General features: G+C 39.5%; 36 protein-coding genes and 1 pseudogene (1 of these 37 only partly in view). 15 read left to right on the top strand and 22 right to left on the bottom strand.

The genetic code is table 11. The annotated features are described in order from the left end of the window. The 4 genes from Q0486_RS02445 to Q0486_RS02430 all read right to left on the bottom strand — a co-directional run. A partial coding sequence (locus Q0486_RS02445; RefSeq protein WP_299230126.1) for an AAA family ATPase occupies window positions 1-118 on the bottom strand: 118 nt, incomplete at its 3' end. A gap of 209 nt (window positions 119-327) precedes the next feature. Then, on the bottom strand, window positions 328-2688 hold the full coding sequence (locus Q0486_RS02440) for an ABC transporter permease (RefSeq protein WP_299230124.1): 2361 nt from the start codon (window positions 2686-2688) through the stop codon (window positions 328-330). A 103-nt stretch (window positions 2689-2791) separates the two neighbouring features. Further along, window positions 2792-4039, bottom strand: a complete 1248-nt coding sequence (locus tag Q0486_RS02435; RefSeq protein WP_299230123.1) for an HlyD family efflux transporter periplasmic adaptor subunit — start codon at window positions 4037-4039, stop codon at window positions 2792-2794. Window positions 4040-4060: 21 nt separating this feature from the next. Continuing rightward, entirely contained in the window at window positions 4061-5536 is a 1476-nt protein-coding gene (locus tag Q0486_RS02430) for a TolC family protein (RefSeq protein ID WP_299230122.1), read from the bottom strand. A gap of 209 nt (window positions 5537-5745) precedes the next feature. Between Q0486_RS02430 and Q0486_RS02425 the strand changes: the two genes are divergently transcribed. Both Q0486_RS02425 and Q0486_RS02420 read left to right on the top strand, forming a co-directional pair. Beyond that, window positions 5746-7113 (top strand): sigma-54 dependent transcriptional regulator, encoded by a 1368-nt coding sequence (locus Q0486_RS02425; RefSeq protein WP_299230121.1) that lies wholly within the window; start codon window positions 5746-5748, stop codon window positions 7111-7113. A gap of 181 nt (window positions 7114-7294) precedes the next feature. After that, window positions 7295-8404 carry an ATP-binding protein gene (locus tag Q0486_RS02420; RefSeq protein WP_299230120.1) on the top strand — a complete coding sequence of 370 codons (1110 nt, stop codon included), beginning with the start codon at window positions 7295-7297 and terminating at the stop codon, window positions 8402-8404. Here the strand turns inward: Q0486_RS02420 and Q0486_RS02415 are convergent. The 14 genes from Q0486_RS02415 to Q0486_RS02350 all read right to left on the bottom strand — a co-directional run bounded on the left by Q0486_RS02415 (window position 8399) and on the right by Q0486_RS02350 (window position 30292). Then, window positions 8399-9052, bottom strand: a complete 654-nt coding sequence (locus tag Q0486_RS02415) for a murein L,D-transpeptidase catalytic domain family protein (protein ID WP_299230119.1) — start codon at window positions 9050-9052, stop codon at window positions 8399-8401. The two genes, Q0486_RS02420 and Q0486_RS02415, sit on opposite strands and share 6 nt — an antisense overlap. A gap of 160 nt (window positions 9053-9212) precedes the next feature. Then, on the bottom strand, window positions 9213-10229 hold the full coding sequence (locus Q0486_RS02410; RefSeq protein ID WP_299230118.1) for a L,D-transpeptidase: 1017 nt from the start codon (window positions 10227-10229) through the stop codon (window positions 9213-9215). Window positions 10230-10317: 88 nt separating this feature from the next. Further along, window positions 10318-10941: a YigZ family protein gene (locus Q0486_RS02405; protein WP_299230117.1), complete on the bottom strand. Its 624-nt coding sequence runs from the start codon at window positions 10939-10941 to the stop codon at window positions 10318-10320. Window positions 10942-11048: 107 nt separating this feature from the next. Further along, a complete protein-coding gene (locus Q0486_RS02400; RefSeq protein WP_299230116.1) occupies window positions 11049-13388 on the bottom strand; it encodes a glycoside hydrolase family 3 N-terminal domain-containing protein in 2340 nt (779 codons plus the stop codon). Window positions 13389-13417: 29 nt separating this feature from the next. Next, entirely contained in the window at window positions 13418-14713 is a 1296-nt protein-coding gene (locus tag Q0486_RS02395; RefSeq protein WP_299230115.1) for a hypothetical protein, read from the bottom strand. A gap of 37 nt (window positions 14714-14750) precedes the next feature. Then, window positions 14751-16445, bottom strand: coding sequence for a SusD/RagB family nutrient-binding outer membrane lipoprotein (locus tag Q0486_RS02390; RefSeq protein WP_299230114.1), 1695 nt, complete (start codon window positions 16443-16445; stop codon window positions 14751-14753). Window positions 16446-16478: 33 nt separating this feature from the next. Continuing rightward, on the bottom strand, window positions 16479-19670 hold the full coding sequence (locus Q0486_RS02385) for a SusC/RagA family TonB-linked outer membrane protein (protein ID WP_299230113.1): 3192 nt from the start codon (window positions 19668-19670) through the stop codon (window positions 16479-16481). A gap of 28 nt (window positions 19671-19698) precedes the next feature. Continuing rightward, window positions 19699-20619, bottom strand: coding sequence for a glycoside hydrolase family 16 protein (locus Q0486_RS02380; protein ID WP_299230112.1), 921 nt, complete (start codon window positions 20617-20619; stop codon window positions 19699-19701). A 266-nt stretch (window positions 20620-20885) separates the two neighbouring features. Then, complete coding sequence (locus Q0486_RS02375; protein ID WP_299230111.1) at window positions 20886-24878, bottom strand: hybrid sensor histidine kinase/response regulator transcription factor; 3993 nt, start codon at window positions 24876-24878, stop codon at window positions 20886-20888. Window positions 24879-25191: 313 nt separating this feature from the next. Further along, window positions 25192-26439 carry a DUF1015 domain-containing protein gene (locus tag Q0486_RS02370; protein WP_294457363.1) on the bottom strand — a complete coding sequence of 416 codons (1248 nt, stop codon included), beginning with the start codon at window positions 26437-26439 and terminating at the stop codon, window positions 25192-25194. A gap of 4 nt (window positions 26440-26443) precedes the next feature. Next, window positions 26444-26632, bottom strand: coding sequence for a hypothetical protein (locus Q0486_RS02365; protein WP_299230110.1), 189 nt, complete (start codon window positions 26630-26632; stop codon window positions 26444-26446). A 6-nt stretch (window positions 26633-26638) separates the two neighbouring features. After that, complete coding sequence (locus Q0486_RS02360; RefSeq protein ID WP_204394617.1) at window positions 26639-27562, bottom strand: NAD(P)-dependent oxidoreductase; 924 nt, start codon at window positions 27560-27562, stop codon at window positions 26639-26641. A gap of 86 nt (window positions 27563-27648) precedes the next feature. Continuing rightward, window positions 27649-28719: a 3-phosphoserine/phosphohydroxythreonine transaminase gene (gene serC, locus Q0486_RS02355; protein WP_235326920.1), complete on the bottom strand. Its 1071-nt coding sequence runs from the start codon at window positions 28717-28719 to the stop codon at window positions 27649-27651. Window positions 28720-28975: 256 nt separating this feature from the next. Then, window positions 28976-30292 carry a DEAD/DEAH box helicase gene (locus tag Q0486_RS02350; RefSeq protein ID WP_299230109.1) on the bottom strand — a complete coding sequence of 439 codons (1317 nt, stop codon included), beginning with the start codon at window positions 30290-30292 and terminating at the stop codon, window positions 28976-28978. 278 nt (window positions 30293-30570) lie between these two features. Here Q0486_RS02350 and Q0486_RS02345 point away from each other — a divergent pair, with 278 nt between their 5' ends. The 7 genes from Q0486_RS02345 to Q0486_RS02315 all read left to right on the top strand — a co-directional run bounded on the left by Q0486_RS02345 (window position 30571) and on the right by Q0486_RS02315 (window position 35986). After that, complete coding sequence (locus Q0486_RS02345) at window positions 30571-31197, top strand: HU family DNA-binding protein (protein WP_299230108.1); 627 nt, start codon at window positions 30571-30573, stop codon at window positions 31195-31197. Window positions 31198-31243: 46 nt separating this feature from the next. After that, window positions 31244-31633, top strand: coding sequence for a PD-(D/E)XK nuclease family protein (locus Q0486_RS02340; protein WP_299230107.1), 390 nt, complete (start codon window positions 31244-31246; stop codon window positions 31631-31633). 156 nt (window positions 31634-31789) lie between these two features. Then, a complete protein-coding gene (locus Q0486_RS02335) occupies window positions 31790-32803 on the top strand; it encodes a virulence RhuM family protein (RefSeq protein ID WP_299230106.1) in 1014 nt (337 codons plus the stop codon). Window positions 32804-32972: 169 nt separating this feature from the next. Next, window positions 32973-33677 carry a hypothetical protein gene (locus tag Q0486_RS02330; RefSeq protein WP_299230104.1) on the top strand — a complete coding sequence of 235 codons (705 nt, stop codon included), beginning with the start codon at window positions 32973-32975 and terminating at the stop codon, window positions 33675-33677. 357 nt (window positions 33678-34034) lie between these two features. After that, on the top strand, window positions 34035-34832 hold the full coding sequence (locus Q0486_RS02325) for a hypothetical protein (protein ID WP_299230102.1): 798 nt from the start codon (window positions 34035-34037) through the stop codon (window positions 34830-34832). Window positions 34833-34890: 58 nt separating this feature from the next. Then, on the top strand, window positions 34891-35166 hold the full coding sequence (locus tag Q0486_RS02320; protein WP_204507702.1) for a putative quinol monooxygenase: 276 nt from the start codon (window positions 34891-34893) through the stop codon (window positions 35164-35166). 67 nt (window positions 35167-35233) lie between these two features. Next, the gene (locus Q0486_RS02315; protein WP_299230099.1) at window positions 35234-35986 is read left to right on the top strand and encodes an SDR family oxidoreductase; all 753 of its coding nucleotides are present in this window, start codon (window positions 35234-35236) and stop codon (window positions 35984-35986) included. Here the strand turns inward: Q0486_RS02315 and Q0486_RS02310 are convergent. The 3 genes and pseudogenes from Q0486_RS02310 to Q0486_RS02300 form a co-directional block, all read right to left on the bottom strand. Continuing rightward, window positions 35983-36351, bottom strand: a pseudogene (locus Q0486_RS02310) (antibiotic biosynthesis monooxygenase family protein); the annotation flags it as partial. The gene Q0486_RS02315 and the pseudogene Q0486_RS02310 sit on opposite strands and share 4 nt — an antisense overlap. A 214-nt stretch (window positions 36352-36565) precedes the next feature. Further along, a complete protein-coding gene (locus Q0486_RS02305) occupies window positions 36566-37693 on the bottom strand; it encodes an aldo/keto reductase (RefSeq protein ID WP_299230097.1) in 1128 nt (375 codons plus the stop codon). 16 nt (window positions 37694-37709) lie between these two features. Next, window positions 37710-37928: a hypothetical protein gene (locus Q0486_RS02300; RefSeq protein WP_299230095.1), complete on the bottom strand. Its 219-nt coding sequence runs from the start codon at window positions 37926-37928 to the stop codon at window positions 37710-37712. A 163-nt stretch (window positions 37929-38091) separates the two neighbouring features. Here Q0486_RS02300 and Q0486_RS02295 point away from each other — a divergent pair, with 163 nt between their 5' ends. Beyond that, on the top strand, window positions 38092-38997 hold the full coding sequence (locus tag Q0486_RS02295; protein WP_299230093.1) for a helix-turn-helix domain-containing protein: 906 nt from the start codon (window positions 38092-38094) through the stop codon (window positions 38995-38997). Window positions 38998-39013: 16 nt separating this feature from the next. On the opposite strand, the gene Q0486_RS02290 is transcribed toward Q0486_RS02295, so the two are convergent. Continuing rightward, window positions 39014-39820 carry a helix-turn-helix domain-containing protein gene (locus Q0486_RS02290; RefSeq protein WP_299230090.1) on the bottom strand — a complete coding sequence of 269 codons (807 nt, stop codon included), beginning with the start codon at window positions 39818-39820 and terminating at the stop codon, window positions 39014-39016. A 135-nt stretch (window positions 39821-39955) separates the two neighbouring features. Between Q0486_RS02290 and Q0486_RS02285 the strand changes: the two genes are divergently transcribed. The 5 genes from Q0486_RS02285 to Q0486_RS02265 all read left to right on the top strand — a co-directional run. Further along, window positions 39956-40795, top strand: coding sequence for an aldo/keto reductase (locus tag Q0486_RS02285; RefSeq protein ID WP_299230088.1), 840 nt, complete (start codon window positions 39956-39958; stop codon window positions 40793-40795). A gap of 143 nt (window positions 40796-40938) precedes the next feature. Beyond that, window positions 40939-42846 carry a TonB-dependent receptor gene (locus tag Q0486_RS02280; protein ID WP_299230086.1) on the top strand — a complete coding sequence of 636 codons (1908 nt, stop codon included), beginning with the start codon at window positions 40939-40941 and terminating at the stop codon, window positions 42844-42846. A gap of 23 nt (window positions 42847-42869) precedes the next feature. Next, entirely contained in the window at window positions 42870-43838 is a 969-nt protein-coding gene (locus Q0486_RS02275) for a DUF362 domain-containing protein (RefSeq protein ID WP_299230084.1), read from the top strand. Window positions 43839-43936: 98 nt separating this feature from the next. Beyond that, on the top strand, window positions 43937-44713 hold the full coding sequence (locus Q0486_RS02270) for a carboxymuconolactone decarboxylase family protein (RefSeq protein ID WP_299230082.1): 777 nt from the start codon (window positions 43937-43939) through the stop codon (window positions 44711-44713). Window position 44714: 1 nt separating this feature from the next. Beyond that, window positions 44715-45059 carry the 5' portion of a flavodoxin gene (locus Q0486_RS02265; protein WP_299230080.1) on the top strand. It continues 213 nt past the right edge of the window, so only the first 345 of its 558 coding nucleotides appear in the window; its start codon is at window positions 44715-44717; its stop codon lies off the right edge, out of view.

Below are 45059 nucleotides of genomic sequence, written 5' to 3'. Positions count from 1 at the left end.
AGTAATATCCGCCTGTAGAGACAAGACGATGTATAAGCGCGGTCTTGTCGACATAAACAAAACCACCCTTACGCAATTTCTCGAAGTTCTGGATTCCTATGGGATATAATCTGTTCATATAAAGTCTGTTTTTTGTATAAAGCACTTACTTTTACAAAGATACACAATGGAATGTGGAGCGACAAATGAATATAAGATAAATTAAAGCAAAAGAAGCGTTAGAAACTTTAAAATAAACGTGGGCAAATTTCAATCAAAACGTGGGCAAATTTAAGGTAAAACTTGCCCACGTTTTTTCAAGACTTGAGTAAAGGTATAATATTTCCGCTACTCACTTTTCATCACATCACTTGGATTGATGCGTACTGCCTTATTAAGCTGGAACACAATCGTTGCCAATGATACGAAAGCCACCAGGAGGAATGAGAATAAGAAGACAGAAATACCAACCGGTGCTTTTACCACAAAATTAGCCGAGTACACGCTTATGATATACCACGAAACCGGTGTAGCAATTATAAATGCCAGTAAAAACGTAGCTATATATTTACGTCCCAAAAGAAGATATAAATCCTTCATTCTTGCTCCGTTCACCTTTCTTATGGCTATTTCACGATAACGACGACGTATATCGTACAATGAAATTCCGAAAAGTCCGAGACATACTATGAAGACTGCAATTCCAGAGAACAGAAGATATACGTTAGCCAGTTTTTCATCATTCCTGTACAAATCTTTTACCTTGTCTTCAAGCATGGAATATTTAAATGACTCTACCCCATATACATCTTTCTGAACCTGTCGCAGATATTCTATCACTTCTTTCTCCCTACCTTCACGACATGCTATCTCGTATTTGTCGCCACGATTTTTATCTGATATTATAAACACTGTCAGTGACGGTCCACTGCTTATATGCCCAGAATAATAATCATTTACTACACCGACAACAGGGATAGGCGTGTCATTAATGAGCTTACAATATACAGTAGCTCCGTCAATAGAATTGTATCCAAAAGCTTTCATTGCCGACTGGGTAAGCAGACATACCTGCCCATCTATATTTTCGGGCAATCCTCCCTCGATAAATTTCAGCTTGTATATGTCAAAGAACTGAGGTGCCACCATATAGGGCACAGCCGATACAGTTTGGTTCTTGTTACCGGTAAATCCCGTATTATATGAAAATCCTACGATATAGTATGGCGATGCCGTCCACGAACGTATATCAGGACATTCGTCCAGGGCTTTGTCTATCGCCTTAACGCGCTGCTGACGCAATTTTATCTTTTCCGGTGTATAATAATTATAGTCTCTCGACTCGTAAACAAGTTCAGCATGGATTATATCTTTTGTCTCGAATCCGGGAGGGGTATTCAGCATAAAGCGGAGCTGGCTGTTGAAGTAGAATGCCAACATTATAAGTATGAATGTGAGCAGATACTGCACAAAAAGGAATGTCATACGCGAATTCATTGAGCCCGTAAACGTATTTCCCAATGTGCGCAATGAAAATATCGGCATTTCTTTCTGACATCTGTAATAAAAATAGACAGTTACTATCAAAGGTAACAGCAAAAGGAATCCTACGGAAATCCACAAATCAAACCAACTGTAGGACAATTCAGTTCCGAAAATATTATTGACAGGAACATTGGTTATCTCTATTATAAGCCATGCAACAAACAGAGCCGGAACAATCAGCAAGGCATTTTCGGCATATATCTGCATGAAAAGTGCTTTCTTTCCTGCTCCGAACACTTTACGCAACGTATGGAAACGGCCACGCTTCGACATGACTACCATATAGAGATTTACGAAGTTTATTACCCCTGCCAAGAATATCATAATACACATTCCGGCAAATACGTACAGTTGCAACTTGTTTCCACTGTTACCCATTCCGTGAGCTGTGTTATAAACTATAGCTTGCTCCCAGTAAATATCTTTTACAGGAATGAGTGAGAAAGTATATTTGCGTGTATCATACTGGGTTGCATGCGGATTAAGATAACGTGGAATACGCCCAATAGCATTAGCGGCTTCAACAGCCGATTCGGTATCTATACGGATAAACTCCATAGGCATACGCTCCCATGAATCTGTCAGTCGGGATGACAATACGATTTCGAAATCAATGGTTCTCTTGCAATGAGGTTTTTTCAAGATTCCTGAAACTATCAAATCCTTTCCATTGGAATATCTTATTTTCTTACCTATAGGGTTCTCGCTGCCGAATATCCTTGCGGCAAAATCCTCAGTAAGCAATGCGGCATCAGGTGCATCAAGCGAGAGGCTTCCTTGAGCCGTCTCATATCTGAATATTTTAAAGAATTCATTATCTGCCACTATCCCGTTCATGATATAGCGCTCACCTTCATACTCTACGTAATCTTGCTCCAAAATAGTGAGTTGGGCACGTTCGCTGATATATCTTTTATCTACGTACATACTGTCAAGCCCGTCCAACTCCGCAACAGATAATCCATGATTTACTCCATCTAACACGAATTTTACTCCGTAAACAGAATCCTTGTCAACACAGTTATCGTCAACAGACAATTCACTATTAATGTAACGGAGCAATATGATACAGCATGCCAGACTTAACGACAGACCTACAAGATTTATTATTGTGTAAGATTTAAGGCGTACCAGAAAACGCCATGCATAAATTATAGTTTTCATATTTCAATTTTTTTTATAAAATAATATTACAAAAACGCTTTGTCATTTTAGTCAAAATGTCTTGACATTTTAAGTCAAACGACAGGACATTTCTTCTAAATGTCTAAAACACCAATTCCTCCGCATCGCCAAAGTTATCATATCCTGACGTAATCACACAATCACCGGGCTGCAAACCTTCGGTTATTTCATATTGACGCGGATTCTGACGGCCAATGGTTATTGGTACTTTATATGCCCGTGTCTTGTCTTCACTGAGCTTATAAATCCACCTGCCGCCTGTATGCTGATAGAAATTACCGCGCGAAATTACAACTGCCTGCTCCGGCTGTCCCAATTCTATCTGTACTCTGAAACTTTTCCCCAGACGGACATTGTCCGGCATATCTCCTGTAAAGACCAAATCGACATCGAACATGCGGTCCTTTACCTCTGGAACAACCTTGGTGACTTTCAAAGGATATTTCTCTCCCTGATTAGATACCGTAGCAGGTAGTCCTGTTGTTATCCTGTCGATGTAATATTCGCTTAGCGAAGTGTGAACTTTAAACTGGTCAAGGACTTTTACTTCGGCAATGTTCTCACCCGCTCCTACCTGCTGACCAAGAGTTACTTTTACAAAACTCAATTGCCCATCCACCGGTGCCCGCACTACAAGGTCATTCATTCTTTCAAGGCTGCGCTGGAGTTTCTTTTGTTCCCTGTCATAATCGTTCTTAAGAAGTTCTTTTCGTATAACAGTCATGGCAGAATCGCTGCGAAGACTGCGCAATTTCAGGCGTGTGGACTCAGTCTTATACTCATACTCATCGCGCGACACTTCAAGCTGTGCCTTACTGCGTATTCCCATTTCGTATTCTTCTTTTTCGAGGGCAAAACTTTTCCTGATTTTATTCAGTTCGTATTCGGCTTCCAGAGTCTGCTGTTTCAGGACTAGAGTTTTCTGCTCCATTTCAAGCTCTTTCTCGCGGTAAGTTATCATCTGCTTTTCCCAATCATCACGCTGGTCGTCGATATCTCTCATCAGATTCGGATTGGAGAGTATCAATATCGTATCTCCTTTCTTCATCAGTCTTCCTTCTTCGGCTACGATGCTGTTCACATTCCCGGCTTCGCGCGCATTCACCATAATGGTCATAATGGGCTGTACTATACCTTCTACGTCAACATACTCCATGAAATCCGAGTCCGTGACTTCCGACGTCTGTATCTTGTCGATGTCTATCCGCAACCGGCGAGGACCTGAGGCAAGAACTATCACATAAACTATCCCGGCAAGGATTACTGCCCCGCCTGCTATCCTGTACTTGTAGCGTATGTACCAGGGTTTCTTCTTTAGTTTTATATCCATAAGTGTAATGTTTTTTTATCGTCAGAATTCAAGATTATGCCATATTGGACATTTATTCATAAAATCATACTGTGTTATACTGCGCAGACCGTAGTATAGAGTCCAGTATGTCTGCATGGCTGATATGTAGTTACGGAGTGCAGAATCTTTTTCAGTTGTCGCCGCATTTAAATCAAGTATCGATGATTTACCCATCAGATAAAGTTTAAGAGCCACTTCGTAACGCTTCGTGGCAGTCCGCTCCGTCTTTCGTGCCACACTCACCTGCTGCGACTGAAGATTGAACTGACGTACCATTTTCCTGACATTCAGTTCGAAGTCAGTCATGGCCTGGGCCACCTGTGTCTCCACCAGTTCCACATTCGATTTTGCCACTCTCACTTTTCCCTTTCCTCTTCCCCAGTCCAGTATAGGTATTGCTATGGAAAGACTCACATACTGCTGGTCGAGCGGATTGCTGTACGAATCCTTAAAAATATCTGCCGTCTGCGACAGACCGAACTGCAGATACAAATCGGCCTTCAAGCCTCTTGACGCCTTAGCAGATGCCAGCTGACTGCGACTTTCCAGTTTCCGTCTTTTATACAGGTCGATGTCCGGACTGTTCTCGTATGCCTGTTTGAGAGCCTCATCAAGCGGTACATCAAAATAGTATATGCTGTCTGCAGGAATTACTTCTATCTCCGCATCATCATTTATTCCGAGAAAAGAACGCAGAGTGAGCATGGCATCTTCAACCTCTATTCCGGCATTCATCATGTTTGTTTCCTCATTCAGCTTGTTCACTTCCAGTTGAAGCATCTCATTTTCGGTGATACTGCCTATGTTATATCTTCCGCGAGCATATCTGTACAATGTATCGGCAGAAGCATAGTTGGAACGTGCTATATTAAGATTGGTCTGTGCCGAAGCAAGGGCATAGAAAAGCTGACAGGTTCTTGACGCAATAAGTTCCATAGTCTCTGCATAAGTCTTGCATGCCTCACGGTATTTCACAGGCTCGATACGCTTGTCCCATTTCAGATAGTTATATCCGAAGAGTGACTGAGTGTAACCGATTGAAAACGGTTGGGTGTTATACGCCCTGCCATTGCTTCCGAACTCGTCAATCCTCTGTGTAGAGGTCTGTACGAAAAAGTTACCACCCGTGAAAGATACATTCTGACTAACCTGCAATCCAAGGTCAGTGCTCAACTTATTCTGACGGATGAACTGTTCAGTTCCGTCCGGTTGGGTAATCTTGTTAATCTGCCGGTTAAGGTATGGATTGGAAATCAGACTGACTGACGGCAGATAGTTGGCGCGGAAAGAACGGTAATTCCAATAGGCGGCACGGTATGTATGCCTTGCTGCCTGCACCTCCGGCGAATTATCGTGTGCCATCGATATGGCATCTTCGAGAGTGAGCGTAAGTTTTCTGTTTGTATCACCTGCATAAGTAATGCCTGCGGTATAAACTGTTAAAATTAAAGTCAAAAATATTCTTATTCGTTTCATGGCAACTGTAAGTCAATGAAGTTAAATTAAAATAATTTATCCGGTATATTTAAATCAAAAACTATGCCATTATGTTATATCATTATCTTTCAGACATTTAGAAAATAAGAATCGTTAGCTATATCGTGCGTATACGCACAAAAAACGTGCGATAACGCACATACAACACATCGTTTTAAGTATTATATTTGCAGAAACACGATAATAACATGGAAGACAAAGGAAAAATACTTATAATAGACGACAATGAAGATGTGCTGTTTGCATTAAACCTCCTGCTGGAGCCATATATGGAAAAGATCAAAGTGACTACCCAGCCTTCGAGGATAAAACACTTCATGGAAACTTTCAGTCCGGACGTGATACTTCTGGACATGAATTTCTGCCGCGACGCAATAAGCGGTAATGAGGGGTTTGAATATCTGGAACAAATACTGAGCATTGACCCTAAGGCTGTAGTGGTATTCATGACAGCATACGCCGACACAGAAAAGGCTGTAAGGGCTATAAAGGCAGGTGCTACAGATTTCATTTCAAAACCTTGGGAAAAGGAGAAACTGCTTGCCACACTGTCGTCTGCAATCAAACTAAGCAAATCGAACAAGGAAATAAACAGATTGCGCGAACAGGTATCGGCTATGGGAAACGAATCGCCGATTTCGGACTTCATAGGAGAATCTCCGGCCGTAAGAAAGCTGAAGGACACAATATACAGACTGTCTGAGACAGACGCCAACATCTTGATTTTAGGCGAGAACGGTACGGGTAAGGACATGGTGGCGCGTATGGTGAAGAGCCTTTCGCCACGTGCCGGAGAAAGTTTTATCACCATAGACCTTGGGAGTATACCCGAACAGTTGTTCGAGAGTGAGCTTTTCGGATATGAAAAAGGCGCGTTTACAGATGCGAGGAAATCTAAACCGGGAAGAATGGAAATGGCATCGGGAGGCACACTGTTTCTTGATGAGATAGGAAACCTGTCATTGCCAATGCAGGCAAAACTGCTGACAGCATTGGAGAAAAGATATATCACAAGGCTTGGAGGAGTGGAACATACACCGATAGACATACGTCTGATATCTGCGACCAACTCAAACCTTCAAGACATGATAGACGAAGGGAAGTTCCGTCAGGATCTCCTCTACCGCATAAACACCATAGAGCTTCACATTCCGCCACTCAGGGAAAGAGGAAACGACATCATCCTGCTGGCAGAGCATTTCCTGAAGATATACAACAGGAAGTACAGAAAAGAAATCTCCAGCATCAACAGGGACGCAAAAAACAAACTCATGAAATATCCATGGCCGGGAAATGTGCGAGAGCTTCAACACGTAATAGAAAGGGCTGTGATATTGAGCGACAACAGTTCGCTGCGTACCGACGACTTTATTTTCGCACATAATGCCAAGGAACAGAAAAGCCTGCCGGATGAGGAACTGAACCTTGAGGCATTGGAAAGAAAGGCAATAGAAAAAGCTATAAAAGTGACAAACGGCAATTACACAATGGCTGCCGAACTATTAGGTATAAGCAGATTCGCTCTTTACAGAAAAATAGACAAACTACAACTCTAATTCATCAGGTATGAGAAGATTCAATATCTACATATTGACAAATACAGTCGCGCTGTTTCTGTGTATGGCAGGAACGGTTTACTGTATGCATACTAAACTCGTTTTTTCCTGTCTGCTTTGTTCTGTTTTATGTCTGCTCGTAATAATAAACATATACCGGCTGCAGAACAAACAGACAAAGATGATAAGGAAAGCCATAGAATGTCTGAAATCTAAAGACACAAGCAGTATAATAACTCCCCCTTTCAAGGACAGGGAGATATCTGAACTGGCAGAGACTCTAACGTTCATCATAAAGGATCTGAAAAGCTCTGCCATGGAAGACGAGACGAAATATCAGTACTACAAAAATCTGATGAACAGTGTAGATACCGCCGTAATCTCTACATATAAGGACGGAAGAATTATATGGATGAACAAGTCAGCAAAGAGTATCTTAGGACCGGAAGTATTCAAACTGCCGGAAGATATTCAGGATGCACTGAACAATAAGGAAAAAATAGTACACAGAAAGAAGCAGGAATCAACACTCGATTTATCTGTTTCATGTACCAGGATTTCTGTTCACGGACGGGAACAGTTCATAGTGAGCATGAGCAATATCCATTCCGCATTGGAAAAGAACGAAATGGAGGCATGGCAAAAACTCATCAGGGTGTTGACGCATGAGATTATGAATTCTATTACCCCTATCATTTCATTGTCGGACACTCTGCAAGAAAGAAGCGCAGAATTCCCTATAAACGAAAGTACTCAGAGAAACATTTCTCAGGGACTGGGAATAATAAATCGCCGTTGTAAGGGACTTATGGAGTTTGTTGACAACTACAGAAAACTTACGCGAATATCTACACCAGTAAAGAGTGAAATAAAAGTTTATGACTTTTTGAAGGATATCGAAGGACTCACTGCCACTGACTACATACATTTTAATCTTGAAGACAATGATATGACTCTATCAGCTGACAGGGCACAGTTGGAACAGGTATTCCTGAACATTATAAAAAATGCTACAGAAGCATGCAGAAAAAAAGAAAATCCTCAAATAGAAGTATCAGCCGTATATCACAAAAACGATTCTATAAAATTCACCATATCCGACAACGGAGAGGGCATTATGCCTGAAGTAAAGGAAAGAATCTTCGTTCCGTTCTTCACCACCAAACCCAATGGTTCAGGTATAGGCTTGAGTCTCTGTAAGCAGATAATTACCCTGCACGACGGATTTATTAATGTAGAATCAAAAGTTGGTTACGGAACAGTATTTACGATTATAATGAGAAAATCATGATTTCTTTCCGTCAGTCACATCAGACAGAATCTCACTCTGTGCGAAGTATTCAGGTTTCTCGGCATAAATGTACATCACGCTTCCACCCTTTATTGCATCAATAATGGGTTTGGAAATCTTTTGAGGAAGTGCGGGACATCCAAGACTTCTACCCAAGCGACCACCGCCTTTTATCACTGAAGGATTGGCATACGATGCACCATGAACCACTATGGCACGTTCCTTTGCTTTATCGTTTATCCCCTTTTCCAGTCCATTAAGAATAAGCGAATACCCGTTACCGCCGTTATAGGTAGTCTCCGTAAGATAAAAACCTAAAGAACTTTTATAAGAACCATATTCGTTTGAGAATGATGTAGCATAGTTTTCGCCGCTGTTTCTGCCATGCGATACAAGAGAGTTGAAAAGCATCTTGCGGTTCTTCATATCGAATACATAGAGACGCTTCTCTGTCGACGGCTTGGAAAAATCTATAAGGGTAAGAATATCACGATGACGGTTTTCGATTTTTCTGTATCCTTCTACTGCCTGACGAAAAGCCTTATAATTGACAACTCCCTCAAGCTGCATAGACGCATAAAGATCGGCACATTCGTCAACTTCTGAAGGAGAATGTACAAGCATACCACTGGCTAAAGACGGTGCCATGGCAGGAACTACAAAGCCGGAGCAAACAAGAAATATAGATATTAATATATTGCGCATTATCAAAAATCAATGAAAAATTCAGCTGCAAAGATAGCACTTTATATTAATACATCTGAAAATCAGTTAGTTAAAAAACTCAATGAAATGTTATATCGAATATTCATTCAATTACTACAACCAGACTTTCCTGTACCGGAGCCCAGTCGTAAACGAATTTGGCATGCGAAGTGGCATTACGTACACACATGTGTGAACGTGGAGTGGTACCCAAACTCCAGCTGTATTCTATCATCTTTGTGGCAGGAACATTTACAGGTACTCCATGTATATATGCCCCATTGGTAAAACGGCTTGCATACGGCGCATAACCTCCTACTGCACTCGAACCGTCCTTCAGAAAAATCATCTTCTGTTTCTTTTCCTGAATGAGATACATACCAAGCGGAGTCTCTTGAGCGTATGGAGGGTAATGACGTCCGGTAGTAGCAGGATTAATGCTTCTCACCTTCCATTCTGCCTTTGCCACTCTTTCAAGAGTGGTTATATTCTGATTCCCACGGTCAACGAAAACAACATGATGAAAGTTTGTAGAATCGGGAAGCATCTTTACATATCTTTCCGGAACATACCATTCGTCATCGAACGTGGCAGGGCGTATATGTATATATCCACCTTTTCTTCCAAGAACAGAAGCTAAAGAGCCGTCACGACCATAACGCTCGGGAGTAACAGTATCGGACAACAGATATAAAGGCACAGACTGATATCTTTCCACTCCCAAAGTATCAGATACACGCTTGTATTCATTTCTGACAAACCTTCTGACCAATGCAGCTTCACCGTTTCTGTTTCTGTAGTTCTGTATGACACACCATTTACCCGATTCGGGTTCCATATTCTCGACGTATGCCAGACACTTCTTTATAACATCCCATTTTATGGAACGTACAGTGTCCTTGTAAGGATAAACATCCTCAAGGGTATATTTATCGAATAAAAGTTCTTTGGTGATTTTTATGTCTTCAGCAGTTATCGGCTTTTCCTGAAACAGTTCTGTAATTGTAATACTTTCAAGTAATTCCTCTACCTTCTCCAGCGGGACAACACCTTCACCTTTTCTTATTTCGCATCCGGAAACAAGAAAAACAAGAAGTAAAGAAATTACAAATGCTTTCATAGTCGATTGATTATCTATTTGACACAAAGATAGTATTTTAAAATTAGTTTACAAATACTAAACGTGGATTTATTGTAATTATAAATTATTAAACCTCTGTATCTATATTTTCATCAATAAAACGCAATGTCTCCACTTTTTCCAAACGTGCCCTCAGCTTAGGCATTGAAGATTTTCTGATTCTCAGCTTCATCAGACAGTCCATATCATACGACTGTTCGAGAATCTCCGGTTCCTCTTCCTTCACAATCCTCATTACATCGTTCATAAAAGGATATTCAAAAGCGAAAGACACATCCTCATCAACAGTTTTCTCTATCACTACAGCTTCTTCAAGAGCCTGAGCGGCAGCAGTCTTATATGCGACAATAAGACCACTCGTACCCAACTTTATACCTCCGAAATATCTCACCACAATAACAAGAATATCTGTAAGTCCGAAAGAATTTATCTGACCGAGTATAGGACGTCCTGCAGTACCGGAAGGTTCACCATTATCATTGGCACGGAAATCCTTTCTTTCAGCCCCAAGCATATAGGCATAGCACACGTGGCGGGCATCATAATATTTTTTCTGATACTCCTCAAGGTATGTCTTTATCTCCCCAAGTGTACGGACCGGAAGAGCTATGGCTATGAATTTGCTTCGCTTCTCAGTATATATTGATTCGGAAATCCCCTCAATTGTCTTATATGTGTCTTCCTGCTGCATTTTATGATGTTTTGAATGATAATGCAAAGGTAATTATTTAATGCTTACAAACAAAAAAGCCCGGCCATTTCAAAATGACCAGGCTCATTAAAAGCAATCAGACAATGCTATTTATTAACACAGATATTAGCAGTTTCCCATTTATGTGTATCAGAACATTTAATATTCAAGACTTGATTACCTACCTGCATACGGAAATCACCTTTCTCAAGTATCCATTTTCCGTCAGCACCTACAAAAGCAAGATCGCTTCCTTTGATAGTCAATGTTACAGTTTTGGTCTCACCTGGCTGTAATTCCACTTTCTTGAATGCGCGCAGCCTGCGGTTCTCTGGTGTGAGCGATGCTACCAAATCGCTGCTGAACAACATTACAACTTCTTTACCTGCAATCTTTCCAGTATTTGTAACGTCTATTGTAAATTCCAGTTTTTCGTTTTCAGTAAAAGTATCTTTGTTCACACGCAGATTCCTGTAATCGAAAGTAGTATAACTCAAACCGTAACCGAAAGGCCATTGAACAGAAATTACAGCATCATAATCGTATGCACCTTCCATCTTATCCATTTCCTCGCTTACACGATAATCGTATGTAGTAAGTTCAGCTTGGTTTCTTGGATATGTATATGGCATCTTAGCACTTGGATTTGCATCACCGGCAAGGATATTTGCCAATGCATCTCCACCATAATTACCAGGCAACAAGATATTGATTACACCGTCTGCCAAAGGTTCAATGTCACTTATAATACGTGGACGACCGCCATTTATTACAAGAACAATAGGCTTGCCTGTCGTAGCAAGAGCTTTAACAAGGTTACGCTGGTTTTCAGAGATTGCAAGGTCTGCCAGATTTCCAGGAGTCTCGCAATATGAATTTTCGCCTATACATGCGATGATTACATCTACATTCTTTGCTGCAGCCACAGCCTTTTCTATTTCAGGAGTGCTTTCTTCGTAATACGCTCCTTCGGCAACGTATGTAACTCCTTGTTCTAGAGTTACCAAATCAGCGCCAAACTTGTTGCTTACAGCTTCGTAGATGGTATTATACTCACCTGCAAAACGGTCGGCAAGATGTCCTTGCCATGTATAACTCCATCCGCCGTTAAGGCATCTCATTGAATTTGCATTAGGACCTGTCACGAGGATTTTCTTACCTTTTACCAATGGTAATATGTTATTCTTGTTTTTCAGCAATATTTCCGATTCTTCGGCTGCTCTAAGTGCGATTGCGGCATGTTCCTTACTGCCGAATTTAGGATAATCCTTATAGTCGGTATTAGGTTTTTCAAAAAGTCCTAAACGGTATTTCAGACGGAGAATACGACGTACGGCATCATCAATACGACTCATCGGCACTCTTCCCTCTTCTACCAATTCCTTCAACAGTGTACAGAAATCAAGATCGTAAGGTTCCATAGCCATATCGATACCCGCATTGATGGCAATTTCAATAGCTTCCTTTTTGTTGGCTGCTATTCTTTCACGAGTATATAGGTTATTAATATCTGCCCAGTCGGTAATCAACATTCCGTCCCATTCCAAATCTTCTTTAAGCCATTCTGTGAGTAACTGCCTGTTGGTATGCACAGGCACACCATTAATGGAAGCACTGTTTACCATTATTGTCAGCGCACCGGTCTCTACGCAAGCCTTAAACGGAGCAAAACACTTCTCTCTCAAATCAGATTCTGATATATATGCAGGAGTACGGTCTTTACCAGTACGGGACATGCTGTAACCAAGATAATGCTTGACAGAAGCAGCTACACGGTATTCTGAAATATGATTAGGATCATCTCCCTGAAAACCACGAACAGCCTCACTGCCCATTATGGCATTAACCAGACAATCCTCCCCATAATTTTCCCAAACACGCGACCAGCGAGGATCTCTTGCCATATCCACCGTTGGTGAATAAGTCCAAGGACAGTTGCTTGCTCGTGTCTCGTAGGCAGTTATAACGGCCGACTCATATGTGAGTTCAGGATTAAAGGATGCACCAAGATTGATATTCTGCGGGAAAAGCGTTCCACCAAGGGTATAAGTAGTACCATGATTCTGATCCAAACCGTAAATACAAGGAATACCTATTTCCTTCAAAGATACTTCCTGAATATAACCGATGATTTCTTTCCATTTCTCACGGCTTTGAGCAACCGGTCCTGGAGCATTCAGTATAGATCCAACCTTGTACTTTCTAATTGCATTTTTTACTTTTTCCTTATCCAGTTTGAACTCTCCGTCCACCACATTGCCAAGGACATCTATTGACAGTTCTGTCATCTGTCCGACCTTTTCATCCAAAGTCATTCCAGCCAATGTGGCTTCAACCTTCTTCTCTATTTCTGTATCTTTCATCAAATTGACAGGAGTTGCCGCCTGTACGAAGCAGGCAGCATTTCCTATGATTGACGATACAAATAATACTTTTCTTAAATCCATATTTATCAATTTTTTTCTTGGTAAATAAATTATTCTTCGTAAGTAATTCTATCAACATAATATCCGAAACCTACACAAAGGAATCCATCTTGCGAATTCAACAAGTCAAGTATCTCTTGTGACATAATTATGTCACTAACACCGTCCGCATAAACTTCAAACTCAGGATACCCAGGAAGTTCTGTCCACCATCCGGAAGAGAATCTTATTTTATGATAACTATCATCAGATTTAATTGAGTAATATACCTTTAATTTTGTTCCTACAGGCAAATTCTTCACATCATTCTGTACCGCATCAAACAACCTGTTTGGATCACCTTCAGTTAAATCCCATGATACATAGTGATGTCCCTTCCATAATTCAACTTCCAATGGAGAGTCTTTTACCGTAACTGCAAGTTCTGTCTTTATCTCACCATCAATAAAGAAACTAACATTTTCTCCTGATTTAGCTATACCTGTCAATACATAATCTCCGTCTGCAATTGCAGGTGAAATGAATTTAAGACGAGTTGAATACTGTTCAACGAATGTAGTAATTGTATTTCCACCCAATGACAGCGAAACGACCTTATCAAGATTCAAACCGGTAATAGTCCACTCAGCATCAGGACGCTTGTTTTCAGGTCCTGCAGTTATCAACGGCCGGGAAGTAACATCCATTGTATTAGCACCGTATCTATTGCCTTCCGCATCTATAAAAGCCACACGATACTCACCGTCGGCCAATTCTGAAGGAATTTTAAATTCAATATAACCATCTGATTCCACATATGTTATATCAGAGATTTCCACTTCCTGATTAGTTTTAGACTCAGCAACATTTATCTGCTTTAATGCTACTTTTACAACCTTTTCAAGATTTGTTCCACTAAGACGTGCCCATCCTCCAGTTGCGACAATACGTTCTGATATTACTTCTTCACTCTGAGGATCTTCAGCCAAAGCTTTTATTTTTACAAGTCCTTCACGGAAAGTTGTTTTTCCTACAGGAGTTGAGACATCAACCCTAAGATGATAAACACCGGAATTAAGATTCATCTCGAGCGTCTTTTCTGTTCCGACTTCTTCACCGTCAAGAGTCCAAACCACAGAAGTGAAATCGGCAGGCGTAGTTGTTACCGTTATTGAGAACAATACATCCCTGTCTATTTCAGAAATAGTTCCCAGTCCACCATTAGCGTCACGCTCCGGAAATGTAGGAGCTATGATACGAGGCTCGTCATCTGCTGCTGCAGTAGAAAATGGCTCTTCTTCACTACAAGATGTAAAAGAGAAACCTGCACCGAGCAATATAAATAATATCCAATATATATTTTTCATTTTAATACGAAATTTAAATTGTTTAGTGTACTAGATTTTATTCTTTATCCCACCATACAGGAATATTCCAACTGTTAGTTCCACCCATACGGTCCAAAGCTTCCTGATAACCTTCCTTGTTGTAAGAAGACTCAAGTATAGGATAGCACAAACGTACAGGAATGTCGTATCCACCAGTAAGCTTGTCTGCCGCATAACCATATTCTGCAGGGGATTTCAGCTTTGGATATCCTGAACGACGTATGTTAGCCCAACATTCTGACAGATTATGGAAGTGAAGAATCCAAGCCTGAGTATTTATTGCTTCTTTTTTGCCTTCGTCACTAAGAGCAGAAATAGGGTGATTTGCTATATAATCGTTTATATCCTGATCGTCAATTTCACAATCATAGTTATCAACTAGAAACGCCATCGAAGCCTTAACACCATTTTCGTAATGCTGTTCAACAGATGCAGTACCTACGTTCCATCCTTTAAGTTTAGCCTCGGCCAATAGGAACTCAACCTCAGCGTAAGTCATCACAACACCAGGATTGTCAGATTTAAGGAAATTCTGGGCCAATTTAGGTCGGGTAGCATCCTGCAACCATGGATTTGAGTAATTTGTATTGTCAGGATACCTCTCTTTAAGTTCCGCTATAATTTCACTCCAATATCCATTGTCCGGCCATGGTTCATACCAGAATTCACCCGGTTTAGAAGGATTGAACTGTGCACCCAATTCCAACATTTCGTCTGTCAGATCAATACGGTTATTGGGATTTGACTGAGTCAGGCCCTTATCGAAATAACAACGGGTAAGTGCAAAAGTACGAGGGTCGTCATTGTCCTTCAAAGTATTGAAGAAAGTAGAACAGATATAAGTCTGATTATTTGCAGGGTCATTACCAAAATACAATTGTGACAAAGCGTTACGTCTGTAATCTGTATATGCTTCCTGACCAAAATTGAATGTAAGCTCCATATATTCAATCAATGCGTCATCATCAGCACTTGTCATATAGCCGGCAGGATCTGTAAATGCCTTTTCAAACTCTTCCTGCGCCTTCTGTGGAGCAACATCAGATATACGCATAGCAAAACGCATACGAAGAGAATTTGCAAGCTTTTTCCATTTACTTATATCTCCATTAAATATCACATCACCTGTGATTTCATCTTTCTTATCGTCCAAAGCGGCAGCGGCTTCAGTCAGTTCTGTAAAGAAACTGTTGTATATTTCCTCTTGTGTATCATAACGTGGACTTGTTATACCACTGATAAATCCTCTGGCTGCCTCTGAGTATGGAGCATCACCGTATGTATCTGTTATGATAGACATAAGATATACTTTGTAAATCACAGCAGCGGCATGTATGTTCACTTTGTTCTCGTCACCTTCTGTCTTTACCTCTGCATCTACAAGATTCTTGATTCCTGTAGTATAAAGGTTTGTCCAAAAACGATTCATTTCGTTATTGTCAATTTTGTGCTGACCTCCGTAGTTTGTTGTATTCCAACAACCCATAAGCTGCTGAGTAAAAGCACCTATATAGCTTCGGTATATTTCTATCATTCCAAGGTCGCCGTATGTCTGTAGTTCTGCAAAAGTCAACTGTGAATTTGGGTCAATATTTTCAGCTTTCGACGGGTCTGTATTCATGTCATTCATGTATTCATCACTGCAAGCTGTAAAAGCAAGTGCTAATGCCATGCACATTGCTGTTTTTATATATGATTTGTAACGTTTCATTGTGTATTTCTTTTTGAAATGATTTAGGATTAATTAGAATTTAACGTTGACATTGAAACCATAGCTTTTACGTGAAGGCAATGAGCCATATTCCATACCCATACCTGTAGTATTGTTATAGTTCGAATCAGGATCAATATTAGGAATATTTTTCCAAACGATAAACGGATTACGTGCAACGAAGGACACTGTCAATCCTTGAACCTTATTCTTCAACCATGTCTTAGGTAAGGAATAGCTCAATGTGATTTCACGACATTTGATATACGAGTTATCATAAACAAACATTGACGGTGCATAACGGCTGATATTCATCCAATAATCCTCAGGATTTACGTAAATATCGTTAGGACGATATGTTCCGTCACCATTGTCTATTACACCTGGAGCAATGAAACCGCCTGTAGGTGTCCAGTTTGCTTCGCTGATACCAAGAGCCTTACGCTGTTCTTCTGATTTATACCATTCTTCGCGTCCTTCCAATGTTTCCAATGCTTTACCGGATTCGTATGCGGCACGGGCAGACATTGAATACAAATCGGCGCCAACCTTAATATCGAATACAGCAGCAAGAGAAACATTCTTGTATGTGAAGTTCGTTACTACACCACCTGTCCAATCCCATGAAGCGTTACCCAAAATATGATTGCTGTTGTCGTATTGTGGCAAACCGGTGCTTGGATCAATCAAGATATCACCATTTTCATTGCGTTTGAAATCAGGACCAATGATAGAACCAAAATTTTCTCCTACTACAGCTGCTACCTGAACATCCTGCCATGTAGCCTTTTCCAGCTCGAACAAATCAATACCGTCAACCAACTCCTTAACCTTGTTATTGTTCTTAGAGAAGTTGATGTTCAAATCCCATGAAAAGTCCTTTGTCTGGATAGGACGGGTGTTCAAAGCTATCTCAATACCGCAATTCTGGATTTCTCCTGCATTAATCATACGATATGTATAACCTGAAGCCCATGAACTCGCCATCGCCATTATCTGGTTTCTACTAGTCTGATTATAATAAGTAAAATCCAAACCAATACGGCTATTCAGGAATTTCAATTCCAATCCCATTTCGTATGAATTGGTTCTTGTAGGCTTTAAATCACGATTAGGGATAGTACTGTTACTGATAGAACCTAAAGTATATCCGGGATAAGTAAATTTAGATTTCGTATATACCAGTCCCAACTGATAAGGATCTGTATCGCTACCCACTTGTGCCCATGAAACACGTAGTTTACCGTAAGGCAGAAGATTGTGATTCTTGATAAGTTCAGAGAATACAAAGCTACCAGAGAATGAAGGATAGATATATGTATTGTTATTCAAAGGCAATGTGGAAGAACGGTCTCCGCGCAATGTAGCATCAAGATATATCAGGTGTCTCCAACCAACATTAACTGCACCATAAATAGAATTTATCTGTTTTCTGTAATAATTCTGTTCCACACTTGTTTCGTTAAAGCTCATAAGCGCCACGGTTTCACGTATCTTCATGTCCTGAGCCGTAGTGATTGTAGTCTCATTATTCACTTTATACAAGTTGGCACCCAATGTCGCATTGAAATCGAAATCACCCCAGGAGTTGTTATACAGAGCCAACATTTCGAAGTTGTACATACGGTTTCTAAAATTGCTTATCTGCAATCTGCCTGCTTCATAGCCAGGAGTAGTAGGAGCCTTGAAATCCTCAAACTTAAACCAGTTGAATTCAGCTCCGACAGTACCCTGAAGCTTAAAATGGTCAGTAACGTTCCATATTGCCTTACCATTGAAACGGAACTGGTCTTTATCAGATTGGTTCGAGTTTTTGTAAACATCCCAATAAGGGTTTACATTATATGGATCCAAACCATTCCAGTTAGAGTATTCACCGTTTGCATCCTGATATGTTTTCAGCCATTCCTGATCGTATGTAGTGGCAAGTGTCATCAGGTTTTTACCGACATTACCTTTGCTGTCGCCAAGAGCCGGACGGTTCTTTACCGATTCGCGTGTATAGTTTGTACTGAAATCCAGATCTACTTTTCCCATACTCGTATTGGCACGCAAATTGAATATGTTACGGCTCATATTGGTATTAGGAACTATATCTTTATTACGCATATCGGTGTAAGTGAAACGTACTCCCGACTTTCCATGACTTGAGCTTAAAGTCAATGTATTTGTTGCAGTCAAACCTGTACGGAAGAAACCTGATACATTATCAGGAATTATCAAATACGGACGCGAAACACCATCAAAATAATCCAGCATATTTGAACCGTCGGCTTTTGGTCCCCAACTCTTATTTGTGTTTGCAACAGCATTTATACTGTAAGTGCCATCACTACCCATACCATATATTTGCTGAACTTCGTTCCATTTAGCAAGTTGAGTTTCAAATGTCATTGTACCATTATACTCAACACTCATACGTTCACCATCCTTACCGCTAGCCTTCTTTGTAGTGATAAGAATTACACCGTGACTGGCACGGCTACCATACAACGCCGAAGCAGCAGGACCTTTAAGAACAGACATATTCTCGATATCATCAGGGTTAATGCTTGAAATACCGTCACCCAAGTCATAACCTCCTTCCGTACCGGCACTGCCATAGTTTGTATTATCCAAGGGTACTCCATCAATGACATACAGAGGTTGGTTGTTTCCTGTCATTTCTGTATTACCACGCAAAAGTACACGTGTAGAACCTGAAGGACCACCTGCAGTCTGACTGACAACCAGACCTGGAACACGACCAGCCATAGAGTTAATCACATTAGTCTCCTTAGCTTTTGTCAAAGCCTCTCCCTTCACTTCGTCAACGCCATAACCAAGAGCCTTACGTTCACGTTTGATACCCAATGCGGTAACAACGACCTCACTCAAAACCTTGCTGTCTTCCTCTAGGGTGATATCCAGTGGTGCAGTACCAACTTTTACTTCTTTTGTTTTGTAGCCTACAAAACTTATAACCAGTGTAGCACCCTGTTGCACATTCAAGACAAAATTACCATCCATATCGGTAATGGTTCCGTTAGTAGTACCTTTTTCAACAATAGAAGCACCGATTATAGCTCCCATAGCATCTTTGACATTACCTGATACATGTCGGCTTTGTTGCATTACTGAAAGATTGTTTTCCGTAACCCCAGCATTCAACTGCGGCATTCCTCCAAAAAGGGATAGAGACAATGTACCGCAATACAATGTGTACTTGTAGTTTAATCTTCTCATAAGTTTTTAATAAGTAATAGTATTAAGATTAATTATATATTTTCACCCAATCGATGAACATCTGGGCTTTTTCTCCATCTTTCAATGCTGTAATTTGTGCCGGATCTGTTATACCGGGAAAGTCACCACCTACAGCCAAATTGAACAAGAAATAAAATTTATCATTGAAATATTCAAAACGGCCACTGTCCGGTCCGATATTAAAAGTTTTGATCAGTATATCATCAACCTTTACAATAAGTTCATTTTCATTCCACTCCAGAGAATATACATGATAGTTGCCATCCTGAAGACTTTTTTCCATAGTCTTAGTCTGGAAAATCTGCTCATGTCCTTCAACATCAGGACCATAATGAATTGCCGAATTTATGTATGCTTCTGTTGTATTATTGGCTATACCGGCTTTTTCTCCCATCTCCATAATATCGATTTCACCACAAGCAGGCCATTCCTTGTAGTTGTCTCCCATCATCCAGAATGCCGGCCATAATCCATTAGCCGTTTTGGGAAGTTTTATACTTGATTCCACTTTCCCATACTGAAAACTTTTCTTGCCTTTGCTGTTTACACGACCAGAATAAAATTTATCTCCTTCTCTCTTGGCAGTCAAAACAAGCACTGTCTTGTCACCGTCTTTCCCGACACTTACACACTCTTCAATATATTCCTGAAGCTCATTGTTCACCCACCCAGGTTCATGAGTTTCTTTTGTCCAAACAGAATTATCAAATGTGTTGAAGTCTTCTGTAAACACAAGTTTCCACTGTTTCGAGGGTTCATCTTCATCTCCTGGTTGCTCATCAGGCAGCTCAGGTTCCTCCTCCTGTCCTTCATTATCATCTTTGATTTCCTCTTCCGGATTATCAGGCTTTACCGGTTCATTATTTGTCGAACACGACTGCAGATTTACTCCAAAAAAGAATAATAGAAATAAAATTACTGTTTTCATTACCGATAGTTTTTTGGTTAAACATTATGTATTTTCACTTTCTCTTTTACTGTTAACTAAAGATTACATTCAGCTTCCAAGCTGTTGGCAAAATTGGGTATAATCCTGTTTTTCAGGGTTTGAATGCTGACAGAAAAGGGTTGAAATCTATCATTTTTGCTTTTTAACCAAGAAAACATATAAAAATCGGGCTGACAAATCAATTAATGCTCATAAATAAGACATTATTGATTTGTCAGCCCGTAATATAAATATAGAACTATCTATTAGTTTTGCTCCAGAAACTTGCTTGGTGATATACCAAATTGTTTCTTGAACAATATACTGAAATATTTAGAATTCACAAATCCGGTTTCAGCGGCTACATCTGCAACAGGCTTTCCTTGTTTCAACAGTTCTGCTGCTCTCTGAAGACGAATCAGACGTATGAAGTCCTGCGGTGCCTTTCCTGTAAGTGATTTCAAACGGTTATAGAACAAGGTACGGCTCATAGCCATTTCCTGGCATAATTGGTTAATATTAAATTCTTCATCATCCATATTATCCATGACGAGTTGTGTTGCATGCTTGATAAAATTCAAATCATCTTCTGATACCGGTACAGCATCATTCTGAACATTGCCACCGTCTGTTTGCCGTATTTCGTCCTCACTGTTCAAAGTATCAGTGACAACAGTTTCATTTTTTTCTATTTGTGCCACCACATTTTTCAGAACATATTCACGAAGATGATTTCTGGTTTCGAGAATACTATGAACCTTCAATCTTAAAATCTCTGCACTGAAAGGTTTAGGAATATAGTCGTCCGCTCCACTTTTCAGACCAGTGACCATGGCATCATGGGTTACTTTGGCTGTAAGCAATATAAACGGTATACCGGATGTCTGGGGATTTTCCTTTACTATACGACAAAGCTCGTCACCCTGTATACCAGGCATCATTACATCCGACAGAATAAGATCTGGATATTCTTCTGCCAAACATTCCAAAGCCTTACTTCCATCGGATACATCTATAACCCGATAATCACGTTCGAAAATCTTCTTTAAATAACAGCGTAATTCGTCATTATCCTCAACTATAAGCAATGTATCCGAAGATTCTTTAATATTTTCAGAATCATCACCAATATACTCAGTTCTATTTTCTATAACCGGAGATATCTGTTTATGTATAACATTATTATCAAAAGAAGAATCAATATCAGCCTTGCGTAACGTAACATAGAACGTACTGCCCTTGTTTACTTCAGACTTGTATGAAATTTTTCCATGCATCATATTCACCAAACGCTGAACCTGCAACAATCCGAATCCTGTACCGGGTTCGTTTGTCTGTCTTGCATTAACAGCACGATAAACATTCTTGAACAGCTGTCTGCCTGCATCAGCAGGAATGCCAATACCTGTGTCTTGAATCTCTATAACTACATTCTTCTTATCAGATAAAAGCGACAGGCTGATTGTCCCATTTGCCAATGTATATTTGCAGGCATTCGAAATAAGATTGTCAAGCAACATTTCCATCATCTGCTCATCTGCCATTGCAAACACATCATGTTCAGGCAAAGACATCTTTATATGCAATTGTTTCTTATCACAATATGACTGGAAGCTTACACATTCCTTCACTAACAAATCGTTGATATTTATAGGTTTAAGAGTTACATTTTTCTTATTTGTATCTATTTTCTCAAACTCAAGCAATTGACTTACAAGCGTATGTAGCTTACGTGTATTATTACGCGCTGTTTCCAACAAGTAACTTACATCATCCGAAAGGTCTTTTTCTTTACTAAGGTCTTCCAAAGGAGCCATGATAAGAGTTACTGGAGTCCGTATATCATGTGCTGTTTCTACAAAGAACTTTATTTTGTCCTCATTATGTCTTTTCTGAAGCTGATTACTCTTATATCTAAGTATGAAATAAAATATACCGAAAACTAAAGACAAATATATTATCCATGCATACCATGAATTCCACCACGGCTGATCGATGTTTATTGAAAGAGAATCTTCTGAAATGATTTCTCCATTACTTTTTCTTAAACTTCTGACTTTTAAGATGTACATTCCCGGCGATACATTAGTATATCTGACAGTTCCATTCGAATACACCGCACTCCATGATTTTTCATATCCTTCAAGAATATACTGATAAGCTATATCATGCTGAAAACGATAATTTATTGACTCAAAAGTAACAGAAAATGAATTATAACTGTAATCAAGATCAACCTTCTTATCCATGAGCATAGCATAAATGGACGGACGCATCTGTATTTCCTTCTCGGGAGAGATATACTCCAATTTTAAATCTGTTATCCTAACAGGTGCGTCGTATTCCTCAACAGCCATCGCATCAGGAGTTATAAAAATAGCCCCATAAGTACTTCCATAAGCAAACCTACCATCAGAAAGTTTGATACATGCCGATTTGTTATATGTCTTATCTGTATCATGAATATAATTCAGATTTGAAACCTTCTGGCCATTTACAACGGCAAGACCTTTACCTGTGCTTGCCCAAATACGTCCTTTATTATCACGTTGCAAGCTATATATGTCATCGGACAGCAAGCCTTCTTTAGTGGTAATTGTCTTTACATCACCTGAATTCATATCATACAGATTCAGTCCACCTCCTTCCGTGCCAAGCCATACAGTACCGTCACCATTAAACAACATTGAAATGATATAAGCACTGACATTCTTATCATTGAACTCACTGGTTGTGGCATAACGTCTGAACTGAGATGTATATTTTTCTACAATACAAAAACCATTTACTGTAGCAACGGCCATTCTCAAAGAATCAACTTCTTCTATGGAATGAACCCAGTTTATATCAAACTCATTTTTACGTTTTCCTTGTTTGTCGGCTATAATTAAATTTCCGTCAAGTCCCCCAATCCAAAGATCTCCGTCCTTGTCCTCCTTCACCGAGAAAATATAATTTGTAGTAAGTCCTCCCGGCTTTTGAGTAAGATGTCTTATCACACGCCCGTCTTTATCTATCAGGTACAAACCGTCACCATAAGTTCCAGCCCAGATATTTCCATCGCCAGAACTACATAAATCTACTATTACAATAGATTTTAATATATGTTTCCAACGATGATCTGACTTATTCCTAATACTTATACCATCATCCGTGGCAAACCACAAATCATGATTTATATTCTCCTCTATATCATTCACATTATTATTTACCAACGACTGCGGATTTCCCCGTTCATGTGTCATTATATTGATAGGATACTTCAAAGAAATAGCCACAGACACTCCACCAGTGTAACTGCCTATCCATATATTATCCTGAAAGTCTTTAGTCACAGCATAGATACCATTGCCACGTAAAAAGAACTCCCCACTATCCTCTGTATTTACAAACAACTTTGTTTCTGAGGTCTGTTTGTCCACAAAATATACTCCGCCACCGTCTATTCCAACAAGTATTCTGTTATTGTCATAAGGAGTAATGGCGCGAATAGGATTTAAAAAAGACAGATGTTGACCTTTTATACGATGCAATGAATAATTTCCGAGATCCAGAGTCCACAATCCGCTGTTGAACGTACCAATCCACAACTTATTTTCAGACTTATCTATATAAAGAGTTTGTACATTTTTATCTTCAACAAGTTGATTTGAAACAGAATCTTCCCTACATGATAAACGAAAAACTCCATTCGATGTACCAACAAATAAAGAATCACACAAACATACTATGTCATTTATATAATTGTCTTCTAAAACGCAACATAAAGCACCGTCTGACTTTTTCGAATATAATCCTCTACTCAATCCAAACCAAAGCGTCCCTTTTTCATCAGAAAATATTTTATTAAGAATAATTTCCCCCTCAATATACTCACCCAAAAACAAATATAATTCAAAGCTGTCAGTATTCGGTTGATATTTATATATTCTCCCGGTATGATCGTATGCCAAAAGTCCCAGTTTATTATCAAAATAAAGCCTGATTATTCTCCCTGCCAAATCACCATAATAGTAATTAGCAGATAATGAATAATTTTTTACTGTACGACCATTATATCTGTCCACTCCAGTTCTAGTTGAAATCCACATCACATTATCATTATCCTCAACTATTGAGAATACTCTTTCGCTACTCAATCCTTCAGTGCGACCGATGTGACGAACACTAAACATACCGTCAAACGATTCGGCATAAAAAGCAGAAACAGACAATACAAAAGATATGACTAATAAGATATATTTTAAATTTATCTTCATATATTAAATCAACAGACACTTACATCCTTAAATTTCACAAAGGCTAATATGATACAAATATAAAGAAAATATATCAAATTGTATATATAGTTAACTTAATTCTAGCATTATCTAAACAAGCATCGAATGCTACTGACAGTTACAGACCAATAATATTATCTAGTTAAACGACATATCGACTGCATTTAAATATTGTTTAAACCGTATAATATATTCCAATATACTTAATAGCGCCTGATGAATATAAATGAACTTAGTTCACTTTATTTTCATCAGGCGCCAAACAAATATCAATAAAATAAAAATACTGACATCATTCCAACTTATGTATAATCAATCCCGAACGAAGCTTAGGCTCGAACCATGTAGTCTTCGGCGGCATGATATTTCCCGTATCGGCAATGTCCATCAACTGTTTCATCGATACCGGATACAGTGCAAGAGCCATAGCCATTTCACCACTGTCAACTCTGCGTTTCAGTTCTTCAAGTCCGCGGATTCCACCAACAAAATCAATCCTCTTGTCCGAACGCAAATCCTTGATGCCAAGTATTTCGTCAAGAATGAGATTAGAAGATATTGTCACGTCAAGCACTCCTATCGGATCGTTATCATCGTATGTACCGGGTTTTGCAGTAAGACTGTACCACTTTCCGGCAAGATACAATGAGAAATTATGAAGTGATGAAGGCTTATAGACACTTTCGCCTTTTTCTTCGACTATGAAGTCTTTCTCCAATGCTTTCAGGAACTGTTCGGCTGTCAGTCCGTTCAAATCCTTTACCACACGGTTATAATCAATAATAGTCAACTGCGATGCCGGGAAACATACAGCCATGAAATAATTATATTCTTCGTCACCCTTATGATTTGGATTCTGGGCAGCTTTCTCGGCACCAACCAATGCTGCGGCAGCACTTCTGTGATGACCATCGGCAATATACAGAGCCGGCATATCGGCAAACAGAGCGGTAATTCTGTCAATGTCCTCTTTTCCGTCGATAACCCAGAAGGTATGACCGAAACCGTCACCAGGAGCCACAAAATCATATTCCGGCTCGCGTGCAGTGTATTTAGCGACAATGGCATCAAGTTCGGCATTATCGGGATATGCAAAGAATACAGGCTCAATGTTCGCATTGTTCACACGGACATGCTTCATACGGTCCTCTTCCTTGTCGCGGCGTGTAAGCTCATGCTTCTTTATTACACCGTTCATATAATCAGGCACGTATGCACCCACAACAAGACCATACTGAGTCTTACCGTTCATGGTCTGTGCATATACATAATAGTTTTCTTTATCGTCCTGCACCAGCCATCCCTTTTCCTGGAACATCTTGAAATTCTCCACTGCCTTGTCATATACAGCTGGATCATGTTCATCCGTTCCTACCGGGAAGTCAATTTCAGGCTTGATGATATGGTATAATGACTTTTCATTACCCTTAGCCTCTTCACGCGCCTCTTCTGAATTCAATACATCGTATGGTCGGGAAGCCACTTCCTCAACCATTGATTTCGGTGGGCGTATGCCCTTGAAAGGTTTAACTATTGCCATAATACTATAAATTTCGTTTGAAGAACAAGACTAATGTACGAAAAGCATACAAGAAACACGCCAGTGCCAGACCGCACAGGAATCCTTGCCAGAAATCGTCAATATACGACTTGCAAAAGGAATTTACCAGCAGTAGAGAAGTACCTACAGTCAACGGAATAAATGAATTTCGTTCATCACTTGTTATCTTCATATATTTTTACTTTTTATTTACACGGAATTTCTCGCAACCATCCTTGAAGTATGCCACAATCTGTTTTGCAGCGGCAATACCGGCATTGATATTGGCCTCGGCTGTCTGGGCACCCATCTTCTTTGGAGTAGAGAAATATCTGCCGGCACATTTAGCGGCAAACTCTTCATTCTTCTCTGGCATAATATCTGTTACATACTTCAAGTCCTGACGTTCTTCCATCAGTTTCAGAAGTCCTTCTTCGTCGATAACTTCTTTTCTTGCAGTATTGACAAGCAAACCGTTCTTTGGCATCAGGTTCACCAAGTCATAATTGATAGATTTGCGTGTCTCAGGAGTAGCAGGAATATGAAGTGAAACGACATCACAATTCTTGTAAAGCTCATCTGCAGAATCCACAGGAGTGACACCGTCAGCCTTGATAGCTTCCTTAGGACAGAAAGCATCGTAAGCATAAATATCCATTCCGATACCTTTGGCGATACGAGCCACATTGCGTCCCACGTTACCGTAAGCATGAATACCTAGTTTCTTGCCCATAAGTTCTGTACCCGCCTTACCGTTATAGAAATTGCGGACAGCCATAATCATCATACCGAAAGCAAGTTCTGCCACAGCGTTTGAGTTCTGTCCCGGAGTATTCATCACACATACATCGTGAGCTGTAGCCTCAGCCAAATCAACATTATCGTATCCGGCACCTGCACGGACTACAATCTTCAGCTCCTTGGCAGCGTCAAGCACTTCCTTATCAACAATGTCACTTCGGATAATAATGGCGTTCACATCTTTTACGGCATCAAGCAATTGAGCTTTCTCAGTATATTTTTCAAGCAACACGAGTTCATAACCAGCTGCTTCTATTTCCTTACGAATACCATCCACAGCAACCTTGGCGAATGGTTTTTCTGTTGCAATCAAGACTTTCATGTGTAGTAAAATTTAAGTGATATAAAGATAAAAAGGACGTGAAAAGAGAAGTCTCCGTCACGTCCCTATTTGATAATTAATACGGATTAATGCAATTTTTCAAATTCCTGCATGCACTCGATAAGAGCCTTAACGCTTTCCAATGGCATAGCATTATAGCATGATGCACGGAATCCGCCTACTGAACGGTGACCTTTGATACCCACCATACCACGTTCGGTAGCAAACTTCAGGAAGTCAGCTTCCAAATCCTTGTATTCATCAGCCATCACGAAACAGATGTTCATCAGTGAGCGGTCTTCTTTCACAGTCACTGTACCGCGGAACAGTTTATTGCGGTCAATTTCAGCATAAAGTAACTCAGCACGTTCCTTAGCTCTGCGTTGCATTTCCTCCACACCACCCTGGGCCTTGATCCATCTCAAAGTCTGCAATGCTGCATAGATAGGCACAACAGGAGGAGTATTGAACATAGAACCCTTGTCAACGTGTGTCTTATAGTCAAGCATTGTAGGGATATGACGTGTAACCTTGCCAAGCGCTTCATCTTTCACTATAACGAAAGTAACACCTGCAGGAGCCAGATTTTTCTGAGCGCCGCCATAGATACAGATGTATTTTGAAACGTCGATAGGACGTGAGAAAATATCAGATGACATATCCGCAATCAAAGGAACATTCACTTCAGGATCTGAATGCAATTCTGTTCCATAGATAGTATTATTGGTGGTAATATGGAAATATTCCGCATCTTCAGGAATAACATAATCCTTAGGAATATATGTATATCCGTCTTTTTCAGATGAAGCGACTTCCACTGCTTCACCGAAAGCTTTTGCTTCTTTCAAAGCTTTCTTAGCCCAAGTACCTGTGTTAAGATAAGCAGCTTTCTTTTCAAGGAAGTTATATGGAACCATACAGAATTCAAGGCTAGCACCGCCACCGAGGAATATCACTGAGTACCCTTCCGGGATATTTAGTATCTCTTTAAACAAAGCAACAGCTTCGTCCACTACCGGCTGAAAGTCTTTTGCGCGATGACTTATTTCCATCAACGAAAGTCCAGAGCCATTAAAATCCAATATAGCTTGTGCTGTTTTCTCTATTACTTCGCGAGGCAAAATAGATGGTCCCGCATTAAAATTATGTTTTTTCATTTGGCAGTTGTTTTTTGGTTTTACATATATTTTAATATCTAACGATTGCGAATTTATGTAATTATTTCCACACATCCAAACTTTAATCTAATAAAATTACACATACAACTGAAATTTTCTTTCATTTTATGACATGAAGCGTAATTTTACTATCACTTTGACACATAATTATCATACTGTGGTGTATTTTGTGATACCAACCATAGCAAATTGAGACAGTGACCTGCCGTTCCGTATGAATCCTGACACAAAGTTATCATTTTGCCAGTTCTATCAAAGTTTTTACCCCCTTAATCTTTTCATTTTGTATCAACTTTAACGTTTGTTGGCTCTTTTTTCTCGATATAGCCACGAAAGCATAATGGTCCTTAACATCAACCTTGCCAACATCATCTTTATTCAACCCACCTTTCTTGAAGAGAAAACCTACAATGTCTATCTTGTTTATCTTGTCTTTTTTACCCTTACCAATATATAAAGTGACGAACTCCGGTTTCGAAGGTTTTGGAGTAATCTCCGGCAAAGTATAAACATCAATTTCAGCAGGAAGATAATCAGGAACTTTCTCTTCGGAATGCATAATAATATATGCGCTACCTTCTGCATCCCATCTTGCGGTACGTCCGTTTCGGTGTATAAACCCATCTTCGGCTACTGGCAAATGATAATGAACCACATTCTTTATTCCCGAAATATCAAGTCCGCGAGCAGCAAGATCTGTAGAAATAAATATATTGCAACTGCCGTTTCTGAACTTATAAAGCGCTCTCTCACGGTCGTCCTGATCCATTCCGCCATGAAAAGTTTCACAATAGACTTTCATTGAATGCAGATACTTGCCTACCCTGTCAACACTCTCACGATGATTGCAGAACACCAGTGTCTGTTCTGACCCTAAATTACACACCAATTTATATAATGTCTCCAGTTTATCCTTTATCGGCGATTCCACCTTATATAGATGAAGTCTATCCGACAATTGCTCATCCGCATTCAGAAAGTTCAGCCTTACACTCTTGTTTACTCCAGTAAAACGTGGTATTTCTTCAGCGTCAGTAGCTGAAAGAAGGAACCTTCTGCGCAAATCAGGCAACTTGCCTATCACATCTGCCATTTCCTCCTGGAATCCGAATTCCAGACACTTGTCGAACTCATCAATAACTAGTACACGCACTGTAGATGCATCTATATTGCCTTTTCCAAGATGGTCGTTCATACGCCCCGGTGTACCGATAATCACGGACGGGCGGATACCTTTCATTGTGCGGTGTTCATCCATAGCCGGACGTCCGCCATAGCAACTCATTACCTGGAAATCCGTACCCATACTCTTAAAGACATGTTCTATCTGCAATGCCAACTCGCGCGACGGAACAAGCACTACAGCCTGCACACCCTCGGTATCCTTCTTCAGGGTCTGCACAAGCGGAATAAGATAAGCCAAAGTCTTTCCAGAGCCTGTGGGCGAAAGCAGCACTATATCGTTTCCTTCCTTATAAGCATCTACAGCAGCCTGCTGCATAGCATTCAACTCTCCTATTTTAAGATTTTTCAGTATTGTACGGATATCCATATTTATTTTTTGTCTAAATTTTGAAATCATATATATGCAAAAATACTATAAATATGGGAGATTTCCATAATTAAGTTGTAAATCCGCTGATTAAAAGTTATTTTTGTACATACATAATCTTTAGATATAGATTATTGATTTATAAATACAACTTATATTTACAAAATCACAACTTGTATTTATAAATATATAACTTGTATTTATAGAATATGTCAGGGAATTTATAACTTTGAGTACTAAAACAATTAATTTAATAACCACTAATACCTTTTTTGATTATGGCAAAATATTTCATGCAGGAAATGCCCGACATGAGGAAAGAGGGCGAAACATTACTTTATCCGAGAATGGAAATTACCGGTACATGCGAGACAGACGAACTGGTAGAAACATGCATCAAAGGTTCAACATTCAATCGCGGTGAAGTTCGCGGAGCGTTGGATCTTATAGCCAGATCTATGGCTCGATTCATGGCAGAAGGCCGGTCAGTAAGAATAGAAGGAATCGGTCTTTTCACCCCAACACTCACTTTGAAGAAAGGTAAGAAAAGAGAAGACGCCGAAGGTAATTCTCCCCGACGAAATGCAGCCAGCATAGAAATCGGAGGTATAAACTTCCGTGCGGACAGGACACTTATAAGCGAGACAAATACTCTTTGCAATCTTGAACGGGGCTCTGGAGTTAAAAGATGCAGAAATCCGAAAACAACTGCCGAAGAAAGACTGGACATGGTGAATAAATATCTTGAAGAGAATCCTTTCATTACGGTTAGTGAATATTCAAAGATAGCAGATCTTAACCGTACAACTGCTGCAAAGGAACTGAAGACATGGGCGACTGATACAGAATCTGGTATTGCGATAAAAGGAGTTGGGACACATAAGGTTTATGTCAGGAAATTATAGAATATTATTGTACAGTAATGATGCTTTTTCTATTAAATAATTTTTTATGGATAGAAATAGAATAAGAAACATAAAATATTTATTAAGAGACATAAATATTGTTCGAAAAAAAATTGAGGAAAGAGAAAATAACGAAGACAACTTCAATATGTTTACCATCCTAAGAAAGGAATCTGACGAGGTATATTTAAACTTCAGGGTTCTTTCAGCTTTGCTGGATCCTAACGGACCACATAGGTTTGAAACTATATTTCTAGACTCATTTATAAAGGTACTTGAAAGTAAATTCAAATATGATGTAAAATCTCTTGAAGTTTATCCTAACAATCAGAATAGAAGCGAATATAAGGAGATAGATATTTGCTTTATAGACAGAATTGCCAAGAAAGCTGTAATGATAGAAAATAAAATATATCACGTAGACACCAAATCATGAAGATAAGGGGCAGATTGAAAATTATTATGGCAGATTGGTTAAAGAGGATAATAATGTTATAGGTATAGACATAAAAATATATTTTCACCTATACAACTTAATAACGAATTATTACAATTCTGAACAAAATAAGTTTATAGAAAACGGAAATCGACCATGAACGAACAGCAAAACAACGGAAATATAATCCTCTACCAGACAGAGGATGGCAAATCAAGGATAGAAGTAACTCTATGCAACGATACGGTTTGGCTTACGGCTGACCAGATGGCAGAGCTGTTCCAAAGAAACAAATCTACCATTTCCCGACATATAAAGAATGTATTCGATGATGGAGAGCTGAATCAGGACTCAACTGTTGCATTTTTTGCAACAGTTCAAAATGAAGGGAACAGAACAGTTGAACGAAATATGGCATACTATAATCTGGACATGATAATCAGTGTAGGTTATCGTGTCAAGTCACACCGTGGAGTACAGTTTAGAATTTGGGCTACTAATATCCTCCGTGAATATCTTGTAAAAGGTTTTGCCATGAACGATGATCTACTGAAAAGAGCAGGCGGAGGAAACTATTTCGATGAACTGCTCAGCCGCATCCGTGACATACGTTCCTCGGAAAAGGTTTTTTATCGCAAGATACTTGAAATATACGCTTTAAGTATTGATTATGATCCACGTGCAGAAGCTACCATTCAGTTTTTCAAAACTGTACAAAATAAGATTCACTTCTCTGTTCATGGTCATACAGCTGCTGAAATCATTTACGAACGTGCCGATTCTGAAAAAGATTTTATGGGACTTACTTCATGGACAGGAGCATTGCCAAAGCGAACTGATGCAGAAATAGCCAAAAACTATCTTTCTTCTGATGAATTGGACACACTCAACAGAATAGTCAGCCTATATTTGGATTTTGCAGAACTTCAAGCTAAATCACATAAGCCAATGTACATGAAAGATTGGATTCTGAAATTGGATGATTTTTTAAAACTATCCGGAAAAGAACTGTTAACACATGCCGGGAAGATTTCTGCCGAACTTGCAAAACAAAAAGCAAATACGGAATACGATAAATTTAAAGAAAGAACTGTTTACAACCTTTCACCTGTAGAAATACATTTTCTTGAGAGCTTTGAAAAGGAGCAGAAAAAACTGAAGAATAAGTAGATTTGTTCTTAATAAAATGCCACCACTCCAGCAAGCTGAAATTTACTTTATATTCGTTTTTTTAATATACATTTCTCTCATGTCAGTAAAATATTTATCATATTTTTTGTAAGTTCGCAGCCAATTTGGAATATAACTTGATTTATTTAAACAAATAAAAGATCCTATTATGAAAAAAACAGCATTATTCGTCAGTGCATTACTCATTTGTGGAATGGCTAATGCACAGTATTTCTGCACAAATAACGGTACGGAACTGCATTACGTAAACTATGACGAAGCTGGCCAGAGTATTTCTAATGTAACTACCACTGTAAAGAACGTTACAAATGAAGACGGTAAAACTCTTGCTGATTATTACAGCAAGACAGTAACTACCAAGACAAAAAACAACACTTCCTATTCACTGACACAATGGAGCTACGACGGTAACAATACCGTTTGCACTGAAGACCTGATGTACGAACTTTATATTGCTTCAGACTCCGACCCTGCCAAGTACGGTCCTCAAGCAAAAATGGCTTTGCAGGAAGACAGAAAGTTCGACGGAGACAACTCTTTTACATTGTCGGACAATGCAAAAGCCGGTGAATCTATGCCGAACCGTTCATATAAGCTTATTCTCAATATGCTGAAAAATGAAATAAACATTTCGGGAGCTTCATATATGGGAAACGAAACTGTAAGTACCACAGCAGGAAAATTCGACTGTATTAAAATATCGTATCTGAAACGTACAAAAATTGTATTGAAAACTACAACATTGAGAGTCACCGAATGGTATGCTAAAGGTGTAGGACTCGTAAAGTCTGAAGCTTTTGATACAAAAGGAAACGCCTACGGAAAGACATTACTGACCAAAATTGTAAAATAAAATTCAATATACGCAGTAAAATAAAACATTTTAAAATGAATGAAGGTAGCACTCTCAACCAGGATGCTACCTTTTTTATAATGTTTGTATTACTCCCTATCCTATAAATTATGCGTTCATTAAGTGTTCAGCATCCATACACCAGTTTTCCCTTTTGCAAACCTTTTGCAAAACATTTTCAAACAGCGTTTAAACGGTATTTAAATGCTATTCAAAACAACATCAACCTCCGGATAATTTGTAAAAAACAAAAAACAAACAATAAAGATAGAGAAGATACTTTGTAATTATTACAAATTTGCCTAACTTTGATAAAAACATCAGACTTTATACCCATTGGTAAAAAAACATCTGTATATGAAATTCAGGATTATCATACTATCTGCGTTTTGCCTCCTTTCAGCAGGCATATATGCACAGGAAGACAACTCAAAGTTGAGAAAGGACAGTCTGAGAGCCATAACTGATGAAAATATTGGCATCCCGGAAATATCACCAGTAAACAATGGTATGAAAAAGCCTGAAGTAAAGGCTGAAACGGAAATACACCAGATGGAAATACAGGAAATAAAGTTGCGACGCCCGTTCTACATGCCTTATCACACGAACCCCTCTCCTATGTTCTACGGCGATTACAGTACCGGCGGAATGATGGCTCCAAATCTTTACGGTTACGGTTCACAATCAACGCTGCCCGGAATTGGAAGAATAAACGAAGCGTCACTGATGTACCAATACAATATAAATGATTATTGGGAAATACAGGCAGGACTGAATGCTACAAAGTTTAATATCCCGTTCAGTACCGGTCAGGCTTTCGGAACATCCGGAGCAGTAATTTACCGACCGAATGAGAAACTGAGTTTCAGGGCTTTCGGTTCGTACGCTCCTGCAAGTGCCTACGGATTTCAGATGAGCAGTTTCGGAGGAACTATAGGATATGAGTTCAACGATAGATGGGGAATGGAAGTCGGTGCAGAAAGGATATATGACCCTATGAGAGGAAGATGGGACACACGCCCTATTGCAATACCTTATTACAAATTTAATAAGACCAAAATAGGACTGGACGTCGGAGGTATTCTTTATGAGATAATAAGAAGCGCAAAATTTAAAAATCAGGGCGGCAACCCAACAATAATGCCGGGAAGATAAAGAATAATGCAAATGCAGATATAATAATTAATTTACAAACAACTAAAAAGACAAGATTATGCTAAGATTAAATGTATTTATCCAAGTATCGGAAGAAAACAAGGCAGAAGTGGAAAAAACAGCAAAAGAACTGGTAGCAGCATCATTGAAAGATGAAGGATGCATTGCATACGATTTCTTCAAGAGCGCTACACGTGAAGACGTTTATATGATTTGTGAAACATGGACTGACGAGGCTTCTCTGAAAGCTCATTCAGAAAGTGCACACTTCACAACTCTGGTTCCTAAGATTGAGAGCCTTGCAGCTATGAAACTTGAAAAATTCCAATTCTAAAACAATAACTGATAACGGCGATATTATCTTTTAAAACAGGTAATATCGTCTCATTTTTCATAAAGATATGCTATTCGACAACAAAGTATGTATAGTAACCGGAGGTAATGCCGGCATAGGCAGATGTATTGCTGAGAGTTTCAGTAAAGAAGGTGCCAGAGTATATGTTATAGACAGAGACATTGACCACGATACTGACGAAAATATCTTCTGCTACAAAGGGGATATTTCAGAGAAAGAAGTACTGGAAAGTTTTGCCGCATGGGTATTGTCAAAAGAAGAGAAAGTTGACTTCCTTATAAACAATGCATGTCTGATGAACGGTGGTATATTAAGCGGATGCTCATACGAGGATTTCATGTATGTGCAGAAAGTTGGCGTGGCTGCCCCTTATTGGCTTACAGTATTATTCAAGGAACATTTCTCTAAAAGTGCGTCCATAGTAAACATATCTTCTAGCAGGGCATTCCAATCGCAAGCCGATACGGAAAGCTATACAGCGGCCAAAGGTGGCATAACAGCACTTACTCATGCTCTCGCTGTAAGCCTCAGCGGTATAGCAAGAGTAAATTCCATTGCTCCGGGATGGATTGAGACCGCACGTTTCCACAAGGATTCAGAAGTCCCAGAATACTCGGAAGCCGACATCATGCAACATCCTTCACAGCGCATAGGCGAGCCTGAAGATATTGCCAGAGCTGTTATGTTCCTGTGCGACGAAAAGAACAGTTTCATAAACGGAACAAACCTCACGATAGACGGAGGAATGGGCAGACTGATGGTATATCATAATGATAATGGTTGGAAAATGGTACTTTAATACAGCCGCCGGATAACATTATCAATATGACTATTCGGATTAAGAGGTATCTGGTCGGAAAGTAAAAGACTTTTTACCATGTGGAGTGTTCCTTGCTTGTACTTTTGAAAGTGTTGTGAAGCTATATGCTGTTCATAAGCGGCTTTACTTGCATAGGTTTCAAGAATGGTAACCTTGCAAGGATTATCTTTTTCACTCACAGCATACATAGTCAATACCCCGGGTTCAGTAAGCAAGGAAATCTCCCCTACTTCTACAGCATATTTAATATACTCGTCAAGGAATTCCGGATATACCTCTATTTTCGATAGACGGACTATACCGTCTGCCTCCATCGGCAATTTGTGACATATAATTTGTTTATCCATATAATAATTTATATTCTTCTCCTGTGCTTCGGATTTTATACTCAAAAACAGAAATAAAGGTAACAACAAACTATAAACCAACATCTTCATTTTTTTAACTTTCAAATCATTGAAAAGAAAACCGATTATTATACGATAACTAAAAAACACTGAAACCTTGCATCGGCATATTTTTTTCATTATTCGATTTTACGTAATCCAGATATCATCATTATTTATCTATCTGACTTTCAGTAAACGGATCTGCACGATGTCCCTTAAGGTCTATCTTTGCATATTCACGATCAAACTCCTCAACTTCCCATGCAGCCAGACGTATTGTTCCAGCTCCCAATAAATCATCCATGTGTTGAGGGTTTGTTGTACCGGGAATAGGAACTATCCACGATTTACGCGACAACATCCACGCAAGGGCAAATTGTGCCAGAGTCATATTCTTTCGCATAGCCCACTTACGAATCAGCTCCACTAGTGGCATATTATGTTTTAAAGCTTCGGGAGTGAATTGCGGTAAATTCCATCTACGGTCTCCTTTATGAAATGTGCTGTTTTCATTTATCACACCAGTTAGAAACGCCCGTCCCAAGGGACAGTATGGCACAAAACCAATACCCAACTCTTCAAGTGTAGGAAATATCTTAGTTTCAGGCTCACGCCACCAAATAGCATATTCACTCTGAACTGCTGATAATGGACAAACAGCATGAGCCTTTCTGATAGATCTTGCACTGGCTTCAGACAAGCCCCAATTTAAAACTTTCCCTTCTCGAATTAAATCTTTAACCACTCCTGCAACTTCTTCCATAGGAACTTCAGGATCTACACGATGCTGATACAACAGATCAATATAATCAGTACGCAAACGCTTTAACGATCCTTCCACAGCTCTGCGAATATGATCCGGCCTACTGTTTAAGGCTGTCGGTTTACCTTCTTCAACTCCGAAACCAAATTTCGTTCCAATTTTAACCTTGTCACGAAAAGGAGCTAAAGCCTCGCCCACCCATGTCTCACTGGTATATGGCCCATAAACCTCTGCCGTATCAAAGAATGTTACTCCCATTTCATAAGCATGGCGGATAAGAGATATCATATCTTTCTTTTCATACTTACCACCATAATAACCAACCATTGGCAGACATCCTAGACCTATTGCAGATACTTCCATTCCTCCGAGTTTTCTACGTTCTATACTTCCGGAAGATACTTCATTTATATCTTTATCTACATTCTCAGACTCAGAAGTACCATCTGCTATCACCTTAGATATGCCAGTCAAAGAACCTGCTGTAGATAATACTGCCACAGATGATAGTTTCAAAAAATTTCTTCTGTCCATATTCTATAAACCATTATTAATTACTATTATCAAGCCCTGTTAAACCACGTAATATTTCTATTTCATTATCTTCAAGTTGTACTCCACATTCCACATTATCTGTATCTGTTATAATTCCATTCTGCATCAGAAAAAGCTGCAAAAGTGTTTGTGGATTAATGTGATAACGGTCTGCAATAAAACAAACGACCTCGTCTTCAAATAATTGGGGAGAAATGATAATTTGCCTATCCATTTTTCACTGTTTTTTTGATATCACAAAGTTAATTGCCCCAGATAACAATGAAGTAACAATAAGTGGGACATTTGTATCATTTTTACTGATAATGCCACTATTAAGTTTTAAGATTAAGTGAAAAGTTTTATTTTTGCCGTGACATGGATAAAAGCATAGTACAATGAGCAAAATTCTGAAAGTAAAAAATGTAAACGATTATTGTAACTGGCTAGGTTATGAAAGCCAACACCAGCAGGTTTGTGTAATTGACTATAAGGAAGTTTCCCCTATACGTCATTGTCTGGCCAACTACAGTGTTTACGGAATATTCTTTCACGATGAAGCAGAAATAGACTTGACATACGGGTGTGGCAAATATGACTACAAGAAAGGTACTGTAATTTGTGTAGCTCCGGGGCAGATTGGAGGAAAGGAAGACAACGGTGAACAGGTTATGCTGACCGGATGGGCACTACTTTTCCACCCTGATATACTACAAGGAACAGCACTGGAAAAGACTATAAAAAATTATACATTTTTCGATTACCGAATAAACGAGGCTCTACATATGTCAGAAGAGGAACATGACATTTTGGTGTCATTAATGCACCAGATGAGAGATGAGTTATCAAAAAAACACGATGAACAGCAGAATGCAATTATAGTGGGTTACATAGAATTGATGCTTAATTTCTGCCAACGTTTCTACAATCGCCAGTTCTTGACCAGAAAGCTGGAAAATTCAGATATACTGATACGATTCAATTCACTATTACAGGATTATTATGAGAAAGGAATACAGTTTACACTCGGATTACCAACTGTACAGTATTGCGCAAATGAATTATGTATGTCGTCAAACTACTTTGGAGACCTTATAAAAAAGACTACAGGCGATACCGCAAGCAACCATATCAGGCAATACATTATTCAACGTGCCAAAAATGGACTTATAAGCGGAGCGACAGCATCGCAAGTAGCATATAATCTAGGCTTTGACTATCCGCAACACTTAAGCAGATTATTCAAGAAATGTTGTGGATATTCCCCGACAGAGTATGTAAAACAGAAAAGAAATGACATTTAGCACTTTATTATGTCCATCATTCCCTGTAATCAGAAGGCTTTATACCTGAATATTGTTGTACATAACGGCTGAAATAGGCCGTAGATGAAAACCCGAACATATCTGATATCTGTACTAACGAAAGAGATTTATCGCGAAGCAGACGAGTAATATCAAGTATGGTATAATTATTGATCCAATAATTAGCTCCGTATCCGCTAACCTTCTTTGAAACTTCAGACAGGTATTTTGATGTAACACAAAGGCAATCCGCATAATATGTCACCTCTCTGTGCTCGCGGTACGCTCCGTCCTCCAGCATCTTCAGGAATCGATTCATAATGGATGCATTTTGTGTGGTAATATCATTCTCACCATAAATACGGGCATGGAAATCAAAGAAATCAAGAATTGCCATCCGCATCGCATTAATAACCGTCTCACGATAAAAACGATGACTTGTGTCTTTTATCCTTTGCTCAAGCAGTTCAAAATCACGAAGACATATAGCCTGTTGCTCACGATTTAAGTGCATCACAGGATTCAGGAACAAGGCCAACTGTCCCTTAGTACCATAATTACTCTGCGGAGTGCATAGAGTCACAAATTCCGGTTTTACATAAATAATTCTGCATCGGAAATCATCTGATGCTTCTATCTTTTCTATCATTTTACGCTTGCGTATTATGGACAGATCGCCTGCATGCAATTCAAAATCCTGCCTGTTGAAACGATACTTACATGTTCCTCCCAAACAAAACATATGGGCAAGATACTCCTCGTCCGAATCTGTTTTTATTTCACCAAGTCTATGGGCTATGAATATTTCTTTATTTTCTTCCATATAAATATCCTCCAATTACTAACAAGAACTGTAAAAATGGTAATTATATCCGCATTTTTCGTTTAAGTCCTATATTACCATGTATCTATCTTTGCACAAAGAACAAAATTATCAAAATAAATTAAAACTGAAAATATGAAAACAGTAAGATTAAACAATGGCGTCGAAATGCCACAGATTGGTTATGGAGTATATCAAGTTTCTCCTTCAGAATGTGAACGTTGTGTGAGCAACGCTTTGGAATATGGCTACCGTATGATTGATACGGCACAAGCATACCATAACGAAGAAGGTGTAGGAAAAGCTGTTAAGAACAGCGGAATAAAACGAAATGAAATCTTTATTGTAAGCAAAGTTTGGATATCAAATTACGGCTACGAGAATGCACGCAAATCAATAGACGAGAGTTTAAAGAAACTACAAACAGATTATATTGATCTGATGCTACTACATCAGCCGTTTTGTGACCGCTACGGAGCATATCGGGCACTTGAAAAAGCATACAAGGAAGGTAAACTCAGAGCTATAGGTGTAAGTAATTTCTATCCTGATCACTTTATAGATATAGCCAGTAACATGGAAATAATACCGGCTGTAAATCAGGTGGAGACGCATGTCTTCAACCAACAGATTGAAGCACAGAAAATAATAGAGGAATTCGGTACTAGAATCATGTCATGGGGTCCGCTTGCTGAAGGACGCAACAATTTCTTCAATAATACGATATTAGCCAATATTGGAGCAAAGTATAAAAAAAGCGTTGCACAGGTAGCATTGAGATGGCTTATACAACGTGGAGTTATTATCATACCGAAATCTACCCATATTGAGCGTATGAAAGAAAATATTGACATTTTTGATTTTTCACTATCACAGGATGATATGGAAAATATAGCCGGACTGGACACAAGAAAAAGTCTTTTCTTCGATCATCATGATGCAGATACCGTACGTATGTTCATGGGATGGAGATAATAGGAAAATACAAATATCTGTAATTTGGGTAAATAATGCAGTAATAGATATACGTATTTATTGTATATGTGTGATAACTTTGTACCGTCAAAAAATACAAAATCATAGGAATATTATTTATAAAAACAGAAACCGAATATTTTATGAAAACCATAGCTCAAAAAATAAAAAGAAATATATTTTACATTGCATTATTTACCCCACTCGGTCTGTCGGCACAAAGCATAATAGACTCCACGCGGGTTTATAACATCAATGAAGTGGTAGTGACAGGAAGTCGTAGCGAAACTGATGTACGCCACCTGTCGCAGACGGTATCTGTAGTAGGTCGTGACCGTATAGAAAGCGCCATGCAGCCTTCGCTACTGCCCGTACTTACCGAACAGGTTCCGGGGTTATTTGTCACATCACGTGGCATTATGGGATATGGAGTGTCAAATGGCGCTGCGGGAGGTATATCATTGCGTGGTTTGAGTGGTGGCTCAGGACGACTGATGGTGATGATTGACGGCCATCCCCAGTACGCAGGTATCTTCGGTCATCCGATAGCAGATGCCTATCAGTCATTCCTTGCTGAACGTGTAGAGGTACTTAGAGGTCCGGCTTCTGTTCTGTATGGTTCTAATGCAATGGGTGGCGTAATGAATATCGTTACACGCAAAATGCAGGAAGACGGAGTAAACACAAATTTGCATGCAGGTTATGGCTCATACAACACGCTGGAAACAGAACTCACCAACCGTATCCGCAAAGGACGTTTCTCAAGCGTAATATCAGGTTCTTACAACCGTACTGACGGACACCGTGCTGATATGAATTTCGAGCAATATGGAGGATATGCGAAATTAGGCTATGAAATCACTGACAACTGGAATCTTAGAGGAGATGTCAACGTAACTCATTTCAACGCTTCATATCCCGGACCGGTAAGTGCTCCACTTCTGGACGGAGACCAGAGAATTACACGCGGAATGACTTCATTTGCCATTGAAAACAAATACGAAAAGACCTCAGGAGCAGTAAGTTTCTTTTACAACTGGGGGGATCACTGGATTAATGACGGTTATACTCCATCAAAGGGAGAAGGTCCACAGGACGACCGCTTCCTGTCATTCGACAAAATGATGGGTGTATCTCTTTATCAAAGTATGCAGTTCTTCAAAGGCAACCGCATCACTGCCGGATTCGACTGGTTCAACTATGGAGGGCATGCATGGAATGAGTATGTAAGCGGTGAAAAGATCGGTACCACATCTGATCTGGTTGACAAACAGGAAAATGAATTTGCAGGATACATTGATATTCGTCAGGATATAAATTCCTTTATCACACTGAATGCAGGAATCCGTGCCGATCATCACTCACGCATAGGAACAGAATGGGTTCCACAGGCCGGACTGGCTTTCCATCTGCCTCATGCTATGGAACTGAAAGCATCCGCGTCAAAAGGATTCCGCTATCCTATCCTCAGAGAGATGTATATGTTTCCACCACAAAATCCGGACTTGGAACCTGAATCTATGTGGACTTACGAACTTGCATTCTCACAGCGACTTATAAACGGTCAATTAAGTTATGGTGTAAACATCTTTTACATAGACGGCAAGAACCTGATTATGACACTCCCTAATCCAAACGGTAGCGGAATGCTGAACCAGAACTCAGGCAAGATAGACAATACAGGTATCGAAGTACAGGCAGCCTACCGCATAAACAGACAATGGTCTGTTGACGGGAACTACAGCTATCTACACATGAAAGAACCTGTAATTGCCGCACCGGAACATAAACTGTACGGAGGAGCAAACTTCTCACACGGACGCTGGAACGTATCAACCGGCATACAATACATAGCCGGACTATATACACAGACCGATCCAGTGAAAACAGAAGATTTCGTTTTGTGGAATTTAAGAGCTTCGTTCCGCACTACAAAATGGTTGGACATATGGGTACGTGGAGAAAACCTGCTGGCACAAAAATATGAAATCAATGCCGGCTACCCTATGCCTAAAGCAACAGTTATGGGTGGTGTGAATATCAATTTCTAAACAATATACAAATACTTAAAGATATGAAAAAGATTTTTCTAACAATTATTTTGGCTATTGCTTTCGTAGCACCAAGTTGCGGACATTTGCAAAAAGTGAATGAATCAGCCAATACCGAAACGGCTGATGTCCCTAAAGTTTATTGGTACAAGAATATCTCATCGGAGAATCTGATTAAAATCTATGAAACATTAGGACGTGAAGCCAAAGGGAAAGTAGCTGTAAAACTTTCCACTGGAGAACCAGGCGGTCATAATTTTCTGCAGCCTGAACTTATAAAAGGACTGGTGCAGAAAATTAACGGAACAATCGTAGAATGTAATACTGCGTATGGAGGCGGACGTTCCAACACAGAAAGTCACCTGAGAGCCGCAGCCGACCATGGTTTCACAGCAATTGCCAATGTTGACATCATGGATGCCGAAGGAGAAACAGAACTTCCTGTAAAAGGTGGAAAACATCTCACAAAAGATATTGTCGGCAAGAACTTTCTCAATTATGATTTCACAATAATCCTCTCTCACTTTAAAGGACATGCCATGGGAGGATTCGGTGGTGCAATCAAGAACATGTCAATAGGGATAGCATCATCCAATGGTAAAAGATTAATACATTCTGCCGGAGAAAGTACCACAAGTTGGGGAAATCCGAAACAGGATGATTTTCTGGAGTCCATGGCCGAAGCTGCAAAAGCAGTGGCAGACCATTGCGGAGAGAATATACTCTACATAAGTGTAGCCAACAATCTTTCTGTTGACTGCGACTGCGATTCTTCACCGGAAGATCCTAAAATGGGTGATATAGGTATTCTTGCATCTCTAGACCCGGTTGCATTAGACCGTGCATGTACAGATCTGGTACGTTCCTCAAAAGACCATGGTAAAATACACTTGATTGAACGTATTGATTCACGTCATGGCATGCATACTCTGGATCATGCTGAAGCACTTGGAATGGGGAGTCAGAAATATGAATTAATTGAACTTGATTGATAAATCATACATATAATTTTATTCATTACAAAAACCCGTATCAAATGAAAACTAATTTACTATTGCTGATTACATTATCAATTTTAATTTTTCCGAATATGGCTAAATCACAGGTAAAAGTCCAGCAAACTGCAGGACATGATGTATTAGGAGAATTTGCTCCGGAATTCGCACATTTGAACGACAATATCCTTTTTGGTGAAGTATGGAGCCGCAATGACTTGCTTTCCATGCGCGACCGCTCAATCGTCACCGTTGTTGCACTTATGTCACAAGGTCTGACTGACTCATCATTCAGACATCATCTTGAATTCGCAAAAAAGAACGGAGTGACAAAAACAGAAATAGCGGAAATACTTACTCATGCAGCATTCTATGCAGGCTGGCCTAAAGCATGGGCTGCATTCCGTATGGCAAAAGAAGTATGGGCTGAGAATGTGGACGGTACAGCAAGCACATCACTCGACGCATACGCACAGACAATTATCTTCCCTATAGGCAAACCTAACGACGCATACGCAAAATATTTTGTAGGTCAAAGCTATCTGGCTCCTATAGTTGCAGAAGGAGTTCCCGTTGCCAATGTAACATTCGAACCCGGCTGCCGTAATAACTGGCACATCCATAAAGCCAATAAAGGTGGAGGACAGACTCTTATCTGCGTAGGCGGACGTGGTTACTATCAGGAATGGGGTAAAGAGCCTATAGAAATGAATCCGGGCGACGTTATATATATCCCGACCGGAGTAAAGCACTGGCATGGAGCCGCTCCTGACAGCTGGTTCTCACATCTTGCTATGGAAATTCCGGGTGAAGGATGCAGTAACGAATGGCTGGAACCTGTTAATGACGAAGATTATTCAAAACTGAAATGACATGAGAACTTTAATACTGATAATTATGAGTCTTTTTTGCTTGAACAACCAGTCAAACGCACAGCAAAAGAAGGATAATGCGGAAATTAAAATCCTCGTGGCTTATTTTTCATGTACGGGAAACACCGAAAGCGTTGCCAAATCAATTTCAAAAGCTACCGGTGGAACACTGTACAGAATTACTCCAAAGAAAGCATATTCTTCTGCCGACCTAGACTGGAGGAATAAGAACAGCAGAAGTTCAATAGAAATGAATGACGAAAATTCACGTCCTGAACTTGGTGGTGAAGCTATTGATATGAATGACTACGACACTGTATTTATAGGCTACCCTATCTGGTGGGAT

This window comes from uncultured Bacteroides sp. (genome assembly GCF_937912035.1).
GTDB lineage: Bacteria > Bacteroidota > Bacteroidia > Bacteroidales > Bacteroidaceae > Phocaeicola.
This window is presented reverse-complemented; position numbering and strand designations above follow the sequence as displayed.

Excerpts from the sequence above, each read along its gene's own strand:
- Q0486_RS02440 (WP_299230124.1), bottom strand. The coding sequence starts at position 2,688 with ATGAAAACTATAATTTATGCATGGCGTTTTCTGGTACGCCTTAAATCT.
- Q0486_RS02435 (WP_299230123.1), bottom strand. The coding sequence starts at position 4,039 with ATGGATATAAAACTAAAGAAGAAACCCTGGTACATACGCTACAAGTAC.
- serC (WP_235326920.1), bottom strand. The coding sequence starts at position 28,719 with ATGAAAAAACATAATTTTAATGCGGGACCATCTATTTTGCCTCGCGAA.
- Q0486_RS02420 (WP_299230120.1), top strand. The coding sequence starts at position 7,295 with ATGATAAGGAAAGCCATAGAATGTCTGAAATCTAAAGACACAAGCAGT.
- Q0486_RS02270 (WP_299230082.1), top strand. The coding sequence starts at position 43,937 with ATGGCTAAATCACAGGTAAAAGTCCAGCAAACTGCAGGACATGATGTA.
- Q0486_RS02345 (WP_299230108.1), top strand. The coding sequence starts at position 30,571 with ATGGCAAAATATTTCATGCAGGAAATGCCCGACATGAGGAAAGAGGGC.
- Q0486_RS02410 (WP_299230118.1), bottom strand. The coding sequence starts at position 10,229 with ATGAAAGCATTTGTAATTTCTTTACTTCTTGTTTTTCTTGTTTCCGGA.
- Q0486_RS02360 (WP_204394617.1), bottom strand. The coding sequence starts at position 27,562 with ATGAAAGTCTTGATTGCAACAGAAAAACCATTCGCCAAGGTTGCTGTG.
- Q0486_RS02280 (WP_299230086.1), top strand. The coding sequence starts at position 40,939 with ATGAAAACCATAGCTCAAAAAATAAAAAGAAATATATTTTACATTGCA.
- Q0486_RS02305 (WP_299230097.1), bottom strand. The coding sequence starts at position 37,693 with ATGGACAGAAGAAATTTTTTGAAACTATCATCTGTGGCAGTATTATCT.
- Q0486_RS02365 (WP_299230110.1), bottom strand. The coding sequence starts at position 26,632 with ATGAAGATAACAAGTGATGAACGAAATTCATTTATTCCGTTGACTGTA.
- Q0486_RS02415 (WP_299230119.1), bottom strand. The coding sequence starts at position 9,052 with ATGGCACCGTCTTTAGCCAGTGGTATGCTTGTACATTCTCCTTCAGAA.
- Q0486_RS02395 (WP_299230115.1), bottom strand. The coding sequence starts at position 14,713 with ATGAAAAATATATATTGGATATTATTTATATTGCTCGGTGCAGGTTTC.
- Q0486_RS02400 (WP_299230116.1), bottom strand. The coding sequence starts at position 13,388 with ATGGATTTAAGAAAAGTATTATTTGTATCGTCAATCATAGGAAATGCT.
- Q0486_RS02300 (WP_299230095.1), bottom strand. The coding sequence starts at position 37,928 with ATGGATAGGCAAATTATCATTTCTCCCCAATTATTTGAAGACGAGGTC.
- Q0486_RS02370 (WP_294457363.1), bottom strand. The coding sequence starts at position 26,439 with ATGGCAATAGTTAAACCTTTCAAGGGCATACGCCCACCGAAATCAATG.
- Q0486_RS02335 (WP_299230106.1), top strand. The coding sequence starts at position 31,790 with ATGAACGAACAGCAAAACAACGGAAATATAATCCTCTACCAGACAGAG.
- Q0486_RS02385 (WP_299230113.1), bottom strand. The coding sequence starts at position 19,670 with ATGAGAAGATTAAACTACAAGTACACATTGTATTGCGGTACATTGTCT.
- Q0486_RS02375 (WP_299230111.1), bottom strand. The coding sequence starts at position 24,878 with ATGAAGATAAATTTAAAATATATCTTATTAGTCATATCTTTTGTATTG.
- Q0486_RS02285 (WP_299230088.1), top strand. The coding sequence starts at position 39,956 with ATGAAAACAGTAAGATTAAACAATGGCGTCGAAATGCCACAGATTGGT.
- Q0486_RS02425 (WP_299230121.1), top strand. The coding sequence starts at position 5,746 with ATGGAAGACAAAGGAAAAATACTTATAATAGACGACAATGAAGATGTG.
- Q0486_RS02340 (WP_299230107.1), top strand. The coding sequence starts at position 31,244 with ATGGATAGAAATAGAATAAGAAACATAAAATATTTATTAAGAGACATA.
- Q0486_RS02330 (WP_299230104.1), top strand. The coding sequence starts at position 32,973 with ATGAAAAAAACAGCATTATTCGTCAGTGCATTACTCATTTGTGGAATG.
- Q0486_RS02320 (WP_204507702.1), top strand. The coding sequence starts at position 34,891 with ATGCTAAGATTAAATGTATTTATCCAAGTATCGGAAGAAAACAAGGCA.
- Q0486_RS02275 (WP_299230084.1), top strand. The coding sequence starts at position 42,870 with ATGAAAAAGATTTTTCTAACAATTATTTTGGCTATTGCTTTCGTAGCA.
- Q0486_RS02350 (WP_299230109.1), bottom strand. The coding sequence starts at position 30,292 with ATGGATATCCGTACAATACTGAAAAATCTTAAAATAGGAGAGTTGAAT.
- Q0486_RS02430 (WP_299230122.1), bottom strand. The coding sequence starts at position 5,536 with ATGAAACGAATAAGAATATTTTTGACTTTAATTTTAACAGTTTATACC.
- Q0486_RS02380 (WP_299230112.1), bottom strand. The coding sequence starts at position 20,619 with ATGAAAACAGTAATTTTATTTCTATTATTCTTTTTTGGAGTAAATCTG.
- Q0486_RS02315 (WP_299230099.1), top strand. The coding sequence starts at position 35,234 with ATGCTATTCGACAACAAAGTATGTATAGTAACCGGAGGTAATGCCGGC.
- Q0486_RS02290 (WP_299230090.1), bottom strand. The coding sequence starts at position 39,820 with ATGGAAGAAAATAAAGAAATATTCATAGCCCATAGACTTGGTGAAATA.
- Q0486_RS02325 (WP_299230102.1), top strand. The coding sequence starts at position 34,035 with ATGAAATTCAGGATTATCATACTATCTGCGTTTTGCCTCCTTTCAGCA.
- Q0486_RS02295 (WP_299230093.1), top strand. The coding sequence starts at position 38,092 with ATGAGCAAAATTCTGAAAGTAAAAAATGTAAACGATTATTGTAACTGG.
- Q0486_RS02390 (WP_299230114.1), bottom strand. The coding sequence starts at position 16,445 with ATGAAACGTTACAAATCATATATAAAAACAGCAATGTGCATGGCATTA.
- Q0486_RS02405 (WP_299230117.1), bottom strand. The coding sequence starts at position 10,941 with ATGCAGCAGGAAGACACATATAAGACAATTGAGGGGATTTCCGAATCA.